This window comes from Chryseobacterium sp. HNCC26DJ240 (assembly GCF_057180485.1).
Map to the genome: position 1 here is coordinate 230,686 of NZ_JBXUGK010000007.1, position 56,799 is coordinate 287,484.

Annotated in this window: 59 protein-coding genes (1 of these 59 only partly in view); 37 read left to right on the forward strand and 22 right to left on the reverse strand. The window is 35.8% G+C overall.

The genetic code is table 11. The features are described 5' to 3' along the window. The first annotated feature begins 66 nt into the window (after nucleotides 1–66). The 7 genes from AC2A1G_RS15350 to AC2A1G_RS15380 all read left to right on the forward strand — a co-directional run bounded on the left by AC2A1G_RS15350 (nucleotide 67) and on the right by AC2A1G_RS15380 (nucleotide 5,211). Nucleotides 67–576 (forward strand): FKBP-type peptidyl-prolyl cis-trans isomerase, encoded by a 510-nt coding sequence (locus AC2A1G_RS15350; RefSeq protein ID WP_484047786.1) that lies wholly within the window; start codon nucleotides 67–69, stop codon nucleotides 574–576. 78 nt (nucleotides 577–654) lie between these two features. Continuing rightward, nucleotides 655–1,659, forward strand: coding sequence for a peptidylprolyl isomerase (locus AC2A1G_RS15355; protein ID WP_484047929.1), 1,005 nt, complete (start codon nucleotides 655–657; stop codon nucleotides 1,657–1,659). Between the two features lie 73 nt (nucleotides 1,660–1,732). Then, entirely contained in the window at nucleotides 1,733–2,299 is a 567-nt protein-coding gene (locus AC2A1G_RS15360) for a hypothetical protein (protein ID WP_484047787.1), read from the forward strand. 87 nt (nucleotides 2,300–2,386) lie between these two features. Then, nucleotides 2,387–2,968 carry a hypothetical protein gene (locus AC2A1G_RS15365; protein ID WP_484047788.1) on the forward strand — a complete coding sequence of 194 codons (582 nt, stop codon included), beginning with the start codon at nucleotides 2,387–2,389 and terminating at the stop codon, nucleotides 2,966–2,968. A gap of 92 nt (nucleotides 2,969–3,060) precedes the next feature. Further along, nucleotides 3,061–3,783, forward strand: coding sequence for a 3-deoxy-manno-octulosonate cytidylyltransferase (gene kdsB / locus AC2A1G_RS15370; protein WP_484047789.1), 723 nt, complete (start codon nucleotides 3,061–3,063; stop codon nucleotides 3,781–3,783). 171 nt (nucleotides 3,784–3,954) lie between these two features. After that, complete coding sequence (locus tag AC2A1G_RS15375) at nucleotides 3,955–4,617, forward strand: histidine kinase (RefSeq protein WP_484047790.1); 663 nt, start codon at nucleotides 3,955–3,957, stop codon at nucleotides 4,615–4,617. A gap of 15 nt (nucleotides 4,618–4,632) precedes the next feature. Continuing rightward, a complete protein-coding gene (locus AC2A1G_RS15380; RefSeq protein WP_484047791.1) occupies nucleotides 4,633–5,211 on the forward strand; it encodes a glutathione peroxidase in 579 nt (192 codons plus the stop codon). A gap of 275 nt (nucleotides 5,212–5,486) precedes the next feature. Here AC2A1G_RS15380 and AC2A1G_RS15385 read toward each other — a convergent pair whose 3' ends face one another. From AC2A1G_RS15385 to AC2A1G_RS15430, 10 genes are all read right to left on the reverse strand, one after another. Then, nucleotides 5,487–5,990 carry a GNAT family N-acetyltransferase gene (locus AC2A1G_RS15385; protein ID WP_484047792.1) on the reverse strand — a complete coding sequence of 168 codons (504 nt, stop codon included), beginning with the start codon at nucleotides 5,988–5,990 and terminating at the stop codon, nucleotides 5,487–5,489. A gap of 30 nt (nucleotides 5,991–6,020) precedes the next feature. Continuing rightward, nucleotides 6,021–6,515, reverse strand: a complete 495-nt coding sequence (locus AC2A1G_RS15390; protein ID WP_484047793.1) for a hypothetical protein — start codon at nucleotides 6,513–6,515, stop codon at nucleotides 6,021–6,023. Nucleotides 6,516–6,567: 52 nt separating this feature from the next. Continuing rightward, complete coding sequence (locus AC2A1G_RS15395; protein ID WP_484047794.1) at nucleotides 6,568–7,932, reverse strand: MATE family efflux transporter; 1,365 nt, start codon at nucleotides 7,930–7,932, stop codon at nucleotides 6,568–6,570. A gap of 71 nt (nucleotides 7,933–8,003) precedes the next feature. Further along, nucleotides 8,004–9,188, reverse strand: a complete 1,185-nt coding sequence (locus tag AC2A1G_RS15400) for a sigma-54-dependent transcriptional regulator (RefSeq protein ID WP_262147762.1) — start codon at nucleotides 9,186–9,188, stop codon at nucleotides 8,004–8,006. A 101-nt stretch (nucleotides 9,189–9,289) separates the two neighbouring features. Further along, nucleotides 9,290–9,949, reverse strand: coding sequence for a YggS family pyridoxal phosphate-dependent enzyme (locus tag AC2A1G_RS15405; RefSeq protein WP_484047795.1), 660 nt, complete (start codon nucleotides 9,947–9,949; stop codon nucleotides 9,290–9,292). A gap of 48 nt (nucleotides 9,950–9,997) precedes the next feature. Then, a complete protein-coding gene (locus AC2A1G_RS15410) occupies nucleotides 9,998–10,729 on the reverse strand; it encodes a DUF72 domain-containing protein (protein ID WP_484047796.1) in 732 nt (243 codons plus the stop codon). 89 nt (nucleotides 10,730–10,818) lie between these two features. Beyond that, entirely contained in the window at nucleotides 10,819–13,359 is a 2,541-nt protein-coding gene (locus tag AC2A1G_RS15415; RefSeq protein ID WP_484047797.1) for a copper-transporting P-type ATPase, read from the reverse strand. Nucleotides 13,360–13,448: 89 nt separating this feature from the next. Continuing rightward, entirely contained in the window at nucleotides 13,449–14,009 is a 561-nt protein-coding gene (locus tag AC2A1G_RS15420; RefSeq protein ID WP_484047798.1) for a helix-turn-helix domain-containing protein, read from the reverse strand. Then, nucleotides 13,993–14,406: an acyl-CoA thioesterase gene (locus tag AC2A1G_RS15425; RefSeq protein ID WP_262147751.1), complete on the reverse strand. Its 414-nt coding sequence runs from the start codon at nucleotides 14,404–14,406 to the stop codon at nucleotides 13,993–13,995. Before AC2A1G_RS15425 ends, AC2A1G_RS15420 begins: the two co-directional genes overlap by 17 nt. Before the next feature lie 91 nt (nucleotides 14,407–14,497). Continuing rightward, nucleotides 14,498–14,926: a DUF6157 family protein gene (locus tag AC2A1G_RS15430; protein ID WP_484047799.1), complete on the reverse strand. Its 429-nt coding sequence runs from the start codon at nucleotides 14,924–14,926 to the stop codon at nucleotides 14,498–14,500. A 251-nt stretch (nucleotides 14,927–15,177) separates the two neighbouring features. On the opposite strand from AC2A1G_RS15430, the gene AC2A1G_RS15435 reads away from it, so the two are divergent. Further along, complete coding sequence (locus AC2A1G_RS15435; protein ID WP_262147747.1) at nucleotides 15,178–15,573, forward strand: RNA recognition motif domain-containing protein; 396 nt, start codon at nucleotides 15,178–15,180, stop codon at nucleotides 15,571–15,573. Nucleotides 15,574–15,744: 171 nt separating this feature from the next. Here AC2A1G_RS15435 and AC2A1G_RS15440 read toward each other — a convergent pair whose 3' ends face one another. Together AC2A1G_RS15440 and AC2A1G_RS15445 are read right to left on the reverse strand one after the other, a co-directional pair. Then, on the reverse strand, nucleotides 15,745–16,212 hold the full coding sequence (locus AC2A1G_RS15440) for a BlaI/MecI/CopY family transcriptional regulator (RefSeq protein ID WP_484047800.1): 468 nt from the start codon (nucleotides 16,210–16,212) through the stop codon (nucleotides 15,745–15,747). Between the two features lie 9 nt (nucleotides 16,213–16,221). Further along, on the reverse strand, nucleotides 16,222–16,824 hold the full coding sequence (locus AC2A1G_RS15445) for a phosphatase PAP2 family protein (protein ID WP_484047801.1): 603 nt from the start codon (nucleotides 16,822–16,824) through the stop codon (nucleotides 16,222–16,224). A 127-nt stretch (nucleotides 16,825–16,951) separates the two neighbouring features. Between AC2A1G_RS15445 and pdhA the strand changes: the two genes are divergently transcribed. The 3 genes from pdhA (at nucleotide 16,952) to AC2A1G_RS15460 (ending at nucleotide 21,021) form a co-directional block, all read left to right on the forward strand. Next, complete coding sequence (pdhA, locus tag AC2A1G_RS15450; protein WP_262147741.1) at nucleotides 16,952–17,956, forward strand: pyruvate dehydrogenase (acetyl-transferring) E1 component subunit alpha; 1,005 nt, start codon at nucleotides 16,952–16,954, stop codon at nucleotides 17,954–17,956. Between the two features lie 81 nt (nucleotides 17,957–18,037). Next, nucleotides 18,038–19,648, forward strand: a complete 1,611-nt coding sequence (locus tag AC2A1G_RS15455) for a dihydrolipoamide acetyltransferase family protein (protein WP_484047802.1) — start codon at nucleotides 18,038–18,040, stop codon at nucleotides 19,646–19,648. Between the two features lie 134 nt (nucleotides 19,649–19,782). Then, nucleotides 19,783–21,021: a PQQ-dependent sugar dehydrogenase gene (locus tag AC2A1G_RS15460; RefSeq protein WP_484047803.1), complete on the forward strand. Its 1,239-nt coding sequence runs from the start codon at nucleotides 19,783–19,785 to the stop codon at nucleotides 21,019–21,021. A gap of 354 nt (nucleotides 21,022–21,375) precedes the next feature. On the opposite strand, the gene pncA is transcribed toward AC2A1G_RS15460, so the two are convergent. After that, nucleotides 21,376–21,981, reverse strand: coding sequence for a bifunctional nicotinamidase/pyrazinamidase (gene pncA / locus AC2A1G_RS15465; protein ID WP_484047804.1), 606 nt, complete (start codon nucleotides 21,979–21,981; stop codon nucleotides 21,376–21,378). Nucleotides 21,982–22,130: 149 nt separating this feature from the next. Between pncA and AC2A1G_RS15470 the strand changes: the two genes are divergently transcribed. The 8 genes from AC2A1G_RS15470 (at nucleotide 22,131) to AC2A1G_RS15505 (ending at nucleotide 27,829) form a co-directional block, all read left to right on the forward strand. Next, entirely contained in the window at nucleotides 22,131–22,676 is a 546-nt protein-coding gene (locus tag AC2A1G_RS15470; protein ID WP_484047805.1) for a YfiT family bacillithiol transferase, read from the forward strand. After that, on the forward strand, nucleotides 22,670–23,131 hold the full coding sequence (locus tag AC2A1G_RS15475) for a DUF1569 domain-containing protein (RefSeq protein WP_484047806.1): 462 nt from the start codon (nucleotides 22,670–22,672) through the stop codon (nucleotides 23,129–23,131). Before AC2A1G_RS15470 ends, AC2A1G_RS15475 begins: the two co-directional genes overlap by 7 nt. Then, the gene (gene ytxJ, locus AC2A1G_RS15480; protein WP_484047807.1) at nucleotides 23,128–23,514 is read left to right on the forward strand and encodes a bacillithiol system redox-active protein YtxJ; all 387 of its coding nucleotides are present in this window, start codon (nucleotides 23,128–23,130) and stop codon (nucleotides 23,512–23,514) included. Before AC2A1G_RS15475 ends, ytxJ begins: the two co-directional genes overlap by 4 nt. Further along, nucleotides 23,511–24,101 carry a Crp/Fnr family transcriptional regulator gene (locus tag AC2A1G_RS15485; protein WP_484047808.1) on the forward strand — a complete coding sequence of 197 codons (591 nt, stop codon included), beginning with the start codon at nucleotides 23,511–23,513 and terminating at the stop codon, nucleotides 24,099–24,101. Before ytxJ ends, AC2A1G_RS15485 begins: the two co-directional genes overlap by 4 nt. A gap of 454 nt (nucleotides 24,102–24,555) precedes the next feature. Continuing rightward, the gene (locus tag AC2A1G_RS15490) at nucleotides 24,556–25,392 is read left to right on the forward strand and encodes an SDR family NAD(P)-dependent oxidoreductase (RefSeq protein ID WP_484047809.1); all 837 of its coding nucleotides are present in this window, start codon (nucleotides 24,556–24,558) and stop codon (nucleotides 25,390–25,392) included. A 69-nt stretch (nucleotides 25,393–25,461) separates the two neighbouring features. Further along, nucleotides 25,462–26,382, forward strand: a complete 921-nt coding sequence (locus AC2A1G_RS15495; RefSeq protein ID WP_484047810.1) for a helix-turn-helix domain-containing protein — start codon at nucleotides 25,462–25,464, stop codon at nucleotides 26,380–26,382. 10 nt (nucleotides 26,383–26,392) lie between these two features. Continuing rightward, a complete protein-coding gene (locus tag AC2A1G_RS15500; RefSeq protein ID WP_484047811.1) occupies nucleotides 26,393–26,749 on the forward strand; it encodes a bleomycin resistance protein in 357 nt (118 codons plus the stop codon). Between the two features lie 174 nt (nucleotides 26,750–26,923). Beyond that, on the forward strand, nucleotides 26,924–27,829 hold the full coding sequence (locus AC2A1G_RS15505) for a lysostaphin resistance A-like protein (RefSeq protein WP_484047812.1): 906 nt from the start codon (nucleotides 26,924–26,926) through the stop codon (nucleotides 27,827–27,829). Nucleotides 27,830–28,076: 247 nt separating this feature from the next. Here the strand turns inward: AC2A1G_RS15505 and AC2A1G_RS15510 are convergent, their stop codons facing one another. Beyond that, nucleotides 28,077–29,672, reverse strand: coding sequence for a S8/S53 family peptidase (locus AC2A1G_RS15510; RefSeq protein ID WP_484047813.1), 1,596 nt, complete (start codon nucleotides 29,670–29,672; stop codon nucleotides 28,077–28,079). A 163-nt stretch (nucleotides 29,673–29,835) separates the two neighbouring features. Here AC2A1G_RS15510 and AC2A1G_RS15515 point away from each other — a divergent pair, with 163 nt between their 5' ends. The 4 genes from AC2A1G_RS15515 to AC2A1G_RS15530 are packed head-to-tail and all read left to right on the forward strand — an operon-like array spanning nucleotide 29,836 to nucleotide 32,928. After that, on the forward strand, nucleotides 29,836–30,960 hold the full coding sequence (locus AC2A1G_RS15515) for a DegT/DnrJ/EryC1/StrS family aminotransferase (protein ID WP_484047814.1): 1,125 nt from the start codon (nucleotides 29,836–29,838) through the stop codon (nucleotides 30,958–30,960). After that, on the forward strand, nucleotides 30,961–31,401 hold the full coding sequence (locus AC2A1G_RS15520) for a hypothetical protein (protein ID WP_484047815.1): 441 nt from the start codon (nucleotides 30,961–30,963) through the stop codon (nucleotides 31,399–31,401). A gap of 20 nt (nucleotides 31,402–31,421) precedes the next feature. After that, nucleotides 31,422–32,444 carry a UDP-glucose 4-epimerase GalE gene (galE, locus tag AC2A1G_RS15525; protein WP_484047816.1) on the forward strand — a complete coding sequence of 341 codons (1,023 nt, stop codon included), beginning with the start codon at nucleotides 31,422–31,424 and terminating at the stop codon, nucleotides 32,442–32,444. Nucleotides 32,445–32,472: 28 nt separating this feature from the next. Beyond that, complete coding sequence (locus AC2A1G_RS15530) at nucleotides 32,473–32,928, forward strand: adenylyltransferase/cytidyltransferase family protein (RefSeq protein WP_484047817.1); 456 nt, start codon at nucleotides 32,473–32,475, stop codon at nucleotides 32,926–32,928. A 76-nt stretch (nucleotides 32,929–33,004) separates the two neighbouring features. On the opposite strand, the gene AC2A1G_RS15535 is transcribed toward AC2A1G_RS15530, so the two are convergent. The 5 genes from AC2A1G_RS15535 to pnuC form a co-directional block, all read right to left on the reverse strand. Then, a complete protein-coding gene (locus tag AC2A1G_RS15535; protein ID WP_484047818.1) occupies nucleotides 33,005–35,518 on the reverse strand; it encodes a TonB-dependent receptor domain-containing protein in 2,514 nt (837 codons plus the stop codon). A gap of 169 nt (nucleotides 35,519–35,687) precedes the next feature. Continuing rightward, nucleotides 35,688–36,713, reverse strand: coding sequence for an endolytic transglycosylase MltG (gene mltG / locus AC2A1G_RS15540; RefSeq protein ID WP_484047819.1), 1,026 nt, complete (start codon nucleotides 36,711–36,713; stop codon nucleotides 35,688–35,690). 43 nt (nucleotides 36,714–36,756) lie between these two features. After that, complete coding sequence (dapF, locus tag AC2A1G_RS15545; protein ID WP_484047820.1) at nucleotides 36,757–37,518, reverse strand: diaminopimelate epimerase; 762 nt, start codon at nucleotides 37,516–37,518, stop codon at nucleotides 36,757–36,759. Between the two features lie 93 nt (nucleotides 37,519–37,611). Then, a complete protein-coding gene (locus AC2A1G_RS15550; RefSeq protein ID WP_484047821.1) occupies nucleotides 37,612–38,223 on the reverse strand; it encodes a hypothetical protein in 612 nt (203 codons plus the stop codon). A 12-nt stretch (nucleotides 38,224–38,235) separates the two neighbouring features. Beyond that, on the reverse strand, nucleotides 38,236–38,895 hold the full coding sequence (pnuC, locus tag AC2A1G_RS15555) for a nicotinamide riboside transporter PnuC (protein WP_484047822.1): 660 nt from the start codon (nucleotides 38,893–38,895) through the stop codon (nucleotides 38,236–38,238). A gap of 166 nt (nucleotides 38,896–39,061) precedes the next feature. Here pnuC and AC2A1G_RS15560 point away from each other — a divergent pair, with 166 nt between their 5' ends. The 4 genes from AC2A1G_RS15560 to hemN all read left to right on the forward strand — a co-directional run bounded on the left by AC2A1G_RS15560 (nucleotide 39,062) and on the right by hemN (nucleotide 44,175). After that, on the forward strand, nucleotides 39,062–40,705 hold the full coding sequence (locus AC2A1G_RS15560) for an APC family permease (protein WP_484047823.1): 1,644 nt from the start codon (nucleotides 39,062–39,064) through the stop codon (nucleotides 40,703–40,705). A gap of 50 nt (nucleotides 40,706–40,755) precedes the next feature. Beyond that, nucleotides 40,756–41,775: a WD40/YVTN/BNR-like repeat-containing protein gene (locus AC2A1G_RS15565; protein ID WP_484047824.1), complete on the forward strand. Its 1,020-nt coding sequence runs from the start codon at nucleotides 40,756–40,758 to the stop codon at nucleotides 41,773–41,775. A 49-nt stretch (nucleotides 41,776–41,824) separates the two neighbouring features. Beyond that, nucleotides 41,825–42,718: a sialate O-acetylesterase gene (locus AC2A1G_RS15570; protein WP_484047825.1), complete on the forward strand. Its 894-nt coding sequence runs from the start codon at nucleotides 41,825–41,827 to the stop codon at nucleotides 42,716–42,718. Between the two features lie 98 nt (nucleotides 42,719–42,816). Next, on the forward strand, nucleotides 42,817–44,175 hold the full coding sequence (gene hemN, locus AC2A1G_RS15575) for an oxygen-independent coproporphyrinogen III oxidase (protein WP_484047826.1): 1,359 nt from the start codon (nucleotides 42,817–42,819) through the stop codon (nucleotides 44,173–44,175). Between the two features lie 50 nt (nucleotides 44,176–44,225). Here hemN and AC2A1G_RS15580 read toward each other — a convergent pair whose 3' ends face one another. Continuing rightward, nucleotides 44,226–45,587, reverse strand: coding sequence for a PQQ-dependent sugar dehydrogenase (locus tag AC2A1G_RS15580; protein WP_484047827.1), 1,362 nt, complete (start codon nucleotides 45,585–45,587; stop codon nucleotides 44,226–44,228). Nucleotides 45,588–45,794: 207 nt separating this feature from the next. Here AC2A1G_RS15580 and secD point away from each other — a divergent pair, with 207 nt between their 5' ends. The 7 genes from secD to AC2A1G_RS15615 all read left to right on the forward strand — a co-directional run bounded on the left by secD (nucleotide 45,795) and on the right by AC2A1G_RS15615 (nucleotide 52,909). Further along, nucleotides 45,795–48,689, forward strand: coding sequence for a protein translocase subunit SecD (secD, locus tag AC2A1G_RS15585; RefSeq protein WP_484047828.1), 2,895 nt, complete (start codon nucleotides 45,795–45,797; stop codon nucleotides 48,687–48,689). A gap of 275 nt (nucleotides 48,690–48,964) precedes the next feature. After that, on the forward strand, nucleotides 48,965–50,182 hold the full coding sequence (locus AC2A1G_RS15590; RefSeq protein ID WP_484047829.1) for a TCR/Tet family MFS transporter: 1,218 nt from the start codon (nucleotides 48,965–48,967) through the stop codon (nucleotides 50,180–50,182). A 61-nt stretch (nucleotides 50,183–50,243) separates the two neighbouring features. Then, nucleotides 50,244–50,585 carry a Sec-independent protein translocase subunit TatA/TatB gene (locus tag AC2A1G_RS15595; RefSeq protein WP_484047830.1) on the forward strand — a complete coding sequence of 114 codons (342 nt, stop codon included), beginning with the start codon at nucleotides 50,244–50,246 and terminating at the stop codon, nucleotides 50,583–50,585. After that, the gene (locus AC2A1G_RS15600) at nucleotides 50,585–51,151 is read left to right on the forward strand and encodes a phosphatase PAP2 family protein (protein WP_484047831.1); all 567 of its coding nucleotides are present in this window, start codon (nucleotides 50,585–50,587) and stop codon (nucleotides 51,149–51,151) included. The genes AC2A1G_RS15595 and AC2A1G_RS15600 overlap by 1 nt, the downstream gene beginning before the upstream one ends. Then, nucleotides 51,148–51,969, forward strand: a complete 822-nt coding sequence (locus AC2A1G_RS15605; RefSeq protein WP_484047832.1) for a tetratricopeptide repeat protein — start codon at nucleotides 51,148–51,150, stop codon at nucleotides 51,967–51,969. The genes AC2A1G_RS15600 and AC2A1G_RS15605 overlap by 4 nt, the downstream gene beginning before the upstream one ends. 38 nt (nucleotides 51,970–52,007) lie before the next feature. Next, nucleotides 52,008–52,463 carry a tRNA (cytidine(34)-2'-O)-methyltransferase gene (locus tag AC2A1G_RS15610; protein WP_484047833.1) on the forward strand — a complete coding sequence of 152 codons (456 nt, stop codon included), beginning with the start codon at nucleotides 52,008–52,010 and terminating at the stop codon, nucleotides 52,461–52,463. 119 nt (nucleotides 52,464–52,582) lie between these two features. Then, entirely contained in the window at nucleotides 52,583–52,909 is a 327-nt protein-coding gene (locus tag AC2A1G_RS15615) for a hypothetical protein (RefSeq protein WP_484047834.1), read from the forward strand. On the opposite strand, the gene AC2A1G_RS15620 is transcribed toward AC2A1G_RS15615, so the two are convergent. Next, nucleotides 52,910–53,383, reverse strand: coding sequence for a 23S rRNA (pseudouridine(1915)-N(3))-methyltransferase RlmH (locus AC2A1G_RS15620; protein WP_484047835.1), 474 nt, complete (start codon nucleotides 53,381–53,383; stop codon nucleotides 52,910–52,912). A 107-nt stretch (nucleotides 53,384–53,490) separates the two neighbouring features. Here AC2A1G_RS15620 and AC2A1G_RS15625 point away from each other — a divergent pair, with 107 nt between their 5' ends. The 3 genes from AC2A1G_RS15625 to AC2A1G_RS15635 are packed head-to-tail and all read left to right on the forward strand — an operon-like array spanning nucleotide 53,491 to nucleotide 55,922. Beyond that, nucleotides 53,491–54,537, forward strand: a complete 1,047-nt coding sequence (locus AC2A1G_RS15625; RefSeq protein ID WP_484047836.1) for a DUF4421 family protein — start codon at nucleotides 53,491–53,493, stop codon at nucleotides 54,535–54,537. Continuing rightward, on the forward strand, nucleotides 54,527–55,564 hold the full coding sequence (locus tag AC2A1G_RS15630) for a YihY/virulence factor BrkB family protein (RefSeq protein ID WP_484047837.1): 1,038 nt from the start codon (nucleotides 54,527–54,529) through the stop codon (nucleotides 55,562–55,564). Before AC2A1G_RS15625 ends, AC2A1G_RS15630 begins: the two co-directional genes overlap by 11 nt. Then, nucleotides 55,545–55,922 (forward strand): hypothetical protein, encoded by a 378-nt coding sequence (locus AC2A1G_RS15635; RefSeq protein ID WP_484047838.1) that lies wholly within the window; start codon nucleotides 55,545–55,547, stop codon nucleotides 55,920–55,922. The genes AC2A1G_RS15630 and AC2A1G_RS15635 overlap by 20 nt, the downstream gene beginning before the upstream one ends. Here AC2A1G_RS15635 and nhaA read toward each other — a convergent pair. Then, nucleotides 55,919–56,799, reverse strand: partial view of a Na+/H+ antiporter NhaA gene (gene nhaA, locus AC2A1G_RS15640; protein ID WP_484047839.1) — the 3' portion only. It continues 298 nt past the right edge of the window; 881 of the gene's 1,179 nt are visible here — the last part of the coding sequence; the start codon falls outside the window, past its right edge — the gene reads right to left on this strand; it ends in the stop codon at nucleotides 55,919–55,921. The two genes, AC2A1G_RS15635 and nhaA, sit on opposite strands and share 4 nt — an antisense overlap.

The following is a 56,799-nucleotide window of genomic DNA, read 5'->3' on the forward strand; positions in this document are numbered from 1 at the left end:
TTTATATGTTCGTAGAATTGCGTATTTTCGCATCGGTTTATGAAATAATAAATAAACAGACTGCATTTGAAAAAAATACTTCTTCTTTCAATTCTGGCTTTCGTTGGCTGCAAGAGAAATACCACAGTTTATCCTCCGGTTGGCGGGGTTCTGAGCCAATCTGACCTTAAAACATCTAAAGAAAGAACAAAAAATCTCAATATTTTAGAAAGACAGCAAATCCAGGAATGGATATCTACGCAGAAAACAAAATTTTATCCTACAAAATTAAATTATTGGGTAGATGTTAATGGTTTTGATGACAGACAGAAGCAGGTGGATGATGTCGCAGTTTCCTATTCTTATGAACTTTACGATTTTGACATGACTAAAATTTATGAGAAGTCTTTTACAAGAGAAAACGCCAGGTTTGGTCATTTTGATGAACTGAAAGCCGTGGAAAACGCCTTGAGATACATGAAAGCAGGAGAGGAGATTACCCTTTTGGTGCCTTCTTCACTTGCTTACGGCACTTTTGGAGACGAAAATAAAATTGATAACGATGTTCCTTTAATCATAAAACTCAAATTATTATAAATGAAATTTTTAAATAAAAATATAATTCTTGCAGCGGCAAGCGTTTCGCTGATGAGCTGCACTCCAATCTATAAAAAAATGAACGTAGAAAAAGAAACTTACGAAAGTCTTGATAACGGACTTTATGCTAATCTTCAGACAACGAAAGGTAACATGATCGTGAAGTTGGAAGATAAAAAAGCACCTGTAACTGTTGCCAACTTTGTTGGTCTTGCAGAAGGGAAAATTGATAACAAAGCGAAGGTGAAAGGTGTTCCTTATTATGACGGAACTATTTTCCACAGAGTGATCAAAGATTTTATGATTCAGGGAGGTGATCCTCAGGGAACTGGAATGGGAGATCCTGGTTACAAGTTTGAAGACGAGAAAAACGACCTAAAACATACTGGAAAAGGAATTCTTTCTATGGCTAATTCTGGACCGAATACCAACGGTTCTCAGTTTTTCATCACTGAAGTGGCAACACCTTGGTTAGACGGAAAACACACTATTTTCGGTAAAGTTGTAAAAGGTCTTGAAACAGTAGACACTATTGCAAATGTAGAAAAAGGAGCTCAGGATAAGCCAAAAACTGATATTGTACTTGAAAAAGTAGGTATTTTCAGCAAGGGTGATGAGTACAAAAACTACGATGCCGCAAAAACTTTCACTGAAGGTAAATCAAAAATTGCTGCCAACAACAAAGCAATGGCTGAAAAAGCGGAAGCAGAAGCTAACAAAAATTTAGAAGGTCTAAAGGCCGGAATGCAGAAAACAGAATCTGGTCTTTACTACAAAATTACCAAAACGACTTCTGGGGCAAATCCAAAAGTAGGAGATAATGTTTCTGTACATTATGCAGGTAAACTTGTAAACGGAACCGAATTCGATTCTTCATTCAAAAGAAATGAGCCAATTGAAATTCCTATCGGGATGGGTAGAGTAATCAAAGGTTGGGACGAAGGAATTCTTTTACTGAAAGAAGGTGAAACCGCTACATTATTGATTCCGCCAGCGATGGGTTATGGTGCGAACGGTGCAGGTGGAGTTATTCCTCCAAATGCATGGTTAATATTTGATGTTGAGCTAGTAAAAGTAAAATAATCATTCAAAATAAAGTGAAAAAAGTCGTTCGGAAGAATGACTTTTTTTATTTTTACCAAAAAATAAATAGTAAATGAAATCGAAAATAGTTCTTGGTTTATTCATTCTTTTCAGTGTAATGTTTTCTGCTCAGAATGCAGACCAGCAATATATTACAAAGTCTTTTTCCGGATTTTTAAGTCAACTGAAGAACAAGGATATTGATAACGTGGTTGAAAGTATTTATCCTAAATTTTTCACGGTTTTGCCCAAAGACCAGATGAAAATGCTCTTAAATATGACCTACAACAACCCATTCATGAAAGTTGAAATCATCAGTTCCAAAGTTTCGCAGGTTGGGAATTCAGAATTGGTGAACGGAGAATATTTTTCTGTTGTGAATTATTCTACCAGAATCCGTTGCAATGCTGAAGGGATGCAGGAGGAAATGAGGAATAGCATTAAAAATATGCTGATCCAGAAATATGGAAATGGCAGCGTAGTATATTATCCAAAAGAAATGGCTTATTATATCAATGCAAAAACAAAAGCTGTTGCTGTCTCAAAAGACCGTAAAAACTGGAAATATATTCTGGTTGAAAAGGAGATGAAGTCTCAATTAAACAAGGTTTTGCCTAAGAAGATTTTAGAAAAGATTTAAATCAATTATTTTAATTTTAGAAATCAAAAACTAGTTTAGAGGATAATTTAAATGAATTTAAAAAGCCGGTTTTTAGTCGAAACCAAAATGTTGAGTTTTCTCACCCTCGGAATTATCATTTTGGTCATTCTTTGTGTCTGGATTTCTGGTATTCATTCTCACAGAACTTTGTTTCAGAATTCAATAATTTCCACTTCTATTCTGGCTGGAGCATTCTTTCTCTTTGTGAGTTTAGGATTGTATTTTGGTTTAAAATTGAAAGAGAATGTTGGTGCTATCGTCAGTAGAGAAAAACTGAAAAATATTGCCGACAAGAGGCCAAAGTTTGAAGGTTTCGATGGAGATTTACCCGATATTGGAGATGGAGACGGCTGTGCAGGAGTTATCTTATCTATAATCCTGTGGTTTTTTCTGGGTTTGGTTGCTGTATTTCTTCTCTATTTTCTGGGGATTTTCATTTGGGCTACAGTTCTTATCTTTATTGCAATGCTCTACTGGATTTTCTTCCGTGCTTTACGTTTGGTCTTTAAAAATTCAAAACATTGCAAAGATGATTTACTAAAAAGCTTCGGATTTGGAATTTTTTATTCATTCTTATATGTATCATGGATTTATGGAATCATTTTCCTGCTTCATTTCTTACAGCATTCTGAAAAAGTAACTTTTTAAATTAATCATTCCACCTGCAGACAAATTCTGTCGTTTGCAGCGTCATCTCAAAAACTTTTGCGACTTTTGTGTCTGAATTTTAAAGAAGATTTATGAAAATTATTGCAGTCATTCCCGCTCGCTACGAGGCAAGCCGTTTTCCGGCAAAACTGATGCAGATTTTAGGAGAAAAAACCGTGATTACTACTACCTACCAGAATGTTGTGGAAACAGGCTTGTTTGATGAAGTCTTTGTGGCAACAGATTCTGAATTGATCTTTAATGAAATCGAAAAAAACGGCGGAAAAGCAGTAATGACGGGACAGCACGAAACCGGAAGCGACCGTATTGCCGAGGCTGTACAGAATATCGACTGCGACATCGTCATCAATGTTCAGGGGGACGAACCTTTTTTAAAACTTGAACCTTTACAGCAATTAATCGAAGTGTTTAAAGAAGATGAAAATCAGGAAATCTCTTTAGCTTCATTAAAAATAAAACTTCACGAAAAAGAAGAAATCGAAAATCCCAATAACGTAAAGGTGATTACTGATAACAATGGTTTTGCTTTGTATTTCAGCCGTTCTGTAATTCCTTTTCATCGGGAAACTTCATACGATGTAGATTATTTCAAGCACATCGGAGTCTATGCTTTCAGAAAACATGCATTAATTCAGTTCTCAAAACTCGAAATGAAACCTCTGGAAATCTCCGAAAAAATAGAATGCATCCGCTATCTCGAATACGGAATGAAAATTAAATTAATCGAAACCAATTTCGTTGGAGTAGGCATAGATACACCTGAAGATCTGGAGAAAGCAAGAAAGTTAATTTAAAGAGCCAGGGAAAAAGTAAAAAGAGTCATTTTGAAAGAACCAAGGCAAAAGTAAAAAGAGCCAGGTGTGGCTTTCTTATTACAAATTCTAAATAGTTTGTTACACTGTTAGATTGATACATTGCTACATTATCCAAGAAAGACTTATATTTGACTTGATAAAAATGATTTAATGAAGAAAATTCTTTTAATATTCGTCCTGATATTTTCACAAAACATTTTCGCTCAGACTGCTAAGGAGATTATCGATAAAAATATCGAACTGTCGGGCGGCTTAACGCAGTGGAAACTTCTGAATTCTGTTTTGCTTCAGGGAAAAGTGATTTTGGGTGTGAAAGATGAATATCCGATTAAAATCTATCAGTCACGTCCCAATTTAACTAAAACTGCCATCACCATTGGCGGCAAGGAAACGGCGATTGAAGGCTACGACGGCAACAAAGGCTACGCAATGAATTACGCTGCCAACAAGCTTCAGGAGTACAAAGAATATGTGGCTGAGAGTTTCGACAACGATTTTATCGATTGGGAAAATAAAGGTTTTGAGGCGCAGTATTTAGGCAAAGAAAAAATCGGGAATATCTACTGTCATAAAGTGGAACTGACCAAAAATGTGAACAAAAACATCTATTATTTCGACACCAAAAACTTCATGCTTTTGAAAGAAATAAAAAAAGATGACACTTTAATGTACTCAGATTACAAAAAGGTAGGAAATTTGATGATGCCTTTCAGAATTGAATCGTCCAGCGCCAAAAAAGACGGCGATTATGTGATGATTCTCAACAAGGTGGAAATCAACAAAGTTTTTCCTGCCAATACTTTTAAATTTTAAAATACCTGAATCAATATGAAAAAGATGTTTATTGTGCTGCTTTCATTTGTGGCATTCATCAACAGCTGCGCTCAGAAAAAGTCTGAGACTTCAAAAACCAAAACCAAAGAACTTATGGGAAAATCAATTTACGATTACAAAGTAGATGCCCTTGAAGAAGGCAAATCCATTAATTTCGCTGACTTTAAAGGAAAGAAAATCCTGATTGTCAACACGGCCTCAGAATGTGGATTTACGCCTCAATACAAAGATCTGGAGCAGATTTCAAAAGAATATGGCGATAAATTGGTCGTAGTAGGATTTCCTGCCAACAATTTCGGGGGACAGGAACCTGGAACCAACGTAGAGATCGGCGCCTTCTGTGAGAAAAACTATGGTGTAACTTTCCCTTTGGCTGCGAAGGTTTCAGTGAAGGGCGACGATATGGCTCCCATCTTTAAGTTTCTTACAGAAAAAGATTTAAACGGTGTAAAAGACAGTGATATACTCTGGAACTTCACCAAGTTTCTTGTAGACGAAAACGGTAAGCTTATCGGCTCTTTTAAAAGTGATGTGAAGCCAACGGATGAGGTAATCGTGAAGTATTTGAAATAAAATATTTTTGGATTATAAATGAAAGCAACCTGTTTTGGGTTGCTTTTTTTTGTTCACAACAGATACCAATTAGTTTTTATCCTTTACTGAAAGACCTTGACTTCGCTCAGCCTGATAGTGAAGAAATATTCAGATTTAATTATCATCAGACATTGTAAATAAAGATAAACAATTTTTGTGGTAATTATTAGCGATGTCACCCTGAGCGTAGTCGAAGGACTTGTTGTTAGCAGAAATTATTAGAATTTCTACAATGATAATGTTGAAAGTAAATCTCAATTATTTTCAATACAATAAACAGATCCTTCCTTCCCATCAAAATCAAAATCCCTTTCATAATGAAGTCCAATCTTTTCTAAAACTTTTATTGAAGCGGTATTTTCCTTCATGGCTCTACCAACAATCTTTTTTAAATTCAAATGATTAAAGCCATAATCAATACAGGCTTTCGCACTCTCGGTAGCAAAACCTTTGTTCCAAAAATGCTCAAAAAACCGGAAACCAATGTCTGTCTCATCCAGCTTTTCATCATACTTTAAGCCACACCAACCGAGAAATTCCCCACTTGATTTTTCAATAACCGCCCATCTGCCAAAACCGTTTTTGTGATAATCTGAATAGTTTTCAAGAAAAGACCGAGCCTCTTCAACATTTTTAAAAGCTGAATTTCCAGTGTATCGAATGACATTAGGATTTAAATTTAAATGATAAAAATGTTCGGCATCATTGATATTAAATTCCCGAAGAATAAGACGTTTTGTTTCGAGTATGGTTTTCATCTAGGAAGCGTATTGTTGTTCGGAAAAATACTATTCAGAAATAGGGTATTTCATAAAAACTAGATTAATTCTCCATTTTTCAAGAACTTTAATAATTTCAGTAAGATCTTTATTTTTATTTAACATAAGAATTCCATTATAGATTGGAAAGTCATTCGCATTTAAATTAAATTTAATTAGGGCGTCTGAATCTCTGTCTTCCGCAGAAGTTATATGTTTTGCGAGCGTAATGATTAAATCAATATCTTTTTCAAGTTCATAAAATTTTGAGTAATCTTCATTCTCTTCTTCAAAATAAATTCTGATTGCGGAGTGAATATAATTTTCAAAAGCTAAAATTCCCAAACGATAAATCGATTCGCATTCTTTTTTTTCATCTAAAGTTCCCCACCAGTCTATTGAAAGTTCGTTTTGATAAAGGTTTTTTACAGCTTTTTTAACTCCGTCAATAATAATTTTTAATCTTGAAATGTTTTGATCCCATTTCAAGGCGCTTCTTCTCAGATCATCTATGGTTAAGTCCATTATCTATTTTAAATATAAATATAAAAAAAGCGATCCGAAGACCGCTTTCATTTTATAATTTATTTTGCTTAATCCGCTTTGCAGATAAATTGAGAAAACGCTTGACGAGCATCGCTGCTGAAATTGTTAAACCCAATCCGAGCGCAATCCACATTCCGAAGGCACCCATTTTCATTGTCACACATAAAACATATCCCAGAGGAATTGTGATCAGCCAGTAAGCGATAAATGTGTAGATAGAAGGCACTTTCACATCCTGCAAACCCCTCAGCATTCCCAAAGCCGTCACCTGAATTCCGTCTGAAAGCTGGAAAAGGGCAGCGATAATCAGGAGTTTTGAAGCGAGTAAAATCACTTCCACTTCTTCAGGTTTTGTGAAAAACGTAGGCAGAATATCTCTTCCGACAATAAAAAACAATCCACAAAGACACATGAAAAGAAAGGAAATTTTCAGATTGTTGATTCCGATTTTTCTTAATTCTATGAAGTTCTGTTCGCCAAGTTTTCTCCCTATCATTACAGTTGACGCCACACTGAAACCAATACATAAATTAAAAGTAAATGATGCCATGCTCAGCGCAATCTGGTGCGAGGCAATGTCGTGAGCAGAAATCAATCCACAGATGAAAGCTGCCGCTGCGAAAGCTGTTACTTCAAAGAACATCTGCAGGGCAGTGGGAAAGCCCAATCTTACCATTTTTTCAAACATATTCTTTGAAAAGACCTGCATTTTCAGGGAAAAATCTTTGATATACTGTCGGGTTTTCGGTTCTTTAATTAAAACAAAATACAGAAAAACAACCATGAAAATTCTGGCAATCAAACTCGCCAACGCCGAGCCTTTCACACCCATTTCAGGGAAAATCCAAAGTCCTTTAATGAAAACGTAATTTAAAACAATGTTGATCACATTGGCAATAATCGTTGCTTTAGTCACACCAATGGTATAAGATAAACCTTCAGAAACTTCTCTTAAAGTCTGAAATGCCATAAAAGGTACAATACTGATGGCCATAATCCAAAGGAAATCTTCCGTATCGGGAATAATTTTTGCGGGCTGCCCCGAATGATAGAGCAGTGGTAAGCCCGCAAATAAAACAAGCATCAAAATAATCCCAACGGTCATGTTAATTACAAAACCATGACTGAAAACTGAATTGATTGTTTTATGATCATGCTGAGAATGCGCCTCCGAAACCAATGGCGGAATAGCAAACGAAAAACCCAATGCCAGAACAAACATCGAAAAAAATACGGCATTACCCAGTGAAACTGAAGCCAGCGCGTCGGCTCCCAAAAGTCTTCCTACTATAATATTGTCAAAAAGGTTTACAGAAACCTGTCCAACCTGTGTAAGCATTACCGGAAGAGCCAGTGTGAGGGCTTCTTTCGTGTAATTTTTATTTAAAAAGTTCATAATAATAACAAAAAAAAATCTGCAGCATAAATACTGCAAATTTTTATAATTAAAGAGAATTAAGTATTAATTTATTTTCTCACAAAACTTGCAACGTCTTCCTGCGAAACTGTGGTTCCACCAAGAATGATTAATCTTTCCACCACGTTTCTCAACTCACGGATATTTCCTGTCCACGAAAGTGCTTCCAGAGCCTTGATCGCCGAATCATCGAATTTTTTCAAAGCAGTTCCGTGCTCATCAGAAATTAATCCCGAGAAATGGTCTACCAAAAGCTTGATATCTTCTTTTCTCTCATCCAAAGGCGGAACGTAGATTTCAATTACAGAAAGTCTGTGGTACAAATCTTCTCTGAATCTTCCGGCTTCGATTTCTTTCGCCATATTTTTATTGGTCGCTGCAAGAACCCTTACATCCACCTTGATTTCTTTGTCGCTTCCAACAGGAGAAACCTTACTTTCCTGCAAAGCTCTTAAAACTTTTGCCTGAGCAATTAGGCTCATATCTCCAATTTCGTCCAGGAAAATTGTTCCGTTGTTGGCCTGTTCAAATTTACCTTGTTTGTCTTTAATAGCTCCTGTAAATGAGCCTTTTACGTGACCAAAAAGTTCAGATTCAATCAGTTCAGAAGGAATTGCAGCACAGTTTACTTCTACCATCGGACCTCTTGATCTTTCGCTCAAATTGTGAATAGCGTGAGCTACCAGTTCTTTACCGGCTCCGTTGGGACCCGTGATCAAAACTCTTGCATCAGAAACAGCTACCTTTTCGATCATTTCCTGAATCTTTTTTAAAGGTTCAGACTCACCGATCATCTGGTATTTTTTGTTAACTTTCTTTTTAAGCGTTTTGTTTTCGTTCTGAAGATTTTTATTTTCTTTTTTAAGTGTTTCTTTAACTAAAGCATTTTTCACACTTGTAATCAGTCTGTTGATATCGATTGGCTTTGAAATAAAATCGTAAGCTCCATCTTTCAGACAGGAAACGGCAGAATCGATATCGGCGTGACCGGAAATCATAATAAAAGTGCTCTCAGGTTTCAGCGCCATGCTTTGTTTCAGAAGTTCGGTACCTGATAATTTTGGCATTTTGATGTCAGAAATTACCAGTGCAAAATCTTCTTTTTCAATATGTTTAATTCCTTCGAGACCGTCTTCGGCAATCACAAATTCATATTCGGTCAGTTCATCAGAAAGAATACTGTGAAGTACTCCGGAAATAGCTTTTTCGTCTTCTACGATAAGGATTTTTTGCATAGTCGCAATTTAATTAAATTTTCGCTGATAATTAGCAAATATTATTCCTAAATGGTTATTAGGCCTAAAACATTAGTAAACACTTGTAGGAACATAAAGATTTACTGTGCATAATCCCTTCTTCCAAAAATAGCAGAACCTACACGCACAGAATTGGCACCGCAGTTAATTGCAATCGGAAAATCATCACTCATTCCCATAGACAGGGTTTTTAACGGATGTTTCCCGTTAAATGTATCAAAGAGATTTTTTAAAACTGAAAATTCATTTTTAATTTGATTTTGATTGTCCGTAAAAGTTGCCATTCCCATCAAACCGGTGATTTCCACATTTGGAAAATCTCCGTTGATAAACCTTTCAAATAAGTTTTCAGCTTCAGAAGCTTCAAGGCCAAATTTTGAGTCCTCCTCAGCAATTTTTACCTGTAACAAAACCTTGATTGTACGGTTATTTTTCGCAGCTTCTTTGTTGATTTCATTTAAAAGTTTCTCAGAATCCACACTTTGGATGGTGTCGATAAATTCAGCGATGTATTTTACCTTGTTGGTCTGCAGATGTCCGATCAGATGCCACTGAATATCTTTTGGAAGTAGAGGATATTTTTCTGTCAGTTCCTGAACTTTATTTTCGCCAAAAACCTTTTGACCCAAATCATAAACCTCCTGAATTGCCGAAACGGGATGCGTTTTAGAAACAGCCACCAATTCCACATTTTCGGGAAGCTGATTTTTTATATTGTTGTAATTTTCCTGTAAGCTCATAAATGCAAATTTCTCATTTTTTATTGAAACTAAATTTAATTTCCTCAGTTATTCCTCCAAAATTTTCTTTAAAAATAACGAATTTTGAATCGCGGCAGTTCCCCACGTATTGTTGAAAAAGATAAAAGATTTCAGATGATTTTGCCTTATTTTGTCTGCCAGATCTTCAAGGTATTTATCTGAATATTCAGATTTATAAAGTATTGGTTTTCCGTGAAGTCTGTAGTACAGAACGTCGGAATTATTAATGATAAAATCTTCAGGAAGGTTTGATGGAAAACTGACCCCTGAAAAAATGATATTCATTTCCTTTAGAGCCTGAAAAATTTCATCTCTCCACCATGATTCGTGGCGAAACTCAATCACATTCAAAAAATTTAAATCTAAATTTTCACAAATCAAATCCAGATTTTCCTGTGTATTTTTGAAGGAAGGCGGAAATTGGTATAAAAATCCTGCCAGTTTTTCTTTCAGATTGATCTGAATATGATTACAGAATTCTGCAATTTTTTCTTTACATTCATTCAGCCTTTTTTCGTGAGAAATTATTTTCGGAATTTTAATGAAAAATTTAAAATCATCCGGCGTTTCATCAAACCATTTGAGCAGAGTTCTCGCAGTTGGTTTCCGGTAAAAAGTAGAATTGATTTCTACACAGTTAAATTCTTTTGCGTAAAGTGTGAGAAAGTCTTTGCTTTTCGCATCTTCAGGAAACAAAGATCCTTTCCAATCGTTGTTGTAAAAACCTGAGCATCCGATGAAAATCTTTTCTTTTTCCATTTTTTTAATTCCAATTACCAGTGATTTTGATTTTTTTCTTATTAAACTAATAACATCTTATTAATCTGTAAAATCTTATGTAAGGTTAATTACTTAACTTTCAAGTCAACAGAATTAAGCCTCAAAGAATTTAAAATTACAGATAAAGAACTTATGCTCATTGCTGCCGCCGCAATCATTGGCGAAAGTAAAATTCCAAAAAACGGGTACAACAATCCTGCCGCAATTGGAATTCCCAAAACATTGTAAACAAAGGCGAAGAAAAGATTTTCTTTAATGTTTTTAAGCAACTTTTCACTCAACAATTTTGCCTGAGCAACACCCAAAAGATCACCTTTCAGCAAAGTGATTTCAGCACTTTCGATCGCAACATCAGTTCCGGTTCCCATCGCAATTCCGATATTGGCTTGGGCAAGGGCGGGAGAGTCGTTGATACCGTCGCCGGTCATGGCTACAATCTTTCCCTGAGACTGAAGTGTTTTAACTTCATTCAATTTATCTTCGGGAAGACAGTTGGCTTTGAAATTTTTAATTCCCAATTCATCCGCAACTGCTTTTGCAGTATTTTCATTATCTCCGGTCATCATAATCACTTCAATGCCTTCATTCTGCAACTGTTGAACAGCTTTTTTAGACGAAACTTTAATTATATCCGTAAAGCTTAGAAAACCTAAAACCTCGTTGTCCTGAGCCAAATAAGATATTGTATGTGCTTTCGACTGAACTTCAGCTACCTTTGATTTTAAGTGTTCAGGAATAAAAATTTGGTTTGAACTCAAAAGTTTTTCGTTGCCGAGGTAAACCGTTTGTCCACTGATAATCCCTTTCACGCCCTTGCCTGAAATATTTTCGAAACTGCTGACTTTTTCTGCTGAGATATTTTCGTTTTTAGCTTTTTTAATAACAGCATTTGACAGAGGATGTTCTGAATTTTGATTTAATGAATAGGCTAATTTTAATATCAAATTTTTATCATTTTCATGAGATTCTATGTGTTCCAAAGACGGTTTCCCTTCAGTTAAAGTTCCTGTTTTGTCGGTAATTAAAACGTTTACTTTATTCATCTGTTCAAGGGCTTCGGCATTTTTAATTAAAATTCCATTTTTTGCCCCCTTTCCAATTCCTACCATCAAAGACATCGGCGTAGCCAACCCTAAAGCACACGGACAGGCAACAATCAAAACCGCAACTGCATTTACAAAAGCAAAAAGGGTTTTCTGATTTTCAGGACCGAAAATCTGCCATAAAATAAATGTTAAAACTGAAACTAAAATTACAACAGGAACAAAAACTCTCGCCAATTTGTCCGTCAGTTTCTGAATCGGAGCGCGGCTTCGGCTGGCGTCGTTGACCATTTTGATGATTTTTGCAAGCAGTGTTTCATCACCCACTTTTTCAGCTTTCATCAGAAAAACCTGATTTCCGTTAATGGTTCCTGCACTCACTTTTGAGTCAACATTCTTCTCTACAGGAATGGGTTCGCCAGTGATCATACTTTCGTCGATAACAGAATTTCCCTCAACAATTTTTCCGTCTACAGGAATTTTTTCTCCAGGTTTTACTTTCAGAATATCACCAATTTTTATTTCGGAGAGAGGAACTTTGTTTTCTTCATTATTAACAATCAAATTAGCTACATCAGGCGATAAACTCATCAGTTCTTTGATGGCATTTCCTGTTTTTTTATGAGCCAAAGCTTCCATCAACTGTCCTAAAATAACCAAGGTTAAAATCACACAAACCGCCTCAAAATAAAGAGGAATTTCATGGTTGTGACCACGGATTTCGTGTGGAATTAAATTCGGAAAGATCAAAGCAGCGATGCTGAAAATAAATGCGGCAGAAACGCCCAAGGCAATCAGGCTGAACATATTAAGATTCCAAGTTTTAAAGGAAATCCATCCTCTTTTCATCAGAAACCATCCTGAGTAAAATAATACCGGAAGTGTAAGAATCAATTCAAACCATCCCTGAAGTTCGTGTGAGAAAGGAAATTCCATCAGCATTCCACCCATAGAAAGAATGAAAACAGGAATGGTAAATGCTAAAGAAATAAATAATTTCCGTTTCAAAACAGTATAAGTCTCATCGGAATCATCACCGTTTTTATCAGGATATTTTACGAGATCCATTCCGCAAACCGGACAGCCAACGTTGGAATCATATACTTTATTGCCTTCACAAAACATTGGGCAGTAGTATTTTCCCGAGGTGTCAGTTTCGTGTTTCGTGTTTCGTGTTTCGTGTGATGAATAATGACTTCCAGCTTCTGACATCCCGCTTCCAACCAAATCATCAGTAATCTCTTCCAGATGCATGTGGCAAACAGAACAACCTACGTTGGAATCATAGACTTTATCACCCTCACAGAACATCGGACAATAATATTTTCCGATATTGTCTTTGAAATTTTCAGGAAGATTTGTTGATGAAAATTTAGACTTATAATTTGGATCTTTTTCCAGTTTTTCCTCAATCGGAACGAGAAACATGTTGCAGGTCGGGCATCTTTTGCCCTGTTGAAAATAGACTTTATCGCCTTCACATTCCATCGGGCAGTAGTAGACCGAACTTGGGGAGATTCTTTCGCTGGGATGCGGTTTTTTATGTTGATGAGATTCGTTTTCCATAGTTTGAATTTACGATACAAATTTCAGGAAAGCAAACGGGAATCTGTTATAGATTTAAGGATATTGTTTATAGAATTATGATTTTAAATTTAAATCAAATCCAAGGCTTTACGATTATTGGTTTTAAGTTTTTTAAATTCGGTAGGAGAGAAGCCTGTAGTGTTTCTGAATTGAGCTGATAAATGCTGAACACTTTTGTAGCCGAGTTTCGCAGATATTTCAGTGAGCGTAAATTCGTTATACAAAAGTAATTCTTTTACTTTTTCAATTTTCTGAAGAATAAAAAACTGCTCCAAAGTAACGTTTCCGTTTTGAGAAAAAGCTTTGGAAATCAAACTGTAATCTTTGTGCAGATTTGCAGACAGAAATTCAGACAAAACAAAATTTTCAGCAATATCGAGGCTGCCGATTTTTGCTATAATCAGATTTTTAATTTTTTCAATAAGTTGCTGCGAAGAATCTTTTATCCTTTCAAATCCAATATTAATCAGGCTTTCTTCGATTTTTTTTAAAACTTCTTCTGATATTTCAGATTTCAGTTCCACTTCACCTAAACTGATTTGAGCGACGTCAATTCCGGCATCCTCAAAAATTTTTGAAATTGCCGAAATACAACGGTTGCACACCATGTTTTTAATGAAAATCTTCATCACTATCCTTTGGTTTAAGCCTGTCTTTTACAAACTCCACTTTTGTTTTGCCATGAGGTTTAGGATTCCCGTCTTCATCAAGGTTTACCATTACAATTCTATCGACTGTAATGATGGTTTGGTGTGTCATTTTATTTCTTACCTGACAGGCCAAAGTCACAGATGTGGAGCCAAATTTTGTAACTTCAATACCAATTTCAATAATATCTCCCTGTTTGGCAGAGCTCACAAAATTAATTTCTGATATAAATTTGGTTACGATTTTCTTGTTTTCTAGCTGAATAACAGCGTAGAGCGCAGCTTCTTCATCAATCCACTGCAACAATCTTCCTCCGAAAAGCGATTGGTTGGGATTAAGGTCTTCTGGTTTTACCCATTTTCTGGTGTGATAATTCATTGAGTGTAAATCTAATTTAGTAGGTTAGTAGGTTAGTAATTTAGTGGTTAATTGATGGATGAGTCGATAGATTGGTCATTTAGGTTGTATACTAATTGGTATCGCTTTGATTTCTTCTGGAACGCATGGCTTTTACTTTTTTGACAGAATCATCTGCAAGAAATTGTCTGTATTCTTCAGATTCTACAGGAAAAAGTGCGATTTTAGAATCTTCATCATAATGTATTCCAAATCCGTATCTTTTTGAAAGAGCCGATGACCGAAGACAAGGCTGGCCTTTTGAGAAAAACTTAATGCGTTCGTCAGGCTTTTCAGAATCAGTTAAATTGTTTTTTACAGCGTAGGTTTCAAATACGAGATCATCAGACGTGAAGAGATAAGGATTGTTCCTGATCAGTCTAAACTGTATCCCGGCAGCCGTTTCAGTTTTTTTTGAAGGCGGAACTTCAGAAACCGAAACCGGACAGTCTTCAGCAACTTCGATAAAAGTATTTTGATAATTTGTAGTGTGAATTTTCATCCTCAGGCTCATTTACGACCTCTAATTTACGAAAAAACTTTAAAATACGTTATCTAAAGCATTTACAAAGTCTCTAGGCATAAGCACTTACGGGCAACTTTAACAATTATTCAAATGGATAAAAAAAAACTTGGTTTTGAAATTTTTAATTGTATCTTGCAGACGTTTATATTTGGAATCAATATTTGTTCATTACTGTATGTTGTTTTTCTTTTATATACCAAATCTTTACTAATTTAATTTTTTTTACAATGAACATTTTTGTTTCAAACATCAATTACGCAACTAAAGAACATGAGTTGCAGGATCTATTTTCAGAGTTTGGAGAAGTTTCTTCAGCTAAAATCATCACAGACAGAGAGACTGGTCGCTCAAGAGGTTTCGGATTTATCGAAATGGGTGACGCAGAAGGACAACAGGCTATCGAAGCTTTGCACGAGAAAGAATTTAACGGAAAAGCGTTAAACGTTTCTGAAGCTAAGCCAAGAGAAGATAAACCAAGAAGAAGTTTTGATAACAACAGAAGCGGTGGCGGAGGCTACGGTGGAGGTAACAGAAGCGGCGGAGGCGGCGGTTACGGTAACAATAGAGGTAACGGTGGTGGAAGTTACGGTGGTGGAAACGACCGTGGCGGAAATCGTTGGTAAAAATAGAGGCGGCTTTAAAGCCGCTTTTTTTATCTTATTTCTCAAGATAAGTAACAAAAAAATTGACAAACCTTTTACAGTTTGTCTTTTTTTGTCATCATTCAATTCAAATTGAAATGTAAGACTTTTCAAAGAAAGTTTTCTAAACGAGTATTTACATCATATTTTTAATCACTCTTTTTTCTTCTTCTTTTTTTTGTCTTTTGCTTTTTTATCTTTCTTAGGGTTGAGAATTTCTTCTGCAATTTCTAATTTTGGTTCTTTAATTTTCGGAGGTTTAATTTCTAAATCTTCTCCCAGATATTCTTTAAAATCATCATTAGCAATCAAATTTTCCATGAACAGAAACGCAATAATTTCTTTTCCTGAATTATCAAAAAAGTGCTCTGCAATTTCTTTCAACAAAAAGTTTCTGTAATCTTCAATGGGAACCAATACACTGTATTTGAAGATTCTGCCTTCTTTCTCTGTTTTCAGATAACCCTTTTCAACTAATATTTTAAGGTAGGTAGAAACTGTATTTTGGTGTGGCTTCGGTTCCGGATGCTGTTCCATTACCTCTTTCAGATAAAAGGAATTGAGCTTCCAAAAAAGCTTCATCAGATTTTCTTCCGCGGGTGTAAGATGATTAATTTTCATAAAAAATATTTAGTTTCTGAATTGAATATCGCAATAAAGATAGAGAAAAGAAACCAAAAATGCGATAAAAGCCCCTAAAATAACCTCTTTTGGAGAGTGTCTCTTTAAAATTATTCTTGTGAGTCCTACCAAAGCAGCAATAAAAAGCCAGGCAATTCCCATAGAAGTTTCAATGTTAAAAAATAATGCTGCCACAAAAATATTAAATGCTGTGTGCATCGAGCTTTTGATGAAGTAATTACTGATCTGTAATGCCAGTAAAAGAATTAATATAAACAACATCACAAAATCAAATCTTCCATATCTTATATAGGTGTAGATAAGATAAAGAACAACACAGGTACCTATAAATATATAAAGCGTTTTTCTCTGTACACGGTTTGATACATCCATATTGGTATATCTTCCGGTTTTTACATTGTAAATAATCCACGCTACCACGGGGATTATCACCATTAATAAAATTTGTAAAAAGTGAGATAGAGCTTGTTTTAAATTATATTCATGAACGCTCATGTAGACGAAAAATATAATTAAAGAGATGAGCGGATTAAAGAAATCAGAAATGATTCGGGAGACTTTATGAAGAGATGATGTCGGTTTTTCTTCCATTTTTTATTTTAATAATGTAAATATAATATTATAAGCAAAAAAACAATTGCTCTACATATAATAAAAACAAAGTTTTTTTTATATTTTTGCTCAACTATTTCATAATAAATAAGCAAGAAGCTAGCACATGAAAGAATTTTCTAAAGAGGTGTACCTAAAGTGGTATGAAGATATGACTATGTGGAGAAGGTTTGAAGACAAATGCCGTTCTCTCTATCTAAAACAAAAAATCAGAGGTTTTTTACATTTGTACAACGGTCAGGAAGCTATTCCGGCAGGTTTTACGCATGCAATGGATTTAACAAAAGACAGTATGATCACTGCATACAGATGTCACATCCATCCAATGGCAATGGGAGTAGATCCTAAAAGAATCATGGCAGAACTTTGTGGTAAAGCTACAGGTACTTCCGGAGGAATGGGTGGTTCTATGCACATTTTCAGCAAAGAACACAGATTTTATGGTGGTCACGGTATTGTAGGAGGTCAGATTCCTTTGGGAGCTGGTATTGCTTTCGCTGACCAATATTTTGACAGAAAAGCTGTGAATATCTGTTTCTTCGGAGACGGTGCTGCAAGACAGGGATCTCTTCACGAAACGTTCAACATGGCGATGAACTGGAAACTTCCTGTAATTTTCGTTGTTGAAAACAACCAGTACGCGATGGGTACTTCTGTAAAAAGAACTGCCAACCACGAAGATATTTATAAATTAGGTTTAGGGTACGAAATGCCATGTCTTGCTGTAGACGCAATGGATCCAGAAAAAGTGGCTGAAGCTGCTTACGAGGCTATTGAAAGAGCAAGAAGAGGTGACGGACCAACATTTATCGAAGCAAGAACTTACCGTTTCAGAGGACACTCAATGTCTGATGCTGAGCCGTACAGATCTAAAGAAGAAGTTGCCATTGCTAAAGGTGATGACCCTATTGAATTGATCAAATCAAGAATCCTTTCAAACAACTGGGCTACAGAGGAAGAATTGGATACTTTGGATAATAAATCAAGAGATTTTGTAGAAGAGTGTATTGAGTTTATGGAAAACTCCCCATATCCGGACACAGAAAAAATCTACGAGTACGTGTACGCTCAGGAAAATTATCCGTTCTTAGATAAATTTGAAAATCAATAAAATTAAATTAATTTGAAATCTGAAATTTGAGTTCCCCTAATCTCAAATCTCGAATCTCAAATCTCAAATCAATATTAAATTATGGCAGAAGTAATTACAATGCCACGTCTTTCCGATACAATGACGGAAGGTAAGGTGGCAAAATGGCATAAAAAAGTCGGAGACAAGGTAAAAGAAGGAGATATCTTAGCCGAAATCGAAACCGATAAAGCAGTACAGGATTTTGAATCTGAAGTTGAAGGAACTTTACTTTTTGTAGGTGTTGAAGAAGGTTCAGCAGCTGCAGTAGATTTAGTTTTGGCAATTATTGGAAATGAAGGTGAAGATATTTCAGGATTAACGGGTGGCGCAGCAGCTCCTTCCGCTAATGCTACTGAAGAGAAAAAAGAAGAAGCTCAGCCTGAAACTAAAAACGAAACTCAGGAAGCTTCTGCCGAAGTTCCTAAAGGAGTAGAAGTAATCACAATGCCGAGACTTTCTGATACTATGACAGAAGGTAAAGTAGCAAAATGGCACAAAAACGTTGGCGATACAGTAAAAGAAGGAGATCTTCTTGCTGAAATCGAAACTGATAAAGCTGTTCAGGATTTTGAATCAGAATTCAACGGTGTTTTATTAAAGCAAGGTGTTGAAGAAGGTGGTGCAGCTCCGGTTGATACCGTTTTGGCGATCATCGGGCCTGAAGGTACTGATGTTTCTGCTGTAGGATCATCAAAACCAGCTGAAAAGTCTGCCGAAAAATCTTCTGCTCAACCAGAAGAGCAAAAATCTGAGTCAAAAACTGAAGAGAAATCGGTTGCACAAGCTTCCACTTCTGCGGACAGAGTTGCTATTTCTCCTTTAGCTAAAAAAATGGCTCAGGATAAAGGAGTAGACATTCATTCAGTACAGGGTTCTGGTGAAAACGGAAGAATCGTTAAGAAAGATATTGAAAATTACAAGCCTGCTGAAAAAGCTGCTGTCATTGCGAGTGAAACGAAGCAATCTCAGGTTGCTGTGAATTTTGTTCAGGGTGAAGATACTGAAACTCCAAACTCTCAGGTAAGAAATATTATTGCAAAACGTCTTTCTGAAAGTAAATTTACTGCTCCTCACTATTATTTAATGGTGGAGATCAATATGGATAAAGCGATTGAGGCTAGAAAAGAAATCAACGCACTTCCGGATACAAAAATTTCTTTCAACGATATGATTATTAAGGCGACTGCAATTGCTTTAAGAAAACATCCGCAGGTAAATTCAAGCTGGGCAGGTGACAAAGTTATTCACAGAGGAAATATCAACATCGGTGTAGCAGTAGCGATTCCTGATGGATTGGTTGTTCCTGTATTGAAGAATACAGACCAGATGTCTTACACTCAGATTTCTGCTGGTGTGAAAGATATGGCTGGAAGAGCGAAGAGCAAAGGTCTTAAGGCAAACGAAATGGAAGGTTCTACTTTCTCAATTTCAAACCTTGGAATGTTTGGTATCGAGACTTTCACAAGTATCATCAACCAACCGAACTCAGCAATTCTTTCTGTAGGTGCTATTATTGAAAAACCTATCGTAAAAGACGGTCAGATTGTGGTAGGAAACACCATGAAGCTTTCATTGGCATGTGACCACAGAGTAGTGGACGGTGCTACCGGAGCTCAATTCTTACAGACTTTAAGAACATATTTAGAAAGTCCGTTATCATTATTAGTATAACAGTTTTTTAAATTTATGAATACAAACCTCTCAATTTTTGGGAGGTTTTTTCATTATTTATCTAAATTTAGCCTTTGCTGGCTCAAATTTTGTTGCTTCGTTGAGGTATTTTACCAACACACAAAATTTTAATTATGACTTTAAGAACCAATTACCTCTGGGTAGCAGCCTTATTTTTTACTTTTAGCTGTACTGAAGAGATGGAAGAAAATTTACCATCACCTGTAGACGAGGTACTGCTGTCGCCCGTAGAGACGCTTCCTGCAAATACGAGTTATACACCTGCCTTTGCAGGGCAGACAAGAGCGGGTGGTGTAAAAACCGTTACGCCAATCAAAACAGAAGTTATCACGTCTGCATTAGCTTCGCCTTGGGGAATTACTTCAATGCCGGACGGCCGACTGCTGATTACTCAAAAAACAGGTTCGATGAGAATTGTAACCACTGCTTCAGGGACAGTAGGAGCGCCGATTACAGGAATACCTTCAGTCAATTCAAACGGGCAGGGTGGTCTTTTAGGATTGTGTTTAGACCCTCAGTTCGGAACCAATAAAATGATTTACTGGGTGTTTTCTGAGAATGTAACGGGCGGAACTGTAACCGCTGTTGCTAAAGGAAAACTCTCAACCAATGAAACAGCAATTGAAAACGCAACAGTAATTTACAGAGCAAGTCCATCAGCTTCTACCGGAAATTTACATTATGGGGGAAGAATATTATTTGATTCCACCGGAAATCTTTTGGTGAGTACGGGTGAGCGTTCAGATATGACGACGAGACCTTTGGCACAATCTGTAAGTGCAGCATTAGGTAAAATTGTAAGAATTACAAAAGACGGTCAGCCAGCTCCTGGAAATCCCACGTTTGCCGGCAGCGGATCTTTACCTGAATTGTACAGCATTGGTCACAGAAATCCTCAGGGAATGGCTATTCATCCTACAACTGGAGAGTTGTGGCAGAGCGAGCACGGCCCGAGAGGTGGTGATGAAATCAATAAAGTGACTGCAGGAACCAATTACGGATGGCCAACCATCACTTATGGAATTGAATACGACGGAGCAACGATTGGTTCGGGAATTCAGCAGCAGGCAGGGATGCAACAACCGGTTTATTACTGGGATCCTGTAATTTCACCAAGCGGAATGACGTTTTACAGAGGAAACAATGTTCCTGAGTGGCAAAATAATCTTTTTGTGGGAGCCTTATCAGGCAAACACATTGTACGATTGGTGATTAAAGACAATAAAGTGTATGGTGAAGAAAGACTTCTGGCAACCGAAGATCAGCGTTTCAGAGATATTACCCAAGGGATTGACGGTGCATTATATGCCATCACAGACGGAGGAAGACTCTACAAAATATCAAAACAGTAAACAAAAAAATCTCCTTCATGGAGATTTTTTTTATCTTCTTTCGTGTGAAACAAGGCAATTACTTTCTTTATTTTTTTCAGGAGCCGGGAACCTGCTTTCCGCTCATACTCCTCACGCCACCGCTTTTGCCCTCGCTTGTTGCGGGGTAACCGCTGCAATCAGGGCTAGTTACGATTCGTCTACAAAACAAAAATGATTATAAAAATCCATAAGTTTCACTCCCGAATCCCAAATCTCAAATCCCCAAATGTCGGTCTAAGCGAAGTCGAACACCCGAACCTCAAATCTCAAATCATAAATAGCTGTCAGCCCGAGCGAAGTCGAAAACCCGAACCCCACATCCCGAACCCAAAATCACCCCAAAATCGTAACGCCTTTCTGAAGCAACTCGTAGATTGCGTCTTTCCCATTATCAGGTTTTACGTTCACCGCACGGGTTCCGTTAAAATGAACGCAGGTAACATATCCATTAGCAACTGCATCCATTGCGGTAAATTTCACACAGTAATCTAAAGCAAGACCAACAATTTCAACCAATTGTATATCGTGGTATTTCAGGAAATCGTCGAGACCGGTTTTCATAAAATGATTATTATCCTGAAAACCGCTGTAGCTGTCAATCTCAGTATTCGTTCCTTTCTGAACGGTATGCGTGGCTTTTTCAATATTTAAATCTGGATGAAATTCTGCACCTTTCGTTCCCTGCACACAGTGATCCGGCCACATAAACTGAGGAACACTGTTTAGGATAATGCTTTCACCCACTTTTCTGTTGTTGTTGGATGCAAAACTTTTGTGGTTTGCCGGATGAAAATCCTGAGTAAAAACAATCTGGTCATACTGATTTTCCTCCATTAATAAATTGATGTAAGGGATTATTTCCTTAGCATTAGGAACCGCAAGAGAGCCACCTTCGCAGAAATCATTCTGTACATCTACAACGATCAAAGCTTTTTTCATATATAATAATTTTTTACTGAGAGGTTTAAAATTTAACCATAAAAATACAGCAAAATTCACTTTAAAACTCGTCTTATTTTTGATAAATTTACAGCCAACTAAACTCAAAAATTTGTCCAAAACTTAATTATCGGACAAATAGGCACTGTATGGAAAACTTACAAAATCTCAACAACAAACAATATCCAATCGGTCAGTTTGAAGAACCGCAGAATATCACAGATATTCAGGTAGATGAATTTATTAAAGTCATTAAAGAATTTCCGTCAAAACTGAAAGATCTGATAGAAAATTTCTCAGACGAACAGCTTGATACTCCGTATCGTGAAAAGGGATGGACAGTGAGACAACTCGTTAATCATCTTGCAGACAGCCATGCCAACAGTTTTATCCGATTTAAGCTGGCTCTTACCGAAGATAATCCTACCATCAAACCTTATCAGGAAGCCAAATGGGCAGAACTGCAGGACAGCGCATCCATCAGCATCAAACCTGCAATGAGAATGCTGAAAGGAATTCATCAAAGATGGTATCATCTTTTGAAATCTCTTACCAACAGACAGTTTGACCGCACTTTTCATCATCCGGAACAGGGTAGAAATTATGATTTAAGAATTTGTCTGGCGCTTTATGTCTGGCATTGCAACCATCATTTTGCTCACATCGAAAACCTCAAGAACGAGCAGGGTTGGTAAGAAAAAGTCTGCATAATCCCGTTGATTTTCTTGAAATAAAAGAAAGAATATCGAATTTAAATCCAGATTCTCAGCGAAAATGGGGGAGAATGAATGCTGCACAAATGCTGACTCATTGCAGCCAAGTGCTGAAAGTTCCGATGAAAAGAACAGTGCTTCTCAAGCCTTTTTTCTTATTCCGTTGGATAGGAATTCTTACCAAATACGAAATGAATATCTTCAACAACGGAATTCCACCGAATATGCCTACTTTTAAAAAACTAATCATTACTTTTGATTGTGATTTTGATGCTTCGAAAAAAGAGCTTCTGAAAACCCTTGATGATTATTTAGAATTTAGGAATAACTATAAATTTTTGTCTGAGCACCAGTTATTTGGGAAAATGACAGACGAAAACTGGGGATTTATGGAGTACAAACATCTTAATCATCACTTAAAACAATTTAGCGTATGAGTTTATTCGGTAAAATATTTGGCGACAAAAAAGAGGAAAACGACAGCAGTTTATCTCTATGGAAGTCAATTGAGAACCAAAGTGACCTGGAAAAAGCAATTGAAACTTCAGAAAGTAAAAAAGTAGGCATTTTTAAGCATTCTACAAGATGTTTTATCAGCAAAACGGTCTTGAAAAATTTTGAGACAGAACTTAGAGATAACCCAAATACCACAGCAGAATTCTACTTTTTAGACCTGATTGCCCACCGTGATATTTCAAATAAAATTGCCGACGATTTCGGAGTAAGACATGAGAGCCCACAGCTTCTGGTATTGGAGAATGGGAAAGTAATAAATTCAGCCTCACATCAAGACATTTCTTTAAGCCAGATTACAGAATGAGCAATATTCAGAATTATTTAGCCAATGTATTTGAAGTTCCTGCAGATAAATTAAATCTTTGCAGCATTCAGTACGAATCGAGGAAAATCAGTAAACATGAGTTTCTTCTGCAGCAAGGCGAGATTTGCCGCAACACTTTTTTCGTTGAAAAAGGTCTGCTGAGAATGTATTCCATCGACAAAAACGGAAAAGAACACATCATACAGTTTGCCCCTGAAAACTGGCTGATGGGCGACAGAAGCAGTCTTTATTTTAATGAGAAATCCAAATATTTTATTGAAGCTGTTGAAGATTCTGAAATATTATTTCTAAATCCCGATTTCTTCAGCAAACTGTTGGAAGAATTCCCCAACAGCATCGAAAAGAATGATTTGATTATACAGAAACATGTAAAAAGTCTTCAGGACAGAATCAATTCTTTGCTAGGCGAGACAGCAGAGGAACGCTACATGAAATTCACCAAAATGTATCCCGATCTGATGATGAGAGTTCCTCAGTGGATGATTGCTTCTTACTTGGGAATCACTCCCGAAAGCCTCAGCCGTGTGAGAAAAGAACTGGCGAGAAAGAATTTTATTACAGATTAAAATTAAAGCCCTCCAAACTGTAATAATCTTTGTAAAATTTAAAAATCTCTTTTAAATAATGATTTAAAAGAGATTTTTTTTGTTTAAAAGAAATATTGACAAAGTTGTGCGATCAATTATATTGTTATTCTTTAAAATTGCTAATCATTAATTTTCTTAAACCTAAAATATTTATCTCTGTTTAATTTTTTAGCGGTCTAAAACCATGTTAAACCATCGACGAAGCGATGACGAACCGACGACGAAGGAACGGTATATCAAAAAGTTACCAAAAAATCAGAGAGTAGCTTCACTGTTTAATTTTTTTTCTCCATTAAACTTTTAATCTCTTAATGTAAATATTTATGAACTCGACCTTTAATTCGGCTACAAAATCCATTGAATCGGTTCATTTTTCTTTTGCCCATAATCGCAACTTTGTCCTGTAAATATTTAACAACAAAAACAAATTATTATGAGCACAAAAAAAGTATGGTTCGTTACAGGAGCTTCAAAAGGATTAGGTTTAGCCTTGGTTCAGAAACTTTTAGCTGAAGGTTACAGCGTTGCAGCAACTTCAAGATCACTGAAGAGTTTTGAAAACAGTATTGAATCTTCAGAAAATTTTCTTCCTTTGGAAATGGATCTTCTGGATGAAAGCAATGTGAAAAAAGCAATCACGGCAACAGTAGAAAAATTTGGAAGGGTAGATGTCATCGTCAACAACGCAGGATACGGGCAATTGGGAACTTTGGAAGAATTATCAGACAAAGAAAGCCGCAAAAATTTTGATACCAACGTCTTCGGTTCACTGAATGTAATCCGTCAGGCAATGCCTTTCCTGAGAAATCAAAAGTCGGGATATATTATGAATGTCGCTTCGATTGGCGGAATTACAGGAGCTTTTCCGGGATGGGGCGTGTATTGTGCGACGAAATTTGCGGTGGCTGGTTTTACAGAATCGCTTGCGTATGAAGTTGCAGAATTTGGGATTAATGCAACGGTTGTTTATCCGGGATATTTCAGAACCAACTTCCTTGATTCAGGCTCGATGACCCTTCCTGAAAATGCAATTGCAGAATATACAGCGGCAAGAACTGTGGAAGCAAAACACAAGGAAGAAATCAACGGAAACCAGCCGGGAGATCCTGATAAAGCAGCGTCTGCTTTTATTCAATTGGCAGAAATGCAGAAACCTCCGATTCATTTTGTGATGGGAACTGATGCTGTAGGTTTAGCCAGAGAAAAAATGAAAATGCTGGATGCAGATATTAATTCTACTTTGGAATTGAGCACTTCAACTGATTTTTAAAGCATTAATTTTAAACCAAAAGATAGAGCAGTCTGAGAAGATTTGCTCTATCTTTGATATTATTTTATTATGAAAAATAAGAAAATACTTACCCTCAATACCATCACAGATTTTCACGAGATTGGTGGACTTTCAAAGCCTGAACATCCTTTAATCAGTGTGTTTGATTACCATGATGTGACCTATCAGACCGAAGAAAAAAGCATCACGTGGTTGCAGCATTTCTACTGCATTGGTCTCAAGAGAGATCTCAGCGGAAAATTTCGGTATGGACAGCAGCAATACGATTTTGATTCAGGGATTGCTTCGATGGTTTCTCCGGGGCAGATTGTAGAGATCAAAGTTCCTGCAAAAAATGAGGAAAAACCAACAGGGATTATCATGTGCCTTCACCCCGATTTTCTTTGGAACACTTCTTTGGCAAAGAAAATAAAAGAGTACGACTTCTTCGGATATGCCGTAAATGAAGCACTTTTCGTGTCTGAAAAAGAGGAAGAAATTATTTTAAATATTTTTAAAAATATCCAGCGGGAATATCATAACAATATAGACGATTTTACCCAAAACATCATCGTTTCGCAGATTGAGGTGATGCTTAATTACTTTGAAAGGTTTTACCAAAGACAGTTCATTACGCGCAAAAAAGGAAATCACCAGATATTGGAACGTTTTGAAAATGAAATTGAAAACTATTTCAGCAATGGAAAATTGCTTGAAAATGGACTTCCGTCTGCTCAGGAAATTGCAGAATCACTGAATATGTCACCAAACTATTTGGGAAGTCTCTTAAAATCTCTCACTGGACAAAGCACTCAACAGCATATTCATCAAAAGCTGATTGATAAGGCTAAGGAAAGGCTTTCTACTACTCAACTTTCGGTAAGCGAGATTGCTTATGAACTGGGATTTGAGCATCCTCAGTCTTTCAGTAAACTGTTTAAAAATAAAACAAGTCAAACACCTTTAGAATTCAGAACTTCTTTTAATTAAATTTATAATTATGCTTACACAAATTCACCCAAAACTTCCGATGCGCAACAAAGCCAAAACCAAAGAATATTATATTGAAAAACTCGGTTTTGAGCAGTTAGGTTCTGATAATTTTCCGGATTATTTAATGCTGAAGAAAGATCAGATTGAAATTCACTTTTTTCTATTTGTAGATTTAAAGCAGGGGGATAATTACGGAATGGTTTACATCAGAGTTTCAAATATTGGCGCGTTTTATCAGTCTCTTTTAGATGATAATGTAGAAATTCATCCTAATGGAAGTCTGCAGACAAAACCTTGGGGGCAAAAAGAATTTTCGCTGTTGGATCCTGATTCTAATTTGTTGACTTTTGGGGAAAGTATTTAGCAAGAAATTATTTTTAGATGCAAAAGTGTTGTTTTCATAAGCAACACTTTTTTTTGTGTTGTAAAAGTTGTAAAGTTTTTTGTTTTTGAAACAAATTTTGAAATTAGAAGGTATATCAAGACGAGAAATAATGAAAGGTTTAGGTTAGTTTGCTATAATATATTGTATAAATTTGTGAAATATATATTTATTAAAAACGAAGTAGTGCCCATTACAGCAACCAAGTCATTATTAAATGACTTTTTTAATTTTATCAAAAAACCTGTTGACCGGCAGGTTAATCTTTCTTTAAAAAGTAGATTGATTATTATTTTTAAACTATTGGTTTTAGAATTAATATTTACCCTTGCAATTGTACTTCCTGTAGATTATCTGGTTGATAAATATTTAGATGTAAGAATTCCATCTTTAGACTATTCTTTAAAAACTATCTATTCTATAGTTTTTTTGATGATTATTATTGTTCCGTTTCTTGAAGAATTGATATTCAGGTTTTTGTTGAGATACAATAATGTGACAGCAAGATTAATTAAGAGGGTACATTGGGATAAATTTTTTCCAGTTTTAATTTATACATCAAGCATTATTTTCGGACTTGTGCATGCAAGTACTTACTATAGCAATTCTGCATTATTTTATATTTTTCTGCCATTGATTGTTCTCAGTCAATTATCCGGAGGTTTTGTTCTTAGCTACATTCGTGTGAGAATAAACTTCATTTACGGATTTCTTTATCATGTTTTATGGAACTTCCTTGCAGCCTTAGTATTTCCATTTTTTATGATGATGTTTTGGGGTTCTTTTAATGATCAATCTTCCAAATATAAACTTCATGTGGAACAAAAACTCTTGCTTCAGACCAGCAGTCCACAATCTATTGAGCTGGATGTAAGAGAAGAACTGATATATAAAATTGAGGTTCGCCAGCTTTATTTACAGGATGTACTTAATAGCGTTTACGGTAAAAATAAATATTACGTGGATGAATATTTGGTAAACCTGGATTTTTATTCTAAAACTGGCATTACGAAAGAACAATTCAAGAAGATTTTAGAAAAAGAATATGATATCAAAAAATAATTTTTAATCAAATTCTAAAGACTTTACACAGTCGGAAATCCAACATAACAAAAATAATTTGGAGAAGTCGTAAGAATTTCCGGCAGGGCAAACCTATATCTTTTGAGATTTTCGGATATATTTTATTTTAAAAAAGAAATTAAAACAAAGGTGTTTCTCCTCTGGAGCTGCACTTTTTTCGCGTTTGATTGCTACAAATTTTAGTTGCGATGGAGCAATTTTTAATTATTTAAGAAAACTCTTAAACTTAATCCTTCAAAAACTTTTCATAGAAAACTCCATCCTTCGTCTGAATTTTCAGATAGTATGTACCTTTAGCAAAATCAGAAACTTTAAAAGATTTTTTATTCTTTTCAGTTGAAATGATTCTGCCTAAATTATCGTAAATCTGTACAGAGATAATTTCTTTTTCTGTGGCAATATTCAAAATATCTTTTACAGGATTTGGGAAAACAGCCAATCTGTTTTTCTTTACAAGTTCAGAACTGCTGAGAGTAGAATTAAGAAGACTTCCAAAATTCAAAATTCCGTATCCCATCTGATCGGTTGAATTAGGATACAGAGAAGCAGTCTGTCTCAGTTGGTTTCTCATTGTTTCTCTGCTCATCGAAGGAAAGGCCTGAATTAAACAAGCGACTCCGCCAGCTGCAACCGGTGTAGCGATTGATGTTCCTGTTACGGTTGTTGTACTATTTCCGTTTACGGTGACGGTTTCTGTTCCTCTTGCTGCTGCGTCTGGTTTTATTACACCTAAAGAATTTGGGCCGTAAGAAGAAAATCCAGAAGAAATACCAGCAGAATCTACACTTCCAATGGAGAACACTTTTGAATTATCTGCAGGTGTTGTAATGTAATGCCAAGCTTGACCACCAGAGTTTCCGGAAGCAATCAAAACAAAAATACCTTTATTGACGGCAATTTCTGCTCCGCGTGCAATGAAAGATTTGCTTCCGTTCATGTCAGCGTAAGTGTAGCTGTATTTCGGATCATCAAAAACATTATATCCTAAAGAGGTTGTGATGATTTCCACGCCCTGTCTGTCGGCTTCTTCTGCCGCTTCAATCCAGTATATTTCCTCTTCAGGGATTTCTACGGTGGCATTTTCACTTCGGTAAAGATAAAAATCTGCGTCTGGTGCCGATCCTACAAAGACATCCTGTACATAACCGCCAATAGCTCCTAAAACCAAGGTTCCGTGGGCATTGAGCGACGGCTCGTAGATATTTGATGATTTCGCAACAAAATCATAACCTGCTTTTATTTGATTATTTGTCCAAAGTCTTGAAAAAGTAGTTCCATTATCTACGCTGGGAAAACCGGAATCGATAACTGCTACAGAAATTCCTGCTCCAGTGTAACCTGCAAGATGAAGCGGTTTTAAATTAATCTGATCAATCTGATCCAATCCGGAACCGTAATTAAAAACAGTATTGATGTTTTGAAATTCCTGAAATTTATTTTGACTCTGAACCTTTAAAGTAAGCGAAGAATTTTTAGCAAAACTTTCCACAGACTGTACAAAAGGCAATGCTTTAATCTGATTTACCTGCGCCTGATTTACATTTACCGCAACACCGTTCAGCCATTTAGATTTATCAGTCACCGTAAGTCCGAGATTCTGGATGGCCTGCACGTAAGTGTTTTCTAAAGGTGCGTCCTGATCATTGAGTGCAACGCCCAAAGCTGTTCTTCTGTTGAGTGATTTTTGGGTGAGTTCAGAAAGCGGATTGGCATAAAAAGCAGCCTTATTCGGTTTGCCGTTAAAATACACAAAAACAAGCTCCGTCTGTGCCGAAACTGAAACTGAAATTCCTAAAACTAAAGCGAATAGAGATTTTTTCACGTATTTATTTTTAGTAAAGATAAAACAAAATGAATAAAATTTTTGGCAGGATATTAAAATCCGTATTTTTACGAAAATATTTTATTTAAAGTCGCCGGTTTTGGAATTAATCATCAATAAGGTTTCGGCGATTTAAATAACTCATAAACAAAAAAATCTACATATGAAAAAGATTCAGATGGTTGATCTGCAAAGTCAATATTATAAAATAAAGAACGAAGTAGACAACGCTGTACTTAATGTAATGGATTCTGCGGCCTTCATCAACGGCCCGGAAGTAAAATCTTTCCAGACTGAACTGGAATCTTATCTTGACGTAAAACACGTAATCCCTTGTGCCAATGGAACCGATGCTCTTCAGATTGCATTGATGGCTTTAGACCTACAGGAAGGCGACGAAATCATCACAGCAGATTTTACTTTCGCTGCAACGGTTGAAGTTATTCATCTTTTAAAACTGAAATCTGTTTTGGTAGATGTGAATTATGATACTTTTAATATTTCTCCTGAAGCTGTAAGAAAAGCGATTACTCCAAAAACTAAAGCAATAATTCCGGTTCACATTTTCGGTCAGGCTGCGAATATGGAGGAAATTCTGAAGATTGCTGAAGAAAATAATCTTTTTGTAATTGAAGATAATGCTCAGGCGATTGGAGCAGATTTTACCTTTGCTGATGGCTCTACAAAGAAAACAGGAACGATGTCAACTGTGGGAACAACTTCATTTTTCCCATCTAAAAATTTAGGTTGCTACGGCGATGGTGGTGCAATTTTCACCAATAATGATGAGCTTGCACACCGTTTGAGAGGTATTGTAAACCATGGAATGTATGAAAGATACTATCATGATGAGGTAGGAGTAAACTCCAGATTAGACAGTGTACAGGCTGCGATTTTGAGGAAAAAACTTCCGAATCTTGATAATTACAACGATGCAAGAAGAAAAGCAGCAGATTATTATGATGAAGCTTTTGCAGGAAATGCAAATATTCTGACTCCGAAAAGGGCAGATCATTCTACTCATGTATTCCACCAGTATACTTTGAGAATTCTGAACGGAAAAAGAAACGAATTACAGAAATTTTTAACTGAAAAAGAAATTCCTGCGATGATCTATTATCCTGTAGCTTTAAGAAAACAAAAAGCGTATTATCAGGAATCCAATGATGCGGATTTTGTGAATACAGACAAGCTTTTAGATCAGGTAATTTCTCTTCCGATGCACACAGAATTGGATGATGAGCAGTTGAAGTATATTACGGATGCTGTTTTGGAGTTTATGGGTTAAATGAAAAAGAGGGTTTTTAAATATCGGGTAGTTGGGATTATACTTTTTCTAATCGAGCTTTTTGTTGCAATTTTATTTGGTTATGGAACAACAGTGAGTTTTGAAGATTTTGAAAATGTAGAAAATTTAACATTAGATCATATTGTATTTCCTTTTGCCCTATTAATTTTTTTAACATCTTTACTTTGTTTAATTTCACTTGTTTTAAAAGGAAAAAAGACTGTAATGTTTCTTAACATACACTATATAACTATAGCCATTCTCTTTGCATTTGGATTTATGAAGCAGTTATTTGAAGGTGCAGAAATATCTGAAGATTTAACTATGTTTATAGTGGTATTTTCTGTTATTGCAATTTTACTTTTTATAATAAATTTTTTCAAATACAAAAGAATTGACTTTTTGGAAATAGATGAAATTGGAACACAAAATTTAAATTAAAAACAGAATAACCAGAAAAAATGGCAATACTTGTAACAGGCGGACTTGGATACATCGGTTCTCACACAGTTGTAGAACTTATTAACAATAATTTTGAAGTCATTATCGTAGATGACCTCTCTCATTCTGAAAAATTTATTCTTCATAACATTGAAGAGATTACGGGCAAAAGACCTATTTTTTATCCTTTCGATTTAAAAAGAAAAGAACTCCTAAATCAGGTTTTTGATGCACACAATATTGAAGGTTGTATCAATTTTGCTGCATTTAAAGCGGTAGGAGAGAGTCAGGTAAAACCGATTGATTATTATGAAAATAATCTTTTTTCTTTAATCAATATTCTTCAGGAATTTAAAGAAAGAAATATTTCTAACTTTATTTTCAGCTCATCTTGTACTGTTTATGGGCAGGCAGACGAAATGCCAATCAACGAAGATACTCCGCTAAAAATGCCTGAAAGTGTTTACGGAAAAACCAAGCAGATGGGTGAGGAAATTCTTGCTGATTTTGCGAAAGCTTACAATAAAAAAATCTCGCTTCTGAGATATTTCAATCCAATTGGTGCCCATGACAGCGCTTTATTAGGAGAATTACCAATAGGAATTCCAAATAATCTTGTACCTTACGTGATGCAGACCGCAGCCGGAGTAAGAGAAAAGCTGAGCGTTTGGGGTAATGATTATCCTACTTCAGATGGAACTGCAGTGCGGGATTATATTCACATTACCGATTTGGCGAAAGCGCATGTTGCAGCCTTGAAAAAACTTTTAAATGATAATTCTGAGAGCTCAGTTATTGATGTTTTCAATCTCGGAACAGGTAAAGGATCTTCTGTTTTAGAGGTAGTAAAGGCATTTGAAACTGCCAACAATGTTGAAGTTCCTTATCAGATTTGCGACAGAAGAGAAGGTGATATTACGATTGCTTATGCCAACGCAGATAAAGCAGAAAAAGAACTCAACTGGAAAGCAGAAACTTCTCTGGAAGAATCTCTGAAAACAGTTTGGGAATGGCAAAAATATTTACAATCAAGATCAAATTAATATAAACTAAAATATTTATTAAATACTTATGAAAACCGAAAGAATAGGCATTACATTTTCCTCATTTGACTTGCTTCATGCGGGACATATCAAGATGCTTGAAGAAGCAAAAACTGTATGCGACTACCTTATTGTTGGGCTTCAGATTGACCCGTCACACGACAGACCGAATAAGAACAAACCTACCCAAACCATTGTTGAGAGATACATTCAGCTTAAAGGGGTGAGTGCTGTTGATGAGATTATTCCTTATTACACAGAAGAAGATTTGGAAGATATTTTGAAGTCTTTCGTTATCGATGTAAGAATCATTGGCGACGACTATGCCGACAGAGATTTTACAGGAAAACAATATTGCAACGATAACGGAATCGAAATTTTCTACAACAAAAGAGATCACAGATTTTCTACAAGCGATTTGAGAAAAAGAATCTATGAAGCTGAAAAAGCAAAAGCTGTGCGAGCTGAAGCTACAGAAAAGTAATCTTTACATTTTTACATAAAAAAAAGAGTTCGGTAAAAAATTACCGAACTCTTTTCATTTTATCAAAACCCAATTTTTACATTGGTCCTTGTTGTTCATCTCCCTGTGCATTAGAGTTGATGTCTTTTTTGCGTTTAGGTTGATCTACTTTTTCATTACCCTGTTTGAATCTGTAAGTAAGCGAAACAGCAAATTGTCTAGGCTGCCACTGCATGTAAGAATCTCTTGAGAAACCTGGTCCGTATGAGGTAGACTGCATTGCTCTGGTATTAAAGATATCCTGGATATTAAACGAAAGTGTTCCATCTCCTTTCCAAATCGTTTTTGAAGCACCAAAATTTAATGCATACATATCTTTTCTGTCAGCACTTTGGTTTTTTTGGCCACCTCTGTAGAAGCCTTGTAACTGAAAACTGAATGTTTTATCAATTTTAAATGTTGAGGTAAGTCTCGCTCTCATAGCAAAACCACTTCCTTCAAAAGACATAGGTTTGCTTATTATTGAAGGGTCAAAGAAAGTCCCTTTGGTATTGTAACCAAATAAATCTACGTTTCCTAAGAATTTTAACCATTTTGTAGCATCCCAATTGAAGTTCAAATCAAGACCAAATCTGTCATCAGTTCCTACGTTTACAGGTCTGGTATGGAAAATAGTCGTCTGTACACCGTTAATAGGTTTTTCTTCATTGTAAGTTACCATTTTCACATCATCAGTTTGATGTCTGAAATAAAGGGTAGGATTAATCGTGAATTTAGACTTCGAAATACTGTAACCCAATTCGTAAGAATCTACGTAAGAAGGGTTTAAGTCAATATTTCCGTCAAAAATATTTTGGTTATCACTGTAGCTTGGGTTAGGAATCAAAAAGAATGATCTTGGTCTGTCAATTCTTTTTGAGTAATTTAATAAAAACTGATTGTCTTTAGAAATTTCATAGCTCAAAAAGACGCTTGGGAAAAGATTATTGTAATTTTTCACCTTATTTTCAACATCATTTACTAAATTTAAATAGTTAATATCAATTCTCGAATGTTCATTTCTTAAACCCAACTGATATCCCAATTTCCCAATTTTACTTTTAAACTGAACATATCCTGCATTAAACATCTCTTCATATTTTGCCTGATAAGAATATTCACCAAGATAAAGCATGAATGGTAAAGAGGAAGTGCTTTGTGTCACAAGATTCTGATAATTATTTCTGTTAACATCAATTCTGTATCCTGCTTCCAGCTTAGAATTTTCGCCGATTGGCAATTCATAATCAGCTTTACCGATTATGGTATTATTTCTAGTTTTTTGGTCGATAAGATTTTGAAGATCAAAAAGATTGTTTTGTGTTTGGTAAATGTCACTATAATTATTTGATCGATTTTTTTGCAAACTTAGGGAAACGGATAAATTTTGTCCCTTGTCGTTAAATTTGTGATCTAAACCGAAGTCTCCCTGAAATGCCAAATTATTGTTGGTTCCTGTACTGCTTCTGTTTCTTGTTGTAATAGCGTTATCAAAACCATAATTCACATAATCAATGTTTCCTATGTTTGTTCCGTCGAAAGTTCTTACAGTTCCGGAAGCATTAATGGAAGTTTTTTCTGTAAGATCTACCAATAAACCTGCTGTAGCATTGTAATTATCATTTTTGCTATCGCTAATAGATTCATTGTGTGTTTCTCTGAAATTTCCCGTTGACAAAAAGGCATTATTTCTTTGGGTATTTTTAGACTCTCTATAACCACCGCCACCATTTAGGAACCAAGTAAAATTACCTTTTCTCCAGCTTAAATTGGTGTTTAGATTTGTCTGAGGCAAATACCCCAAAGTTCCAATCACACTACCGTTGAAACCGGTTTTTTTAGATTTCTTTAAGATAATATTTAAAATACCTGCTGTTCCGCTGGCTTCAAATTTTGAAGAAGGGTTGGTAATGACTTCAATTCTTTCAATCTGATCTGCAGGAATACTTTGTAAAGCATTGGCACCATCATCAATACCCAAAAGGGCAGAAGGTTTACCATTAATTAAAAAACGAACGTTTGAACTTCCTCTCATTGAAACCGTTCCGTCCGTATCAACAGAAACTGAAGGAACATTGGATAAAACATCCTGTAAACTTCCTCCTTTGCTCACGATATCCTGAGAAGGGTCGTAAGTTCTTTTATCTAATTCAACTTTGTAAGGTTTGGTAGTTGCTGTAATCACAACACCTTGGATGTCCTGAGTTTTTGCATTTGTCGTACTTGCTTCCGGCTCGATAGAAAGAGCTCCGATATTTCCGGCTGTAGCAATCTGCTTGTTGAAACTCCCTTTTTTATAATCAATTGCTTCAATGGTAACGTCGTAATTTCCCGGAACAATATCCATTACATATTTCCCATTTTCATCGGTTAAAGCTCCTTCGCTAAGCATTTTGTTGGTCTTATGCACAAAAGTGACTGAGGCATAAGGAACTGGCTGATTATCTTTACTTACAACAGACCCGGTTACATTTACTTTATCCTGAGCAAAAGCAAGTGCCGCAGCAGATAAAACAAAAGTCAATCCCAACGTCTTTTTTGTAAATAGACTGATGATTTCAGTTTGATTCATAAAATTTAATTGTATAAAGAATGCAAAAATTTAAAACAAAATAAAAATAATTGTTAAGACAAAAATTTCTTGCAGACTTCTTAGTTAGTTTATTATTGTAGTCAATTAGACGTTTTTTAACCTTAAATGTTAAATTAAAATATTGTTAAAAAAAGGTTAAAAATTTTTATTATTTGATATTGCGGGAGTTAAGCCATTCCTGATACACTTTTGCATTTTTTGCATGCTCCTCTGCATTATCAGTAAACTTGTGTAATCCCGGTCTGGCAGGATCTGCACACATAAAAATAAAATTGTTTTTCTCTGCATTCAAAACAGCATCTACAGAATTTTTATCTGTAATACAAATTGGCCCAGGCGGAATTCCTTTGTTGGCATACGTATTAAAAGGAGATGGGGTAGAAAGGTGCTTGTAAAGTACTCTTTTGATAGATTCTTTGAAATTGGTTTGCTTATTTATTGCATAAATTACCGTTGGATCACTCTGCAGTTTCATGTCTTTTTTATAACGGTTTAAGTATAGCCCCGCGATAGTTTTCATTTCATCAGGCTTACCTCCGGATTCTTTATAAACGATTGAAGCCAAAGCGTAAATCTGATCTCTGCTTAAGCCTGATTGAGCTTCTTTTGATTTTCTGTCTGCATTCCAGAAATCTTTGTACTGATCATCAAATTTCTTGAAAAACTCGTTTGGAGTTACCGTCCAGTAAAAGTTATATGTATCGATGAAGAAATATTTCTTTAAATCTTCGGCAGAAGAATAGCCTTTATCAACAGCAATCTTATTAAGTTCGTTTACAAATTTCAAAGAATCAAGCTCTGTTTTTTTTGTCACTTTTCCGACCATCTGATAGATATCACCGAAATCTCCGATTCTGAATGAGTTTTCACTTTGGTTTCCGGCTTTAATCATATTCACCAAATCTGAATTTCCCATCCCTTTCTGAAAATGATAACGACCTGGCTTGAAATTTTTTGGAAGATTTTTTTCCATTGCCACAGATTCAAAAGCTGCTTTGTCATCAACATATTTTGCTGCTGAATCTATAATTTGCTTGAATTCTGCACCATGAGGAATCAAAACATATCCATCTTTTTGGATATTGTTTCCGTAATTTTTTTTGTAAAACTTAAAACCGAAAAATCCACCAATTACAATCAGTAGAAGTACAATAATGAGAACTGCTTTTTTCATAATAAATAAAAACCGATGTTTGTGTTTTTGTTATTTTTAAAATTTAAATCTGTCCCTTGAAAACCTGTTTTGCAGGACCTTCCAACCAAATATTAATGAAAGAATCTCCGTTTTTCTCTGCATAAACTTTCAAGTCGCCACCCAAAGTTTTTACGGCAATTTCCTTAGCTGAATTTTTATCAAGATAAGTTAAAGCTGCTGCAGTAACGCCTGTTCCGCAACTGTAGGTTTCGTCTTCAACACCTCTTTCGTAAGTACGTACAAAAATCTGCTTCTCTGAAATTTCTTCCACAAAATTGACGTTGATTCCTTCCTTATTATAATTTTCAGAATATCTGATTGCTTTTCCGTCTTCAAAAACGTTCATATCAGCAATATCATTCACATATTTAATGTAGTGAGGTGAACCGGTATTTAAAACCGAATCATCTCCATCTCTTGAAATTGTTTTTACATCGCTCATTTTTAATTTAACAATATCTTCAGCAATTTCAGCTTCATGAAGACCGTCAATGGCAGTAAAAACAGTTTTAGAATCTTTAAAAATTCCAAGAAAATGGGCAAAAGCCACTGAACAACGGGCTCCGTTTCCGCAAAAACTTTTAGATCCGTCAGAATTGTAATAATCAACTTCAAAATCTACATTTTCTGCAGAATTTATTTTAATTAAACCATCTGCACCAATTCCAAAACGTCGGTCGCAAAGTTGTGTAATCTCTTTTGTAGAAAGGTTATTCCATTCTCCTGAACGGTTGTCAAGCATGATAAAGTCGTTTCCTGTACCCTGATATTTATAAAAATTCATCGTGATTATTTTAATCTCAAATAGCCTGCAAAATTACGCATAATAAAGCAAAAAGCGAACGACCAAAAGCCGTTCGCTACTTATTTAGAATTATTATCGTCTGAAACCGTTTCCGTTTGTACTTCCGTTATTTGGAGTGGTTGTCTGGCGGTTGCTTTCTGTCCCATTTCTGAATCCTCCGGAATTTTGGTTCGTATTGGTATTCGGTGCTGGAGTGGTTGTGTTATTATTTCTAAAACCTCCATTATTTCTTGGCTGAGACTGTTGGTTTTGCTGATTGTTTCTAAAACCACTGTTATTTCTTGGCTGACTTTGCTGATTTTTTTGGGTGTTTCTGAAACCTCCCGTATTCTGTCTCGGATTTGTTGTAGTGCCGGTATTCGAGTTAGGATTTGTAAAACCGTAATTTCCAGATCTCGTACCAGAATTCGGATTGGCATTTCTTTCTACATACACTTTCTGTCTGTTGTTTCCATAAAAATAATAAGGTCTTCCCTGATCGTAGTAATAATGTATATCGTTTCTGTAGTAATATCCGTCATTACCCCAGTAACCACCGTCTCCGTAATAGTTTCCTGGCGCATAATACGCACCGTTACTCATATAAGGATCTCCGTATCCTCCACCTTGATCACTATAAACTGTACATGAACTCAAACTTATAAAAGCGAAAACGCTTAGCGAAATTTTAATTAAATTTTTCATCGTATTTAAATTTTACTGTTTTAAACTTTTTTTCCAGGCAATATATCCATTAATTGCCATGAAAGTAAATACCAAATATTGCACCGAAGTTATTCCCAGCTCTTTGTAGAGCATCATTGGTATGCAAATGAGATCTCCTAGTATCCAGAAATACCAGCTTTCAAGCTTTCTTCTGGCCATCAGCCACATTCCGATTAAAAATACAGACGTTGTAATGACGTCCAGCCAGTTTCCCCAGTCGAGATGATAGAGACCAAAACTGACTCCGGTCGCAGAGAAGTTATTATCTATAAAAGGCTTGTAATAATAAATTACAGTCACCAAAACCATGCTCACCACAAAAAGAATGATACTGTACACCCAATCTTTTTTAGTTGCTTTCTGAATTTCTACATGTATATTGTCTTCAGAATTTTTAGACCATAAAATCCAACCATAGATACTCATCACTGTGTAATAAACATTGATAAGACAATCTCCCAACAACCCGAAATTGAAAAGAATGTAAACATAAAGCACAGTAGAAATAATTCCCGTAGGGTAGAGCCAGATATTCTTTTTAATTGAAAAATAGACACTTATAATTCCTAAAATGCAGGCTACAGCTTCCAACGCAATCTGCCCGTAAGTGTAGGCCTCATAGGGTTTTATAAAAAGATCATAGAAATTCATTGCTTCAAAAATACACAAAAAATTCGTCCGTGAAAATATTTTTAAAAAGCGTGAAAATCAAATTTTTATGGTCGATACTTAAAGTTTATGTTCTAAAAGTTAGCAATAAACGTTAATTTCTCTAAAATTTTTATATTTTCGTAAATCTTTAATTAAATTAAATTATATGTCTAAAATTTGGGCTAAAAAGCCAATGAGTGCTTACGAAGCCGATATTCAGAAGAGCGAGCTCAAGCGTGTCTTGGGGAAATGGAGCCTTACTGCAATCGGAATCGGAGCTATTATCGGAGGGGGTATTTTCGTACTTACTGGTACAGGTGCTTACTACAATGCCGGACCAGCCTTGGCACTTTCATTCGTTATTGCAGGTATTGCCTGCGTTTTTGCAGCTTTGTGCTACGCTGAATTCGCATCTATTCTTCCTGTTGAAGGTTCTGCTTATGCCTATGCTTACGGAACTGTAGGAGAAATTTTTGCATGGATCATCGGTTGGGGTTTGATTCTCGAATATGCAATGGGATCAATGACCGTCGCCGTTTCATGGTCCGGATATTTCGGGAAACTTCTGAAAATGTTTGGTCTTCATTTACCTTATTGGATGACTACAGATCCGGGTACTGCTCATAAAGCCTTTGGCGAAGCTACCAAGCAGATTGCTGATGCAAAATTGCCAGCGGATAAATTATTAGGATTTCAGGAAACTATAGCTAATTTCAATGCTGCTCCTGAAATTGCCAATTTTAAATTATTTTTAAATCTTCCTGCTTTATTGATCGTATTATTTGTAATCTGGATTTTATTAAGAGGAACAAAAGGAGCTGCAAAAGCAAACAACTTCATTGTAATCTTAAAGGTTTCTGCTATTATATTTGTAATTATAGCCGGATTATTTTTCATCAATGTTGATAACTGGTCGCCTTTTATCCCTGATGCTACAACAATCACTGAAAACGGTGTTTCCCATAAAGCATACGGTCTTGCCGGGGTTGTTGCCGGAGCATCTGCAATTTTCTTTGCTTACGTAGGGTTTGATGCAGTTTCCACGCAGGCTGGTGAAGCGATTAATCCTAAAAAAGATGTACCTTTTGCCATCATCACTTCATTAATTATCTGTACTGTTTTATATATTTTAGTATCACTTGTTCTTACGGGAATGATGCATTACACCGACTTTAATCCTTTAGGAAAATATCCGGATGCGATTAAAGCACCTGTAGCTTATGCATTTGATATTGCAGGACAGGCTTGGGCTGGTTATATTATCACCATTGCTGCTACCGTAGGTTTGATTTCTGTATTGATGGTAATGATTATGGGGCAGTCAAGAATTTTCCTCGGAATGTCTAAAGACGGTCTTATTCCTTCAACTTTTTCTAAAGTGAATCCTACATCTGGTGTTCCAAGAAAAAATCTTATGATTTTAGGTACGGTAATTGCGGTTGTCGCTTCACTTACGCCAATCAATGATTTGGCTCACATGACAAGTTTCGGAACTTTATTCGCCTTTACAATGGTTTGTGTAGCGGTTTGGGTGTTGAGAGTGAAGGAACCGAATATGGTAAGAAGTTTCAAAGTTCCTGCATTACCTTTAGTTGCATGCCTGGGAATTGCAATCAATGTTTATCTTATTTTTAACCTGAGTGTAGAAGCACAAAAGTACTCTTTCGGATGGTTGATTATCGGTTTTATTATTTACTTCCTTTACAGTAAAAGAAATTCAAAACTGCAGAATGGCGGTTATGGAGAAACGTTCAAAGCAGAACAAAAGCCTTTGGAAGATGTTGATATTAATATAGACAACAAAGAATAAATTTTAAATTCCGCCTCGTGCGGAATTTTTTTTGATTAAATTTGAGTATTATGAAAAAACTAATCACAACTTTTTGCCTCACAGTTTCTCTATTTTCTTTTGCTCAGAAAATCGAAAGTTTTGAAACTCTGTTATCTGATAAAATAAGCATTCGTGCTTTAGAGATTTCCGACAACAAAGTCTGGTACAGCGGAACAGATTCTAAATTTGGATATGTTGATTTGAAAAATCCTGAGAACAAAAAACAGATTTCACTTTCCGACAAGAAACTTCAGTTTCGAACTTTGGCTCAGGACGCAAATTCATTTTTTGCCATTAATATTGAAAGCCCGGCTCAGTTTTTTAAAATTGATAAGAAAACACTTAAACATTCTGTAGTTTATCAAGACACCGCCAAAACTTCGTTTTATGACGCTTTACATTTTCATAAAAATAAATTTTATGCATTTTCAGATCCAACCAATAATCTGAATCTGAAATTTCTTCAGTTTAATCTGAATAAAGGTAAATTTCTCTCCAAGAATTACTCCCATCTAAAATTAAATAAAGGTGAAGCCGCTTTTGCAGCGAGTAATACCAATATTTCAGCATCAGAAAACTTTATCTGGATTGCAACAGGCGGCAATTCTTCAAGAATTTTCAGGTTAAATTTAAAAAATGAAAAACTCGAAGCTTTCGAAACACCTTTTATACAGGGGATTTCTTCACAAGGGATCTACTCAATTGATTTTTCGGGAGATAAATTCGGGATTGCAGTTGGTGGAGATTATTTAAAACAAGATGGAAATATTAATAATATCGCTACTTCTGTAGATGCCGGAAAAACCTGGCAAATTCAGGCATCGGGAAATAATGCAGGTTACACAACCTGTGTTAAAATAAAGCCGGGTTCAAAAGGAAAAGAAATAATTTCTGTCGGAGATCAGCATATTTCTTACTCTTCAGATTTCGGGAAAACCTGGAAGAAAATTTCTGACGAAACAGGCTTCTTTGTCTGTAAATGGATTGATCAGAATACCGTAGTTTTTGCAGGAAAAGATAAAATAGTAAAAACTAAAATTATTTTTTAAGCAGAAGTAAGCTAGCCCTGAAAGGGCGAAATCCTATCTAAAATTAATAATGAAAAAAATAATAATAATCACTCTAAGTCTTTTGCCATTTCTCTTTTCCGCTCAGAAAATAAGAGTTTTTGTTTTAGCCGGACAATCGAATATGAACGGTTTCGGCTACACAAAAGATTTACCAAAAGATTTAAAAGAATTCAAAGACGTTTACATTTTTCAGGGAAATACAGCTGATGATGGCGACAAAAATGGTGGCGTCGGAAAATGGGATATTCTGAAACCAGGACATGGAACAGGTTTTAAAACTGATGGTAAAAATAATACGCTTTCCGATAGATTTGGTCTTGAACTTTCTTTGGCGAAAAGACTGAAAGAACTTTTTCCAAAAGATAAAATTGCATTAATCAAATATGCAAAAGAGGGAACATCAATCGACAGTTTAGCAAAAGCCAATTTCGGTTGTTGGGAGCCAGATTATAGAGGTTCAAACGGAATAAATCAGTATGATCATTTTCTGAAAACACTGAGTTTGGCTTTAGAAGATGCTGATATCGATAAAGATGGTCAAAAGGATGTAGTAATTCCTTCGGGAATTCTATGGATGCAGGGAGAAAGTGATGGAGGTTCTACAAAAGAGGTCGCAGAAAAATATTACGGTCACCTTAACAACCTTATGAATTTGATGCGCGCTTCTCTGCGAAAAGATGACATTCCTGTAGTGATTGGAAAAATTTCAGATTCCGGGAAAAATGAAAAAGGTAAAATCTGGGCTTTTGGTGAAATTATACAGGAAGCCGAAGAAAAATTCGCAAAAACCAATAAAAAAGCAGCGGTTGTTCGTTCTACAAAAAACTACAAATACAGCGATACTTGGCATTATGATAGCGCAGGTTACATTGATTTAGGTAAAAACTTTGCCGAAGAAGTATTTAGACTCATTACAAAATAAAGATTTTATGAAAGCCTAACATTTCTCATAATTTATATTTCAGCATTAATGAGTAATTTTGCATATCTGTTTTTATGACGGTTTACAAATTTTTTTACATGAATTCTTTAGTAGATAAATATAATATTCCAGGACCTCGTTACACTTCTTATCCTACCGTTCCTTATTGGGATGAAAGCTCTTTTTCGTCGGAAAAATACAAGGAAACAGTAATCAGATCTTTCAACGAATCCAATCCTGAAGAAGGAATTTCAATTTACATACATCTTCCGTTTTGTGAGGCTTTATGTACATTTTGTGCCTGTCACAAAAGAATTACCAAGCAACACAGCGTAGAAATTCCTTATCTGGAGTCTGTTTTAAAAGAATGGAATTTATATTTAAAACTTTTTTCAGAAAAACCAAAGCTGAAAGAACTTCATTTGGGTGGCGGAACTCCAACATTTTTTTCACCCGAAAATCTTAAAACTTTGTTGGAAGGCATTTTTGAAACGGTTGAAATTGCTGAACATCCGGAGTTTTCTTTTGAGGGGCATCCTAACAATACAACCAGAAATCACCTGCAGACTTTGTACGATTTAGGTTTCAGAAGAGTAAGTTTCGGCGTTCAGGATTATGATCCAAAGGTTCAAAAAGCAATCAATAGAATTCAGTCTTACGAAAAAGTAAAAGAAGTTACTGAATTTGCCCGTGAAATTGGTTACAGAGGTATCAGCCATGATTTGGTTTTCGGTCTTCCTCATCAAAATTGGGAGGCGATGGAATCTACCATCCGCAAAACAATGGAACTGAAGCCAGACAGATTGGCTTTTTATTCTTACGCTCACGTTCCGTGGGTAAAAGGTGTCGGACAAAGAGGTTTTGATGAAAACGACCTTCCGAGTGGTGATGAGAAAAGACGTTTGTACGAAGATGGAAAAAAATTACTTGAAGAGTTGGGCTACATCGAAGTAGGAATGGATCATTTTTCTCTTGAGCATGATGATCTGTATCAGTCTATGAAAGAACGCAAACTTCACAGAAACTTTATGGGGTACACTTCAAGTAAAACACAGCTGATGGTTGGTTTGGGTATGTCTGCAATTTCAGATTCATGGTATGCATTTGCTCAAAATGTGAAAACCGTTGAAGAGTATCAGAAAATAGTTGAAGAAGGTGAAATTCCTGTGGTAAAAGGTCATATTTTAAGTGATGAGGATCTTTCTGTGAGAAGACATATTTTAAATTTAATGTGTCAGCTTGAAACCGAATTTACAGATCAAAACTCTTTCCCTGAGCTCGAAAATTCTCTTGAAATGCTTTCTGAAATGGAAAATGATGGTTTGGTTGAAATTTATGATTCCAGAGTGAAAATTACCGAAAAAGGTAGAGCTTTCACAAGAAATGTTGCGATGGTTTTTGACTTGAGAATGATGAGAAACAAGCCGGAAACAAGAATTTTCTCAATGACGATATAATCGATATAAATAAAAAAGCGATTCCCTCGGGAACCGCTTTCGTTGCGATTTTATTTTATTACAATTCTCTGACTGTAAGATTTCAAATCGCCATTTTTAAGGATTAAATAGTAAACTCCTGCCGGAATTCCTGTAATATTAATCCCGTTTTCATGGTCTATAACTCTTTGTTCTAAAACTTTAAGTCCTTCGCTGCTCATGATTTCTGCACTCATATTTTGTAAATCTTTAGCGTTAACAAAGATTCTTTCAGATGCAGGATTAGGATAAACTTTGATCTGTTCTGATAAAATGTTTTCTTCTGTCGCCAATGTTCCTGAAACAATTTTAAAAATCTTTCCGCTGCTTACGGCAGCCACGTAAAGTTCTTTCTGTACATCCTGCCCAAATGTGGAAAAGTTATTTCCGGTAGAAGCTGGTGTCCAGGTGATTGAATTATCAGAATTGAGCATCCCAATTTGTGTGGAGCAATAATCTGCAAAAAAGTATTTCCCCTGCAAAGCGGGATAGGCTGTTCCTCTGTAAACATATCCACCGGTAATAGAGCATTTTCCACCCGAATGATCATAGACAGCAACCGGGAAAGTCATTGAGCTCATCGGATCGCATCCACCGGTATTGTAAGTACTGTTACCTTCATAACATCTCCAACCGTAATTGATTCCTGCCTGAGTAATCGGCATTGAATTGATTTCTTCAATCTGACCTTGCCCCACATCTGCAATCATCGCATTTCCTGTGGTTAAATCGAATGAGAATTTCCATGCATTTCGCAAGCCGTAAGACCATATTTCCTGTGCTCCATTAGTTCCGTTGAATGGATTTCCCGCAGGAATGTTGTAAGGTCCCGTAGAATTGATGTCTAATCTCAACATTTTTCCCAAAAGAGAATTTTTGTTCTGGGCATTGTTGTTCGGATCGCCGCCACTTCCACCATCGCCTGTAATTACCCAAAGGTTGCCATCCGGAGCAAAATGAATGCTTCCGCCGTTATGATTATCAAAAGGTTTCGGAATACTGATGATGATTTTTTCTGTAGTAGCATCTGCAACATCTGCATTGGAACTTATCGTGTATCGGGCAACCGTAAGATTCCCTGCAGTATTATTGTAAAAAACAAAAAAGTAGCCGTTAGTTGCGTATTGAGGATGAAAAGCAAGTCCTAAAAGACCACGCTCTCCGCCGTATGTAATTTTTGAGCTTATATTTATAAAATTGGTTGAATTGGTAGTTCCGTTGGGCTGAAGAATTTTTATTATTCCGTTTTGCTGAACGACGAAAAGCCGGCTGTCGTTGGCATTTACAATCTCAACAGGTGCAGTAAAACCTGTGGCAAACTCCTGCAAACTAATACTTTGTGCAGATAATAGTGACGAACAGACAATGCCCGCCGCAAAAAGTAGATTTTTCATAATAATTTGGATTTTAGTGTGTTAAATCATTGATGAAAAATCTGTACCAATTGAATTATTTAAAGCAAAGATTATAGAAAGTAATTTAAAAATGCTCATTTGACCTTGAATTTATCTGAAAATAAACGATTTCTGTTGCTGAAAAGTCAAAAAAAATACAATTAAATTGTTATATTTGCCGACTTAATTTAACGTAGTTATAACAAAATGCAAGGAAAAGGACTTATTACAATTATTGCTATTGTCCTCGGGTTGATTTGCTTAAATGAGCTTATACCAACCTGGTACGCCAGTAAAATTGAATCGCAGATCGAAGCTGCGAATGGGAACGAAAAAGAGATCAAGAGGATAAAAGAGCAGACTCTTAATCTTGGTTACACAGAGCTTACGTACGCTAAAGCCAAAGACAAGGAAATGAAATTGGGTCTCGACCTTAAGGGTGGGATCAATGTTCTTTTGGAAATCAACCAGAGAGATCTGGTAAATGATTTAACCAATTATTCCACAAATCCTGTGCTTATCGAAGCTTTAAACAAGACGGATGAAGTACAGAAAAACTCTACAAAATCTTACATCGACAATTTTTTTGATCAGTTTGATGCTGTAAACAAAGCAAAAGGAGCAAATCTTAAATTGGCAGATTCTGAAATTTTCGGAAATACCAACCTTCAGGAAATTAAGTATAACACTCCGGATGAGCAGGTAAAAAGCATCGTAAAAAAGAGAATCGATCTTTCTGTAGATGCCGCTTTTGAAGTAATCAGAACCAGAATTGACAAAGTAGGAGCTGTACAGCCAAACGTACAGAGAGTACCGGGTACAGCGAGAATTTCTGTTGAAATGCCGGGTATGAAAGACAGAGATAAAGTGAAGAAAATGCTTCAGACTTCTGCTAAACTTCAGTTTTGGGAAGTACAGAAGGCTGAGGAAGTTGTACCTTATTTCCAGTCATTAAGCACTATGATTTCTGCTAAAGGAGATTCAATCGGAATTTCTAAAAAGACAGATTTGATGAAACTTTTACAGTTCGAAAAACTTCAGTCTAACGGAGTTGGAAATATCAAAATTTCTGATACTGCTACTGTAAACAAAATTTTAAGAAGTAAAGTTGCGCAGTCTTTAAGACCTGCCAACCTGAAATATACTCAGTTCCTTTGGGGTTACAAGCCTGAAGCTACATCTCCGGATGATTTAGTGCTTTACGCGATCAGAGGAAATATTAGCCAGAAAGCACCGGTAGACGGGGCGGTAGAAACAGCAAAAATCAGCTACGATGATCTTGGGAGAATAGTAGTAGATATGCAGATGGATTCTAAAGGTGCCAAAGAATGGAAAACTTTAACGGAGAAAAACGTTGGAAGACCGGTAGCGGTTACTCTTGACGGAAATGTTTATACAGCACCAAATGTTGTAGGCGCAATTCCTAACGGTAGAACTCAGATTTCAGGAAACTTCTCTCAGGAAGAAGCCAAAGAATTGGTAGACGTTTTGGGAGCAGGTAAACTTCCTGCAGGTGCCAAAGTGGTACAGGATACCGTTGTTGGACCTTCATTAGGTCAGGAATCTATTGATGCGGGAATGATGTCTTTTGCAATTGCATTCCTTATCATTATCATTTATATTATTTTCTATTACGGTGGAGCGGGTGTTTATGCAGTAATCGCAATGATTATCAACTTGTTCTACATCTTCGGGATTATGGATTCAGGGGATTTCACTCTTACACTTCCTGGTATCGCAGGTTTGGTATTGACGATGGCAATGGCTGTGGATACCAACGTAATTATTTATGAAAGAACAAAAGAAGAACTTTTCGCCGGAAAAGGTATTCTTCAGGCCTATAAAGACGGATTTAAACATGCTTTAAATGCAATTATCGATGGTCACCTTACCACTTTATTGACTGCAGCTGTTCTATTCTTCTTCGGAACGGGTCCTATTAAAGGATTTGCAATTACTTTAGGTATTGGTATCATCATGACTTTATTCACGTCGGTAGCATTATCAAGAGTAATGATCTTCTCAAGACTTGAAAAAGGAAAAGGACTTTCAGTTTGGACGGCTCCTACGAAAAATCTATTCAGAAATACCTGGATTGACTTTATCGGAAAAAGAAAAATCGCTTACGGTATCTCGGTTGTTTTAACGATTATCAGTTTAGTTTCAATCTTTACTAATGGTTTCAAATATGGAATCGATTTTACAGGAGGTAGAAACTATGTAGTAAGATTTGATAAAAATGTAAGTGCCGAAGATGCTGAAGAAAGTCTTGCGAAGCTTTTCAGAACTGCAGACGGGAAAAATTCTTCTGTTGAAGCTAAAACTTTTGGTAACGACAGACAGTTGAAAATCTCTACAGATTATCTTTTCGAAGATGCTTCATTGAAAGCTGACCAGACTGTAGAAAATAAATTGTATGAAGGGTTAAAAGCCAATCTTCCCGCAAAACTTAGTTTAGAAGAATTCAAATCTGCAGATAAAGATCATGTAGGTATTGTTTCATCAGAAAAAGTAGGTCCTACGGTAGCAGATGATATCAAAACACATGGTATTTTGGCTGTAGTTGCAGCTTTGGCTGGTATCTTCATCTATATTTTGATCAGATTTAGAAAATGGCAGTTCTCTTTAGGAGCGGTTGTAGCGTTATTCCACGATGCGGTAATTATTTTGGGAGCTTATTCATTGCTTCACAATATTATGCCTTTCAACATGGAGATTAACCAGGATTTTGTTGCAGCAATTCTTACAGTATTGGGTTACTCAATCAACGATACAGTAATTATCTTCGACAGAATTAGAGAATATTTAAGAGAGAAAAAATCGGTTACATTGGCAGGTTTATTTGATGACTCTATCTCAAGTACTTTGGGTAGAACATTCAACACTACTTTCACTGTATTATTGGTAATTCTTGCCATCTTCATCTTCGGTGGAGATAACCTTAAAGGATTCATGTTTGCCTTGTTAATCGGTATCGGTTTTGGTGCTTACTCATCAGTATTCATCGCATCCGCAATCGCTTACGACTTCCTGAAAACAGGTAAGGAAGAAGAAGTAAAAGGTAAATCAACTTCAGATAAAGAAGTTTTGGCTTCAAAATAAATTTAACTACAATTAAGTTATACGGACTGTCTTTTTTAAAGGCAGTCCTTTTTTTTAATATAATATCATAAAAAACTCGGTGGGCTTAGTTAAGTGTTAACGTCTTTGTGAACCTTAGAAACGAAAGCAAAACAGTTAGTTGTTTTTAAATCTTTGTTCCCTTTGTTTTAAAATTCCACAGTATGATAATGAGTGTGTAATCAGTTTTTATTTAAATTAAATCTAAATGAAAAATAAAAGTTCACACCTTTTCAGTTTTCATTAATTTTGCACCTATGGAAAAATCAAAGAAAAGTGCCGCCATCGGCTTTATCTTTATCACGCTTTTAATCGATGTGATCGGGCTTGGAATTATCATTCCTGTGATACCGAAACTGATTGAAGAACTTATCCACGGAAGTGTAAATGAAGCTGCAAAATATGGTGGTTGGCTGGGCTTTGCGTATGCATTTACACAATTCATCTTTTCGCCTGTTATTGGAAATTTAAGTGATAAATACGGACGGAGACCAATAATTCTGATTTCTTTGTTTGGTTTTGCCGTTGATTATGTTTTCCTTGCTTTGGCACCTACCATCTGGCTTTTGTTTGTCGGAAGGGTGATTGCCGGAATTACGGGAGCAAGTTTTACCACGGCGAGTGCTTACATTGCCGATATTTCTACAGACACAGACCGTGCAAAAAACTTTGGGATGATCGGGGCTGCTTTTGGATTAGGCTTTATCATCGGACCTCTTTTTGGCGGAGTTTTAGGGTATTTCGGACCGAGAGTTCCCTTTTATGCAGCAGCAGTTTTATGTTTGGTTAATTTTCTTTACGGATATTTTATTCTTCCTGAAAGTTTAGATAAAGACAAAAGACGTGAGTTTGATTGGAAGCGTGCAAACCCCATTGGCTCGTTAAAATTTTTATTAAAACACCGTGAACTTTCCTGTTTAGTGATCAGTCTTTTCTTAATTTACATTGCAGGTCACGCGGTACAGACCAACTGGACCTACTTCACACAAAGCGAATTCAAATGGAGTACAGCGATGGTTGGCTTTTCACTGGCAGTGGTCGGGGTTCTAGTAGCTTTGGTACAAGGAGTTTTGATAAGATATACAACTCCCAAATTGGGTGAATACAAAAGTATTTATCTCGGACTTGCTTTTTATGCAGTAGGAATGCTTTTCTTTTCATTCGCTACAGAAGGATGGATGATGTTTGTGATTTTGATTCCTTACTGTTTAGGAGGGATTTGTGGCCCGGCTTTACAGTCTGTCATTTCCAAAAATGTTGATGCAAAAGAGCAAGGCGAATTGCAAGGTGCTTTGACGGGTTTAATGAGTATCACAGCGGCAATAGGACCACCTTTAATGACTTATCTGTTCTATAAATTCAGTGAGAGAAATGCAGAATTCAGATTTCCAGGTGCTCCGTTTTTCTTAGCTTTTATCATGATGGCTGTGAGTGTGGTGATTACCTACTACGCTTTTGAGAAAAAGAAATCTTAAAATATTTTTAAATTTAAACCTAAACTAAAGATTTATATTGAATCTTTTGTATTTTTACAAAATGGAATTAAGTTTTGGAGAAATGGCTCTCATCGTTTTGGCGATTGTGGTTTTGTTCGGTCCGGATAAACTTCCGTCTATTGCCCGTGATTTGGGCGCAGGCGTGAGAAAGATGCGTGGTGCTGTAGAAGACATCAAAACAGAAATTATGAAAGAAGCCGATAATCCGGTTTCAGATATCAAAAAAGAAATTGATAAAATAAAAGATGCTGCCAAAGAATACAATCCTTTAAATAATTTGGATGATGAGCTTAAAAATGCAGTACCAAACGAGTTCACAGATAATAAACCTTTAATAAAGCCTTCTGAAGACGAGACTTACGAAGGGCCTGTAAGCAGATAATGGAAGAAATAGTTTTAGAAGACAAAGAGATATTTCTGTACCTGAATACTCTTGGAAGCCAGCCGTTTGACCAGTTTTGGATTTTAATATCAAAAACATTCATCTGGATTCCGCTTTATGCTATTTTCTGTTATTTTCTTTACAAAAATTTCAAGCTTAAATCTTTTATATTCATTTTAATTTTTGTGGCAATTGGAACAACTGTTTCAGATCAAATGGCGGGTGTTTTTAAACATGGAATTCAGAGGTTACGACCTTGCCATGACCCATCATTACAGGGTTTAATGAGAATTGTAAAATGTGGCGGAGAGCACGGTTTTTATTCTGCACATGCGTCCAATACTTTCTTTTTAGCATCTTATCTGACAGTTTTATTAGGAAAAAAAATCAAATGGCTGCCTTATTTTGTTTTCTTTTGGGCGGCTGTCGTATCATACAGCAGAATTTATTTGGGCGTACATTTCCCGGGAGATATTTTGGTTGGGGCGTTTGCAGGATCTTTGGTGGGAGTAGTATTTGCTTTACTCGCTAAAAAAGTGATCAACAAACAAACCATATCTCAATGACAGCAAAACTATTTTTTTTAGGTACAGCATTACTTTCAATGACCTGTATTAGTGCGCAGGACAAAAAACTTGCAGAAGACTGTATGCGCAAAAACGATTACGTATGTGCAGAAAAACAGTATCAGATTTTGGCAGATAAAGAACTGATTCAGAAATTCAAATCAGATTATTACATTCAGCTGGGAACAGCACAGCGAAGACTTGGTAAAACCTCTGCAGCGTTCAAGTCTTTTGAATCTGCTTTAATTACAAACCCTTTGTCTGTATCTGTTTATGAAAATCTTGCAGCACTGCACAACACAAAGGGCAGCCGCCCAAAAGCGCTGGAATATATCAATTCCGGACTTAAAGTTGATGAACAGAATACCAATCTTTATCTTTTGAGATCTAAAGTTTACGAAAATATGGGTAAAAAAGATCTTGCCTTAAAAGATTTGAACTACATTCTTACATTCGCTCCAGACAATTTATTTGCAAAAACAGGTTTGGCAACGCTGAAAAGACGTTCGGGAGATCTTGAAGGTTCACTTGCCGACTACAATAAACTTCTTGCTGAACGACCGGAATCTCTTTTGTACAACGGAAGAGCAGAGGTTTATGCTCAGATGAAAAAGTACAAAGAAGCTTTAAAAGACGTCAATAAATCAATTTCTATTGATTCTAAATTTTCTCAATCTTACGTTACAAAAGCTGCAATTTTATTTGAAACGGCAAAACCTAAAGAAGCCTGCGAAAATTTAGATAAAGCCATAGCTTTAGGTCACGAAAAATTTCTTTTACCGGATTATGCATTAAAATGTACAAAAAAAACTCAGTAAAGATCTGATTTACTTTTCTTCAAAATTATTTTTTATTCATGTTAAATATCGTTCTTGTAGAACCTGAAATCCCCAACAACACAGGAAATATTGGTAGACTTTGTGTTGGAACCGAAAGCCGTTTACATCTTATTCATCCTTTGGGATTTCTGATTGATGATAAAAACCTGAAACGTTCGGGGTTAGATTATTGGGTTCATCTGGATGTTACAGAATACCAAAATGTAGATGAATGGATGAAAAATATTCTGGATTTGTCACGTGTTTTTCTGATGAGTTCGCATGCCGAAAAATCATATTTGGAAATAGAATTTCAGGATGGCGACTGGTTGGTTTTCGGGAAAGAAAGTAAAGGTTTGAGCAAAGAGGTTTTAGACCGTTTTGAAAATCACCTGACGATTCCAATGTCTAAACTGATTAGGAGTTTTAATATTGCGAATTCTGTTGCTTTTGTTGTAGGTGAAGCAAAAAGACAGCTTTGTATGAAAGGTTAATTCGTAAATATGGGAATTAATGAATGCTAAAAACTGTTAAATAAAATTAATGTTTTAAATTTATTGTAAGTCTTTCGTATATTTGAAAAATATCACTAATTAAAGATATATTTTAAATTATGAAAACACTATCAAGACTTATTTTATCATCCACTTTTGTGATGACTTTAGCAACTTCAAATACTGCTTTCGCTCAGGAAACTAAAAACGAATTGGCAATAAACACCAATTCATTATTGGGAAATACGGTAAAAAGACACGAAGCCTCTCCAGAGCTTAAAGCCACTACATTGATTTTAATTGATAAAAATGAAAGCTCATTAAGTGACCTTAAAGAACTAAAAGGAGTAGATGTGAAAAACGTAAAAGTTCTCTTGGATGATTCTGTAAAAAAGAAGTACAAAGAAAAAGGAATCAAAGAAGTAATTGCAGTAACTACAAAATAATTAATCGTTATGATAAGGTTTTCCCTGTAAAATCTGATCTGCGCGATACAGCTGTTCAACGATAAATAACCGGATCATCTGGTGTGTAAATGTCATTTTCGATAATGACATTTTTTCGTTGGCTCTGCTGTATATTTCTTCGGAAAAACCATAAGCTCCACCAATTAAAATATGTACTTTTTTCACTGAAGAGTTCATCCAGACATCAATCTTCTGGGAAAACTCACGACTGGTGAACTGTTTTCCTTTTTCATCCAAAAGAATAACCAAATCGGTTTTGTCGATATGATTTAAAAATAATTTTGCTTCTTCCTTTTTTAAAAGTTCCGGCGTTAGATTTTTGGCATTTCTGATATCGGGAATTTCAGTGATTTCAAAATTCCAGTGTCTCGGCAGACGGGTAAGATAATACTGAATAAGAGAATTGATTTCTTTATCGTCTGTTTTACCGATGCAAAGGAGTGAAATACGCATTGTAGAATTTTTATACTGCAAAGATATTTATTTTGATAGAGTTTATAATCCATTCAATAATCAAAGTCATTTTAAATGTTTATTTTTACTTTGAAAACACTTCTCTTTTGAAACTGAAATATATTTTTTTCTGGCTGTTTATTTCTGCGTTTTTCAAATCTCAGGAAACTGATTCTCTGACTCAGAATTTCAGTACTGCAAAAAATACAGTATCTATCGTTGCCGGAACCAATTTTATTGATAATACTTTTGGACTTACCTACAAAAACAATCTCTACGAACTGAAAGCTAATGATGCTTTTTACGCAGAATTTTTCCTGAGATACCGTTTCATCGATGCCACATTTTCGTTTGCACCGAAGTTTTTATCCATAAACAATGATGATCAGCTGAAAGGAAAAACGAAATATTTTAATCTTGGATTTGCATTTTTTCCAACATCAAAATTTCGGCAGTTTGTAGGTTTGAGCATGATGAAAGGTCTGTATCTTGCTGACAGCAAAAGGTTTTTTAATGATATTTCAGCATCAGACGCTCCTCCAATTGATTTTACTGATAATTTTATCTTCCCCAGCGCCGAATATCTTTCATTTCAGGGCGAAACCAGTTATTTATGGAAAGGAAATAAGGAAAATTACCGCTCGTTTACCAACATGACGTATCAGCCTGCAAAAAATGAATGGATTGTTATGAGCGGTCTTGCTTATCAGTACAACATCATGAGAAACACTAATACCGTCCGGTTTCAGGATGTTGAAATCACAGATCCACAAGAGGATTCGCCTTCCAGAGATTTAAAAATTGCAATCAAATCCGGTGTGGGAATGCAGCGTGTTTTCGGTAAAAACTGGTATGTCATTGCTGAAATTTATCCGCAGATTTATTACGCAAGGATTATTTCTGAACGTTTTCATGATTTTAATTTTGGTCTGAATTCAGCCGGAAGATTTGGCTATGACAATGGCAGATTTTTCGCAGGAGTTTCGGGGATGATGAACTGGACGAACAATACCAATGAAAACTTTTACTCATTCACACACTGGCAGGCGAGAATAGGTTTTGGTATTCGGTTTAATAATCCGAAATTTGTAGAGAAAACATTTAACAAAGCCGAAGAAAAATTTAATAATTTTAAAAAGAAACATGGCAATTAAAACTCCTGCGATATTTTTGAAGATTCAGAACTTCTTTGATGACATTCATATTCCGGTGCTGGGAATTTCTCTTTGGGAAATGTTTCAGATTTATTTTGCCGGAGTTTTTAAAGACAGAATCGGAAGAAAAGCAGCCGGAATTTCTTGGAACTTTACATTAAGTCTTTTCCCTTTTGTACTGTTCCTGCTTTCGGTTTTACCCTACATGCCTCATTACGACAAACTCCAGTTTTATATTTTTGAAATTTTACTGCACAATATTTTCCCGAGCAATATTGAAGGAGATGTGAGATCGTATATTGAAGACAGTATTATTCCTAATATGAAGGGAATCAGTAATTTGACAATTCTTATCGCCTTGATCTTTGCCACCAACGGAACTTTTGCACTGATCAGTGGCTTCAACGAGAAGTCTGAAGAAAAACTGAGCGATGTAAAGGAATTTATTCTATCTTTTTTTATAACAATCGGTTTTGTAACCATAGTTTTTCTTGCACTTTTCGGAGTTTATTATGTAGAAGTTGTGATGAAGCTTTTTACACCGATTGACAATATTACGTGGCTGACGAAAAACCTTTCTGCAATAATTGGTTTTATATCATTTCCGGTATTTTTCTTTTTGCTTTTAACGTTATTTTATTGGTTGGGAACTGTGAAAATTGTAAGATTCAGACAGGCAGTTCCGGGAGCTATTCTTACGACAGTTTTATTTATTCTTACGACTTATTTTTTTACGCTTTATGTGAAGAATATTGCCAGATATAACGTTTTGTACGGTTCCATCGGAAGTATGATTTTATTAATGGTCTGGATTAACGTGAATGTTTATCTGCTTCTTTTCGGGAATGAATTGAATATGGCATTAAGAAAACTGAGGGTTGAAAAACTGCTTGCCGATGAATTGAAAAATGAAGCCGATCAATATATTTCTACTACATTTGAGCCCAATTTTGATAGCGACGAAGAACACATTCGCAAAATTGAATTAAAGCATAAAAAAGATAATGATGAAAAAACTGACAATTAAATTATTTCTGATTTGCACCTTAACAAGTTTACAGTCTTGTCAGCACATTCTCGATCAGGCCGAAGAAAAAAGAGCGCAGGAAAATTTTACCTCAGAATTTATGGGTAAATATACGGGAACTTACTCCGGCGACATCAGCGGAAGTCTTACAGTAAATGTTGCAAAAGATGCTTCTGTGGGAGTGACAAGAAGTGCAAATAGTAGCACAGATTCTTACTGGACCAGTCTTATAGGATCATCTTTCAATACAACAGTCAAATCACCTCAGGGCTTTATCATTTACGGAAATTTGCAGAACAAAAGCGGAACCTGGGAAATGGGAAGTTCAAAAGGAACGTGGAGTGTTACCAAAAATTAATCATTGGAATTTTTCTGAATTTTTGAAGATTTCATTTTTAAAACTAAAACTCCGGAAATTGCAGCAATGAAAGAAGCAATTAACACAGCAAATTTAGCTTCATTCTGAATCTGTATTTCATTTTTAAACGAAAGCAAAGCTATAAAAATCGACATTGTAAAACCAATTCCCGCAAGTAAACCAACACCAGCCATCTGTCTCCAACTGCTATGCTCGGGAAGGCTGCTCAATTTTAACTTTACGGCTAAAAATGAGAATAGATTGATGCCTAAGAGCTTTCCGACTACTAAACCAAAGATAATTCCGAGGCTTAAACTATTCGTTAAACCTTCAATCATACCGTTTTCAAAATGAATATTGGTGTTTGCCAAAGCAAATATGGGCATAATTAAAAAGTTAACGGGAATATGAAGCTGGTGTTCAAGTTTTTCAAGAGGAGAGGGAATTACAGATGATTTATTTGTTGGAATGGTAAATGCTAAAAGAACTCCCGCAATCGTTGCATGAATACCTGACTGATGCAAAAAGTACCATAAAAAAGTTCCTAAAATCAGATAGAAAACTATCTTTTTAACTTTCAGATAATTAAGTAAAGCCAGCAATCCCACGATTCCGAAAGAGATCAAAAGGCTTAAAAAATGGATTGATTCTGTATAAAAAAATGCAATCACTAAAATCGCCCCGAGATCATCCACAATCGCCAAAGCTGCCAAAAAGATCTTTAAAGAAGCAGGAACTTTGTTACCGAGAAGCGAAATAATTGCAAGCGAAAATGCAATATCTGTCGCCATCGGAATTCCCCAGCCATTGCTGAAATCTGTTTTAAAATTAAATGCCAGAAAAATCAAAGCAGGAACCAGCATTCCGCCAACCGCAG

Excerpts from the sequence above, each read along its gene's own strand:
- AC2A1G_RS15355 (WP_484047929.1), top strand. The coding sequence starts at position 655 with ATGAACGTAGAAAAAGAAACTTACGAAAGTCTTGATAACGGACTTTAT.
- AC2A1G_RS15360 (WP_484047787.1), top strand. The coding sequence starts at position 1,733 with ATGAAATCGAAAATAGTTCTTGGTTTATTCATTCTTTTCAGTGTAATG.
- AC2A1G_RS15365 (WP_484047788.1), top strand. The coding sequence starts at position 2,387 with ATGTTGAGTTTTCTCACCCTCGGAATTATCATTTTGGTCATTCTTTGT.
- kdsB (WP_484047789.1), top strand. The coding sequence starts at position 3,061 with ATGAAAATTATTGCAGTCATTCCCGCTCGCTACGAGGCAAGCCGTTTT.
- AC2A1G_RS15375 (WP_484047790.1), top strand. The coding sequence starts at position 3,955 with ATGAAGAAAATTCTTTTAATATTCGTCCTGATATTTTCACAAAACATT.
- AC2A1G_RS15380 (WP_484047791.1), top strand. The coding sequence starts at position 4,633 with ATGAAAAAGATGTTTATTGTGCTGCTTTCATTTGTGGCATTCATCAAC.
- AC2A1G_RS15385 (WP_484047792.1), bottom strand. The coding sequence starts at position 5,990 with ATGAAAACCATACTCGAAACAAAACGTCTTATTCTTCGGGAATTTAAT.
- AC2A1G_RS15390 (WP_484047793.1), bottom strand. The coding sequence starts at position 6,515 with ATGGACTTAACCATAGATGATCTGAGAAGAAGCGCCTTGAAATGGGAT.
- AC2A1G_RS15395 (WP_484047794.1), bottom strand. The coding sequence starts at position 7,932 with ATGAACTTTTTAAATAAAAATTACACGAAAGAAGCCCTCACACTGGCT.
- AC2A1G_RS15400 (WP_262147762.1), bottom strand. The coding sequence starts at position 9,188 with ATGCAAAAAATCCTTATCGTAGAAGACGAAAAAGCTATTTCCGGAGTA.
- AC2A1G_RS15405 (WP_484047795.1), bottom strand. The coding sequence starts at position 9,949 with ATGAGCTTACAGGAAAATTACAACAATATAAAAAATCAGCTTCCCGAA.
- AC2A1G_RS15410 (WP_484047796.1), bottom strand. The coding sequence starts at position 10,729 with ATGGAAAAAGAAAAGATTTTCATCGGATGCTCAGGTTTTTACAACAAC.
- AC2A1G_RS15415 (WP_484047797.1), bottom strand. The coding sequence starts at position 13,359 with ATGGAAAACGAATCTCATCAACATAAAAAACCGCATCCCAGCGAAAGA.
- AC2A1G_RS15420 (WP_484047798.1), bottom strand. The coding sequence starts at position 14,009 with ATGAAGATTTTCATTAAAAACATGGTGTGCAACCGTTGTATTTCGGCA.
- AC2A1G_RS15425 (WP_262147751.1), bottom strand. The coding sequence starts at position 14,406 with ATGAATTATCACACCAGAAAATGGGTAAAACCAGAAGACCTTAATCCC.
- AC2A1G_RS15430 (WP_484047799.1), bottom strand. The coding sequence starts at position 14,926 with ATGAAAATTCACACTACAAATTATCAAAATACTTTTATCGAAGTTGCT.
- AC2A1G_RS15435 (WP_262147747.1), top strand. The coding sequence starts at position 15,178 with ATGAACATTTTTGTTTCAAACATCAATTACGCAACTAAAGAACATGAG.
- AC2A1G_RS15440 (WP_484047800.1), bottom strand. The coding sequence starts at position 16,212 with ATGAAAATTAATCATCTTACACCCGCGGAAGAAAATCTGATGAAGCTT.
- AC2A1G_RS15445 (WP_484047801.1), bottom strand. The coding sequence starts at position 16,824 with ATGGAAGAAAAACCGACATCATCTCTTCATAAAGTCTCCCGAATCATT.
- pdhA (WP_262147741.1), top strand. The coding sequence starts at position 16,952 with ATGAAAGAATTTTCTAAAGAGGTGTACCTAAAGTGGTATGAAGATATG.
- AC2A1G_RS15455 (WP_484047802.1), top strand. The coding sequence starts at position 18,038 with ATGGCAGAAGTAATTACAATGCCACGTCTTTCCGATACAATGACGGAA.
- AC2A1G_RS15460 (WP_484047803.1), top strand. The coding sequence starts at position 19,783 with ATGACTTTAAGAACCAATTACCTCTGGGTAGCAGCCTTATTTTTTACT.
- pncA (WP_484047804.1), bottom strand. The coding sequence starts at position 21,981 with ATGAAAAAAGCTTTGATCGTTGTAGATGTACAGAATGATTTCTGCGAA.
- AC2A1G_RS15470 (WP_484047805.1), top strand. The coding sequence starts at position 22,131 with ATGGAAAACTTACAAAATCTCAACAACAAACAATATCCAATCGGTCAG.
- ytxJ (WP_484047807.1), top strand. The coding sequence starts at position 23,128 with ATGAGTTTATTCGGTAAAATATTTGGCGACAAAAAAGAGGAAAACGAC.
- AC2A1G_RS15485 (WP_484047808.1), top strand. The coding sequence starts at position 23,511 with ATGAGCAATATTCAGAATTATTTAGCCAATGTATTTGAAGTTCCTGCA.
- AC2A1G_RS15490 (WP_484047809.1), top strand. The coding sequence starts at position 24,556 with ATGAGCACAAAAAAAGTATGGTTCGTTACAGGAGCTTCAAAAGGATTA.
- AC2A1G_RS15495 (WP_484047810.1), top strand. The coding sequence starts at position 25,462 with ATGAAAAATAAGAAAATACTTACCCTCAATACCATCACAGATTTTCAC.
- AC2A1G_RS15500 (WP_484047811.1), top strand. The coding sequence starts at position 26,393 with ATGCTTACACAAATTCACCCAAAACTTCCGATGCGCAACAAAGCCAAA.
- AC2A1G_RS15515 (WP_484047814.1), top strand. The coding sequence starts at position 29,836 with ATGAAAAAGATTCAGATGGTTGATCTGCAAAGTCAATATTATAAAATA.
- AC2A1G_RS15520 (WP_484047815.1), top strand. The coding sequence starts at position 30,961 with ATGAAAAAGAGGGTTTTTAAATATCGGGTAGTTGGGATTATACTTTTT.
- galE (WP_484047816.1), top strand. The coding sequence starts at position 31,422 with ATGGCAATACTTGTAACAGGCGGACTTGGATACATCGGTTCTCACACA.
- AC2A1G_RS15530 (WP_484047817.1), top strand. The coding sequence starts at position 32,473 with ATGAAAACCGAAAGAATAGGCATTACATTTTCCTCATTTGACTTGCTT.
- AC2A1G_RS15535 (WP_484047818.1), bottom strand. The coding sequence starts at position 35,518 with ATGAATCAAACTGAAATCATCAGTCTATTTACAAAAAAGACGTTGGGA.
- mltG (WP_484047819.1), bottom strand. The coding sequence starts at position 36,713 with ATGAAAAAAGCAGTTCTCATTATTGTACTTCTACTGATTGTAATTGGT.
- dapF (WP_484047820.1), bottom strand. The coding sequence starts at position 37,518 with ATGAATTTTTATAAATATCAGGGTACAGGAAACGACTTTATCATGCTT.
- AC2A1G_RS15550 (WP_484047821.1), bottom strand. The coding sequence starts at position 38,223 with ATGAAAAATTTAATTAAAATTTCGCTAAGCGTTTTCGCTTTTATAAGT.
- pnuC (WP_484047822.1), bottom strand. The coding sequence starts at position 38,895 with ATGAATTTCTATGATCTTTTTATAAAACCCTATGAGGCCTACACTTAC.
- AC2A1G_RS15560 (WP_484047823.1), top strand. The coding sequence starts at position 39,062 with ATGTCTAAAATTTGGGCTAAAAAGCCAATGAGTGCTTACGAAGCCGAT.
- AC2A1G_RS15565 (WP_484047824.1), top strand. The coding sequence starts at position 40,756 with ATGAAAAAACTAATCACAACTTTTTGCCTCACAGTTTCTCTATTTTCT.
- AC2A1G_RS15570 (WP_484047825.1), top strand. The coding sequence starts at position 41,825 with ATGAAAAAAATAATAATAATCACTCTAAGTCTTTTGCCATTTCTCTTT.
- hemN (WP_484047826.1), top strand. The coding sequence starts at position 42,817 with ATGAATTCTTTAGTAGATAAATATAATATTCCAGGACCTCGTTACACT.
- AC2A1G_RS15580 (WP_484047827.1), bottom strand. The coding sequence starts at position 45,587 with ATGAAAAATCTACTTTTTGCGGCGGGCATTGTCTGTTCGTCACTATTA.
- secD (WP_484047828.1), top strand. The coding sequence starts at position 45,795 with ATGCAAGGAAAAGGACTTATTACAATTATTGCTATTGTCCTCGGGTTG.
- AC2A1G_RS15590 (WP_484047829.1), top strand. The coding sequence starts at position 48,965 with ATGGAAAAATCAAAGAAAAGTGCCGCCATCGGCTTTATCTTTATCACG.
- AC2A1G_RS15595 (WP_484047830.1), top strand. The coding sequence starts at position 50,244 with ATGGAATTAAGTTTTGGAGAAATGGCTCTCATCGTTTTGGCGATTGTG.
- AC2A1G_RS15600 (WP_484047831.1), top strand. The coding sequence starts at position 50,585 with ATGGAAGAAATAGTTTTAGAAGACAAAGAGATATTTCTGTACCTGAAT.
- AC2A1G_RS15605 (WP_484047832.1), top strand. The coding sequence starts at position 51,148 with ATGACAGCAAAACTATTTTTTTTAGGTACAGCATTACTTTCAATGACC.
- AC2A1G_RS15610 (WP_484047833.1), top strand. The coding sequence starts at position 52,008 with ATGTTAAATATCGTTCTTGTAGAACCTGAAATCCCCAACAACACAGGA.
- AC2A1G_RS15615 (WP_484047834.1), top strand. The coding sequence starts at position 52,583 with ATGAAAACACTATCAAGACTTATTTTATCATCCACTTTTGTGATGACT.
- AC2A1G_RS15620 (WP_484047835.1), bottom strand. The coding sequence starts at position 53,383 with ATGCGTATTTCACTCCTTTGCATCGGTAAAACAGACGATAAAGAAATC.
- AC2A1G_RS15630 (WP_484047837.1), top strand. The coding sequence starts at position 54,527 with ATGGCAATTAAAACTCCTGCGATATTTTTGAAGATTCAGAACTTCTTT.
- AC2A1G_RS15635 (WP_484047838.1), top strand. The coding sequence starts at position 55,545 with ATGAAAAAACTGACAATTAAATTATTTCTGATTTGCACCTTAACAAGT.